Source organism: Ectothiorhodospira variabilis (assembly GCF_022227625.1).
In the GTDB taxonomy this organism is placed as follows: Bacteria; Pseudomonadota; Gammaproteobacteria; order Ectothiorhodospirales; family Ectothiorhodospiraceae; genus Ectothiorhodospira; species Ectothiorhodospira haloalkaliphila.
In genome coordinates this window covers 1-55086 of record NZ_JAJNAO010000004.1, presented here as the reverse complement: position 1 = coordinate 55086, position 55086 = coordinate 1, and the positions used below count along the sequence as shown (strand labels likewise).

Sequence of the window (55086 nt, the reverse complement as noted above, 5' to 3'; positions counted from 1 at the left end):
TGAAACCGCCACCGAGGGTGCCGGCGAAGAAGTCCACTACCGTGTGTTCGCATTCGGTAAAGGCAGGCCCCAGCAGATACTGGCTGGAGTTGCCCTGGGGGTCCAGGTCCACCACCAGGGTGCGCAGGCCGTAAGCGGCGCTGATGGCCGCCAGGTTGCAGGTGATGGTGGACTTACCCACCCCGCCTTTTTGGTTGAATATGACGCGTCTCATGACCTACTCCAAAGCCGGATACCCGGGCCGCAGGTGTGCGGCAGCCTGATAGTGTATTCAATGCAGGCGGGGCAGGTCGAGTCAGGGCGTGAACTTGCACTGAAACCGGATCTTCATCGGTCCGTCATCTTGTCACCAACATGTAACAAAGATCCGCTCTAATGGCGCTCATCAAGTTGACCGTGGATCGCAGACCATGAATGAAAAGACCATCCTGGTCGTGGAAGATGAGCCGGCCATCCGTGAAATGGTCGGCTTCGCGCTGACCCGTGCCGGATTCCAGATGGACGAGGCCGGTGATGCGCACGAGGCGCATGCCCGTCTGGCGGATCGGGTGCCGGATCTGATCGTGGTGGATTGGATGCTCCCCGGTGTGAGCGGCATCGAACTGGCCCGCCGCCTCAAGCGAGAGGACTACACCCGCGAGGTGCCCATCATCATGCTCACCGCCCGTGGCGAGGAGGACGACAAGGTGGGTGCACTTGATGCGGGTATCGATGACTACATCACCAAACCCTTTTCGCCCCGGGAACTGGTGGCCCGGATCAAGGCGGTGCTGCGTCGCAGCCTGCCGGAAGAGCAGGCCAAGCCCCTGAGCGTTGACGGGCTCACGCTGGACCCCGCCAGTCACCGGGTGATGGCGAACGACAAGCCCCTGGAGATTGGTCCCACCGAGTTCCGCCTGCTGCATTTCTTCATGACGCACCCCGAGCGGGTCTATTCGCGCTCGCAACTTCTGGATCGGGTGTGGGGCCGCAATACCTACGTGGAGGAGCGTACCGTGGATGTTCACATCCTTCGGTTGCGAAAGGCCCTGAGCCCACATGGCTGTGATCGCTATGTGCAAACGGTGCGCGGCGCCGGTTACCGCTTCTCCCAGCAGGGGTGACGGTTTAGTGCCCGTGATGCATGGAGCGATGTCATGATCCGCGATCCCCATCCATGGAAACTGGAGGCGTGGCGGTTTGGCGCCGTGCTGACGGCCGGGGCGATGATTGGCTGGTGGGTCGGCCATGTGTTTGCCACCCTGTTCCTGGCAGTGCTTGGTTTCCTGGGCTGGCATGTCTTCCAGTTGTGGCGGTTCCACCGCTGGGTGCGCCTGGGCAAGCGCAGTGATCCGCCGGATACCTCCGGGATCTGGCATGACCTCACCTATGATCTTTACCGCCTGCACCAGCGCAGCCGCAAGCGCAAGAAGAAGATCGCCAGGCTGCTCAATCGTTTCCATGAGTCCAGCGCGGCCGTGCCCGATGCCACCGTGATCCTGGGCAAGCGCTATGAGATCGAATGGTTCAACGAGGCTGCCGGAGAGTTGCTGAGGCTGCAGCAACCCGGGGACGTGGGACGACCCATCACGCATCTGCTGCGGGAGCCCCGTTTCATTGCCTATCTGGAAGGGGGCGTTTACACCCAGTCCCTGGAGATGCCGCGCCTGCCTGACCGGCAGGTACAGCTTTCGGCTCGCGTCGTGGCCTATGGTGATGGGCAGTTACTGTTGACAGTGCGGGATGTCACGCGCATCCATCGCCTGGAGTCCATGCGCCGGGACTTCGTGGCCAACGTCTCCCATGAGTTGCGCACGCCGCTCACGGTGATCGCCGGGTATGTGGAAACCCTGGTGGACGACCCGACGCTGGCCCCGGAGGTGCATCGCACCCTGCAATCCGTGGAAACCCAGGCGGAGCGGATGCGCCGGATCATCGACGATCTGCTCACGCTTTCACACCTGGAGACCCGGGAGGATACCGTGGCCGAGCAGACGGCGGTGCCGGTGCCGGCCTTGATCGGGGCCATCGAGGAAGATGCCCACATGCTGGTGGCGGAGCGGGACCTGACCGTCCATGTGGAGGTCGAGGCCGGGCTGTGGCTGCGCGGTGCCCGCAGTGAGTTGCAGAGTGCCTTTTCCAATCTGGTGACCAATGCCATCCGCTACACTCCCGATGGCGGCACCATCACCCTGCGCTGGTTTGCCGACGCCGAGGGCGCCCGCTTCCAGGTGGAAGACACCGGCATCGGCATCCCCCAAGGGCAGATTTCCCGTGTCACCGAGCGTTTCTACCGCGTGGAGTCGGATCGCAGCCGAGCCAGCGGCGGTACGGGCCTGGGACTGGCCATCGTCAAGCACGTGCTGCAAAGGCACGGCGCCACCCTCCACATCCAGAGCATCCCCGACCAGGGCAGCACCTTCACCTGCCACTTCCCCCTCAACCGCACGCTCCAAAAACCCCCATCCAGCAACACCCTGTCATGAGTGCAGCCCTTCCCTTGTAACTGGCCTCCCTGTGGGAGGAGGACTCTCTGTGGGATGAGGCCTCTCTGTGGGATGAGGCCTCTCTGTGGGAGCGGGCCTTGCCCGCGAAAGCGGCAGCCACATGGCAGGGCGCTGCTACCGCAGCGCTTCGCCGGCAAGGCCGGCTCCCACAGGCCGGCCCCCACAGGCCAGCTCCCACAAGCCAGCTCCCACAAGCCAGCTCCCACAAGACAGCTCCCACAAGACAGCTCCCACAAGACAGCTCCCATAGGCCGGCCCCCACAAGCCAGCTCCCACGGTGCCCGGCCTGACCTCACAGTTCGGCACAAAAACCACACTCGACTCCCTCCCGCCGTGACACTTCCGTTACAATGCCGGCCAGATCCGGATTCAGACGCCAGGCTGCCTAAAACATGCACCTTCCCGACGCCTCGGAGACCCTTTCATGCCGCGAGTTCCAGCATCTGCGGGCCTTGATTCCCACCTCATCCAGGATCCACATCATCAGTCCATGACATGACGCCGGCATCGTCCGACAGTCATCGCGTGTCAGGCCCTCGCCATTCGCCGCCGCCTCAGCGCCCGCAGCGTTTCGCATGCCTTTCCGACCCTACGGAAATCGTGGATTTAGGAAACTCCAGATGTTCAAGAAACACACTCTCTTTCCGGATACGCCTGCCTTGACCCGCACGCCACAACGGGAAGTTCCCGCCTGGATGCGCGGGATCTATGCCGGGATCTGCCTTTATCTGTTCCTGGCGGCGTTGAACGTCCTGGGAAGCGGCATGGGCACCTTCGGCGGCGAGAGCGACTTCCTCGAGCGGGCCTTTGCCTACGGGGAAAACCCTTTCATCGCCCTGCTGGCCGGGGTGCTGGTCACCATGATCGTGCAGAGCTCCTCGTTCACCTCGGCGCTCATCGTGACCCTGGTGGCTACCGGCGAGATGTCGCTGGGCACCGGGGTCTTTGCCATCATGGGGGCCAATATCGGCACCGCCGTCACCGGCGTGATCGTGGCCCTGGCCAACATTCGCATCCGCCGGAATTTTCGCCGCTCCTTCACTGCCGCGCTGCTCCATGACTTCTTCAACATCCTCACCGTCATGGTCATCTTCCCCGTGGAATGGATCACCGGCTGGTTTCATGAAACCGGCCGTGGCATCTTCACTCAGGCGGCGGCCTGGCTGAGCGGTGTGATCGGTCTGGAAGAGGTGGCCCGCCCCGATAGTCCGGTCAAGGTGATCACCGCGCCGGTGGTCAACACCGTGGATTTCATTGGCGCGAGCATGACCTCCACCGCCACCAGCGAGGGACTGGTGGTGGCGGCACTGGGGCTGGTCTTGATGTTCATCGCCCTGATCCTTATGGTCAAGAATCTGCGGGGTGCCCTGCTGCGCCACGTGGACGGGCTGTTCCGCAATTATTTCTTCCGCACCGATCCACGGGCCTACAGCGTCGGGCTGGTGTCCACCGTGCTGGTGCAGTCCAGTACCATCACCAGCAGTCTGATGGTGCCTCTGGCGGGGGCCGGGGTGGTGCGCATCCGCCGCGTGCTGCCATTCATGATGGGCGCCAACCTGGGCACCACGGTCACCAGTGTGCTGGCGGCCACCGCCAACCCCATGGCCGCAGCCATGACGGTGGCTTTGTTCCATGTGATGTTCAATCTCACGGGCACCGCCATCTGGTATCCGCTGCGACGCATCCCCTTGCGGGTGGCCATCTGGTACGGTGGATTGGCCGGTCGTAAACCCAGTTACGCGTTCCTGTTCCTTTTTGGCGTATTCTTGATCATTCCCCTGGTGGGTATCGGTGCCACGGAATTGTTCCTGAGCTTGCGCTGATCCCTGTTGAGGTTCTCATTCGATGTTTCGACAGCTCTACACCGCCCTGGTCTCCGAAAACACGGTCAACCGGGCCTTTGAAAACCTCACGGACATGCTGGAGCATGGCTGCTGGATGTTCGAGCAGGCCAATGATGTGCTGCATGGCCGCACGCCCTCCGATCAGGTGGGCGACAGCCTCTATGAGCGGGACCAGGCCATCAACGCCCTGGAGCGCTCCATCCGTCGCAAGGTGTTGCGGCACCTGACGGTGAATCCGGGCTACGACGTGGCCATCTGCCTGGCCCTGATGAGCGTGGCCAAGGACGCCGAGCGCATTGGTGACTACTGCAAGAGCGTGTTCGAGGTGGGCTGTCTCTATACCGAGGGCTTCCATGTGGAGAAATACCAGAAGCCCCTGGACGAGATGGCCGAGCAGATGCTGGTCATGTTCTCCGCGGTCATCGAGGCCACCCGCAACTCGGACGAAGGCCATGCCGGCAAGGCCCTGATGCAGGCCGCCGAGATGCGCCGCCGTTGCGATGAGATCATCCGGGAACTGTTCCGCGACGAGGGCCAGATCGAGTTCCATGAGGCCGTGGCCTATTCCCTGCTGGCCCGTCATTACAAGCGCGTGGCCGGTCACCTGGCCAACATCGCCACCGCCGTGCTCGGGCGGTTGGAGGATCTGGATTTCTACCCGGGCAAGGATGCCTGATCGGGGCCTTCATCTCATTGCAACAAGGCGAAGGCATACTGAGGGATGCAGGATCGTGTGAATGGCCACCATCGGGGGGAGACGCCAAGCACCATGGAACAGACCTTCGGACTCATTCTCGTGCGCCACGCACAGGCCGGTGATGCGGTGGAGTTCGCCCGCACCGGCCAACCCGATGATTTGCGCCCGCTCACCGAACAGGGCGTGGAACGCATGCATCGGGCCGCCCAGGGTCTGGCCAGGTTGCTCAAGGGGCCGACCACCCTGTTGAGCAGCCCCTACACGCGGGCCCGCCAGACCGCGAACATCCTCGCCGAATACCTGCCCACCACCGGCCCGCTGGAGATCCATCAATCCCTGGTGCCCGAGGCCCATCCCGGCAGCCTGGATGACGCGCTCCAGCGCAAGCGGGCAGGGCGCACCCTCACCCTGGTGGGGCACGAGCCCCATCTGTCCTGCCTGGTGGGCTGGCTGGTGGCCGGGCGACCCGTTTCCCTGGTGCGAATGAAGAAGGGAGGCGTCTGTTATCTGCATTTTGATGGCCCGCCACAGGCGGGTCGTGCCATCCTGCACTGGCTGCTCACCCAGCGGCACCTGCGCCTGATCTGAAGCCGTCCGCCACAGGGATTCCGCCATGTTTCGACGTCGCCAGCCTTTCGACACCATCGCCGCAGTGGATCTGGGATCCAACAGCTTTCACATGATCGTGGCACGCGTGCGTGATGGCCAGGTCCACGTGCTGGACCGCCTGCGCGAGACCGTACGCCTGGCCAGCGGTCTGGATCATCGGGGCAATATCAGCGATGAGGCCATGGAGCGGGGCCTGGCCTGCCTGGAGCGCTTCGGCCAGCGGGTGCGGGAACTGCCCCTGGGCAGCGTGCGTGCAGTGGGGACCAACACCCTGCGCAAGGCCCGGGATGCGGGCGACTTTCAGGAGCGCGCCCGCGAGGCCCTGGGGCATCCCATCGAGATCATCGGCGGACGTGAGGAGGCCCGCCTGATCTACCTGGGCGTGGCCCACTCCCTGGCGGATGATGGCGGACGTCGCCTGGTGGTGGATATCGGCGGGGGCAGTACCGAACTCATCATCGGCGAGCGCTTCGAACCCATTCACATGGAGAGCCTGCACATGGGCTGCGTGAGCATGGGGCGCTGGTACTTCCCCAACGGGGAGATCAAGACCACCGCCTGGCGCGCCGCCGAGATCGCGGCCCGGCTGGAGTTGCAGCCCATTGAGGGCCATTACAAGCGGGTGGGCTGGCAGGACTCCCTGGGCGCCTCTGGAACCCTCCTGGCAGTCGCCAGGATCCTGCGTGAGCAGGGTTGGTGCGAGAACGGGATTTCCATGGATGGGTTACGCAAGCTGCGTGAGGCGTTGTTGAAAGCGGGGCATGTGGATCGTGTCGACCTCAAGGGCCTGAGCGAGGATCGACGCCCGGTACTGCCTGGCGGGATGGTGGTGCTCGTATCCATTTTCGAGGCCCTTCAGATCGAGCACATGCGGGTGTCCGACGGGGCCCTGCGGGAAGGGCTGGTCTATGACCTGCTGGGCCGCAACGGCCACGAGGATGTGCGCAGCCGCACCATCAATGGTCTGATGAAGCGTTTTCAGGTGGACGAGGCCCACGCCCTGCGGGTGGAGCACACCAGCCTGCAACTGGTGGAACGCGTGGGCGAGGAGTGGGAGCTGGATCAGGACGATGCCGAGAGCCTGGCCTGGGCGGCCCGGCTGCATGAGGTGGGCCTGAGCATCTCCCATAGCCAGTACCACAAGCACGGTGCGTATCTGGTGGAGAACGCGGATCTGGCCGGCTTCACCCTGCAGGGGCAGCAGCGCATGGCCTTGCTGGTGCGTGCCCATCGCCGCAAGTTTCCCACCAAGCCCTTTGAGGCCCTGCCTGCTCGGGAACGCCGCGTGCTGCAGCGATTGGCGATCCTGTTGCGTATGGCGGTACTGCTGCACCGGGCCCGTACCGATATTGAAGTGCCCATCCAGGAGATCAGGGTCAAGGATCGGAGTCTCAAGCTGCGCCTGGCAGAAGGCTGGCTGGAGGCGCATCCTCTGACGCGGGCAGATCTGGAACGTGAGGCTGAACACCTGCGCAATGCGCAGTTCAAGCTCAAGTTCGAGTAAGGAAGGGCCGCGCCTGGAAGCGGACCTCGGTCAGGGCCCGGTGAGCAGTTCCAGCAGTTCCTGTTGTGCCGACCGGGGCTTCTGGTTGCCGGTGGGTTTCAGGCGCTGGTAGGTGCCGTCACTCTGCAGCACCCAGGTCTGGGTGTTATCGGCCACATAGGCCAGCAGGGACTCGTTCAGCACCCGCTCACGAAGATCCGGATGATCCACCGGGAAGGCGGTCTCCACCCGGCGGAAGAAGTTGCGTTGCATCCAGTCCGCGCTGGAGAGGAACACCTCCGGGGTATCGCCGTTCTTGAAGTAGAACACCCGGGAGTGCTCCAGGAAACGACCCATCACCGAGCGCACCTGGATGTTCTCGGAGACGCCAGGGACCCCGGGGCGCAGGGAGCAGATGCCCCGGACCACCAGATCGATCTTCACACCCCCCTGGGAGGCCCGATACAGGGCCTGCACCAGACGTGGCTCGATCAGGGAGTTCATGCGGGCGATGATGCGTCCGCCACGGTTGGCCTTGGCATGCTCGATCTCACGGTCGATGCGCTCGATCATGCCCGAATGCAGGGTAAAGGGTGATTGCAGGAGCTTGCGCAGCTTGGATACCTTGCCCAGGCCCGTGAGTTGCTGGAAGATCTTGTGCACGTCCTCCCCCACCACCTTGTCGGCGGTCAGCAGACCCAGGTCGGTATAGGCCCTGGCGGTGCCGGCGTGGTAGTTGCCGGTGCCCAGATGCACGTAACGCTTGATCTGGCTCTTCTCCCGGCGCACCACCATCAGCAGCTTGGCGTGGGTCTTGTAACCCACCACCCCATAGGTGACGTGGGCTCCCGCGTCCTGCAGGCGGTTGGCCAGCTGGATATTGGCCTCTTCATCAAAGCGGGCCCGCAGTTCGATCACCACGGTCACTTCCTTGCCCGCCTGGGCCGCCTCCACCAGGATATCCACCAGTTGGGAACGCACACCGGTGCGGTACAAGGTCTGCTTGATGGCCAGCACGTTGGGGTCACGGGCGGCCTGGCGGATGAACTCCACCACCGGCACGAAGGACTGATAGGGATGGTGCAGCAGCACATCGCCGCGGCGGATGGTGTGGAAGATGTCCGAGGCAGAGGTGAGCGACGGGGGCAGGGCGGGCACGAACGGGGGGAATTTCAGATCCGGGCGGTCCACCAGTTCATGCACGGCCATGAGCCGGTTCAGATTCACCAGACCGTTCACCTGATACAGGTCCTCCCGGCCCAGCTTGAACTGGCGCAGCAGGAAGTCGGCCACCTTGTCGGGGCAGTTGTCGGCCACCTCCAGACGCACGGCCTCGCCATAATTGCGCTGGGGCAGTTCCCCTTCCAGGGCCATGAGCAGGTCGTCGATCTCCTCCTCATGGACGAACAGATCCGAGTTGCGGGTGAGGCGAAACTGGTAACAGCCGGTCACCTTCATGCCCTGGAACAGCTCGCCCACATGGGCATGCAGGATGGAGGACAGGAATACAAAGTCGTGGTCGCCCTTGGCCAGTTCCCGGGGCAGGCGGGCCAGGCGGGGCAGGGAGCGCGGCGCCTGTACCACGGCCATGCGGCTCTCGCGACCGAAGGCATCCTTGCCCTCCAGGGTGACAATGAAGTTCAGGCTCTTGTTGAGGATGCGCGGGAAGGGATGTGCCGGGTCCAGCCCCAGCGGGGAGAGCACCGGCAACAGTTCCATGTTGAAGAATTCCTTGACCCACGCGGCCTGGTCTGACGTCCACTGGGTGCGGCGCACGAAGCGGATGTTGGCCTCGGCCAGGGCGGGGATGAGGATGTCATTGAGGGTGCTGTACTGGTCGTCCACCAGATCGTGGGCGCACTGACCGACCCGGGCGAGCTGCTCGCCAGCGCTCAAGCCATCGGCGCCCGGATTGCTCACCCCCAGGGCGAGTTGCTGCTTGAGCCCGGCCACCCGGATCTCGAAGAACTCATCCAGGTTGGTGGACGAGATGCACAGATAGCGCAGCCGCTCCAGCAGGGGCATGTTCTCCTGCTTGGCCAGCTCCAGCACCCGCTGATTGAAGCCCAGCAGGCTCAGCTCACGGTTGAGGTAAAGCTCCGGGTTGGTCAGGTCTATATCGTTCACGCTTATCATCCCCAGCTGTTGCCCGGCAGGAGGCAGCCCCTGGCACCCGCCCCTGTTCTGCCCGGTAGACTTGTCCTGTCAATTGGCCTTGTTCCGCCAAGCGCCTGTGTTGTCCAGGCGCCTTATTCCGCCCCCCGCGGGAGCGGCCCTTGGCCGCGAAGCCCATGCCGGGAAGAACTCCGGTGAATATCCCGGCTCCCATTCGCGGGCAGGCCCGCTCCTACAGGGGCGAGGTCCGGTGGTTCTGGTTGCCGGCACCCTAGCTTACAAATGTGAACATTCCATGACAGGGTTGCGGGCAACCTCGCAGGCTCAGGACTCAGGCAGTCTCTGGGTGTCCCAGGCCAGCAGGAACTCCAGCAGGGCCTTCTGGGCATGCAGGCGGTTTTCGGCCTCGTCCCAGACCACGCTCTGCGGTCCTTCCAGTACCTCGGTGCTCACCTCTTCCTCCCGGTGTGCCGGCAGGCAGTGCATGAACAGGGCATCCGGGGCGGCACGGGCCATGAGTTCGCTGGTGACCACGTAATCCCCGAAGGCCCGACGGCGCGCCGATTGTTCCTGCTCCTGACCCATGCTGGCCCATACGTCGGTGACGATGAGATGCGCTCCTTCGGCTGCCTCCATGGGGTCGCGCACCATGTGCACCGACCGTCCACCCGAGGCCAGGATCAGCGGATCCGGGTCGTAACCCTCGGGGCAGGTGATGCGCAACTCGAACCCCAGGCGTTCGGCGGCGTGGATGTAACTGTGGCACATGTTGTTGCCATCGCCCACCCAGACCACCGTACGACCGGCGATGTCACCGCGCAATTCGAACCAGGTCTGCATGTCTGCCAGCAACTGACAGGGATGCTCAAGATCGGTGAGGCCATTGATCACCGGCACCCGGGAGTAGGCGGCAAAGCGTTCCACCTTCTCATGCTCATAGGTGCGGATCATGACCGCGTCCACCATCCGCGAGAGCACGCGGGCCGAGTCCTCGATGGGCTCGCCACGACCCAGCTGGGTGTCCTTGGGGGACAGGAACAGCGCATGGCCGCCCAGTTGCTGCATGCCCACTTCAAAGGACACCCGGGTGCGGGTGGAGGATTTCTCGAAGATCATCGCCAGGGTCTTGCCGGCCAGGGAAGCATGGGGCGTGCCCTCGCGCTGTTGCACCTTCATCTGCATGGCGCGCTGGATCAGGTGACGCAGCTCCTCGGTGGACAGGTCCAGCAGGGACAGGAAATGACGAACAGCCATGGGTACTCCTCAGGCGGCCTGGGCCGCGAAGCGTTCCACCAGGGTGGCGACGGTGTCGATGATTTCGTCGGCCTGGGCCTGGTCAATGATCAAGGGGGGCAGCAGGCGGATCACGCGTTCTGCGGTGACGTTGATCAGCAGGCCGGCCTCCAGGGCCTGGCCCACCAGTTCGGCGCAGGGACGGTCCAGTTCGATGCCGATCATCAGGCCCTTGCCACGGATCTGGCGAACGGCAGGGTGCCCGTCCAGGCGCCTGGCGAAACCCTCGGTCAGATACTCACCCATGCGCCGCGCGTGGTTGGGAAGATCCTGCTGTTCCAGGGTGTCGAGCACCGCCAGCGCGGCGGCGCAAACCAGCGGATTGCCGCCAAAGGTGGTGCCGTGGGTGCCGGGTGTGAACAGACCCGTGGCCGGGCCGGCCACCAGGGTGGCGCCGATGGGCACGCCATTGCCCAGACCCTTGGCCAGGCTGAGCACGTCGGGCGTCACATCTTCGTGCTGGTAGGCGAACAGTTGCCCCGTGCGGCCGATACCCGCCTGAATCTCGTCCAGCATGAGCAGCCAGCCGGCCTGGTCGCAGAGTGCCCGCAGGCCCTTGAGATAGCCCGCCGGCGGGATGCGGATGCCGCCCTCGCCGGTAATGGGTTCCACCAGTATGGCCACTACATCGGGATGCTCGCTCAGGGCCCGGACCGCTTCCAGGTCACCGTGAGGGACGCGTACAAATCCTTCCACCAGGGGGGCGAAGCCCTTCTGGATGGCGGCATTGCCGGTGGCGGTGAGGGTGGCCAGGGTGCGGCCGTGGAAACTGCCCTCCATGACGATGACGGTGGGGCGCTCCACACCCTTGCCATGCCCGTGCAGACGCGCCAGCTTGAGTGCCGCTTCGTTGGCCTCGGCCCCGGAGTTGCAGAAAAAGGCCTGCTGCATCCCCGCGGCCCGGGTGAGTCGCTCGGCCAGACGGGTCTGGAGGGGGATTTCATACAGGTTGGAGGTATGCACCAGGGTGCGCGCCTGCTCACACAGCGCTTCGGCCACTGCCGGGTGTGCATGGCCCAGGCCGCACACGGCGATGCCCGAGAGTGCGTCCAGATAACGGCGGCCCTGGCTGTCCCACAGCCAGGCACCTTCACCGCGCTCAAAGGCCACCGGTTGGCGCTTGTAGTTTTGCACCAGGGCGTCTGACATCGGGTGAATCCCCTCCATAAAACGAAAAAAGGCAGCCCATGGCTGCCGGCATGAATCGCGCTCCGTGCGCCGGATGATCAATACGGAAAGATCGACGGTTCCCTGTTCCTGCCCGGAATCATACGATGCCCCACGCCTGCACGCAAAGTCACCGGTGGAGCCTGGGGCCCCCCTCCCCCAGGGGAGAGGGGTTGGGGTGAGGGGAGCGAGCCCCTTCACCCAAAGTTTTTCGCCACAAACTCCCAGTTCACCACATTGAAGAAGTTCTCAATGTACTTGGGGCGCGCATTCCGGTAGTCGATGTAGTAGGCATGCTCCCACACATCCATGGTCAGCAGGGGGGTCATGCTGCCGTCGGTGAGCGGCGTCTGGGCATTGCTGGTGTTGACGATCTCCACCTGACCGCTGGGGTTCTTCACCAGCCAGGTCCAGCCGGAACCAAAGTTGCCGGCACCCGAGGCGGCGAACTTTTCCTTGAACTCGGCGAACGAACCAAAGGCCTGGTTGATGGCGTCCGCCAGGGCGCCCGTGGGTTCACCGCCGCCGTTGGGGCTCAGGCAGTTGAAGTAGAAGGTGTGGTTCCACACCTGCGCCGCATTGTTGAACACGCCGCCGGCCGGGGCCTTCCTGATGATGTCCTCCAGCGACAGGTTCTCGAATTCGGTCCCCGCGATCAGCTTGTTGAGGTTCGTCACATAGGTGGCGTGGTGCTTGTCGTGGTGATACTCCAGCGTCTCGGCGGAGATGTGTGGTTCCAGGGCCTTTTTGTCGTAAGGCAGGGGAGGCAGTTCGTGGTTCATGCATCGTCTCCTTGCTGGCCGCGCTGAGCGCGACATTGAAAGTCTGGACTCAGTCTAAAAGATGGCCGGCGCTATTGGAATAGTTTCACGTTAACGACAGCCCTGAATGATGCTGCCGAAAATGCGTTTTGGCAATGAACTCATGATAATCTCGAGCCGTCCATCACTGCCGTCAGGATACCCATGCCACGACCCCGCGGTCCACGGACCGGGGCCTACTTGGCGCTTTCGTGTTCCTTCTCCCAGCCGGTGATCATGACCTTGATCTTTTCCAGCGGGGTGTGGCCCGTCGTGGTCAGGTAGACATGCACGATCACGAAGGCCAGCATGAGAAAGGCCCCCAGGGTGTGCGCCACAGCCACCTGCTGCAACCCAATGAACTCCGGCATGAAGCCCTTCAAGCTGCCCCAGAAAAGATAGATCAGTCCGGAGATCCAGATCAGGGGATTGATCAACAGCTTGATCCCCAGATAGGCAAGGCGCTGCAGGGGGTTGTGCTTGCGTTCCACCGTGATGTGGTAGGGATGGTTGGCGCCGATGAAGATACCGTAGGCGTAATAGCGCACCATCCGGTCAATATTGCGCAGCGTCGGGATGTAGTGCTTCCATTGTCCGGTGGTGAAGTGCCAGAAGATGGCGAAGATCCATAGCCCGATCAGCAGCCAGGCGGCGATTTCGTGAACTTCCACCGCTGTCTGAAAATCCAGAAGGCTGTGGGTACCGTGGATGGCCAGCCCCGAAAACAGCAGCGTGAGGATCAGGGCTGCCTGAGACCAGTGCCAAAAACGCTCAAAACGGGTGAACAGGTAGATTCGCTTACTCATGGGGAGCGCCTCTCTTGCGCATGCGGCTGACCAGACGGGTACCACCATGGGCGGCAACCCCCAACAGCATCAGACCCGCCAAGCCGAATCCGATCCCATCCACCCAGGGATGACTGTCTCGGCCCGGTAGCCAGATGCCGGGGACATCATCCAGACGCCCGCCCGGCCGGTGGCAGTCTGCACAGGCCAGGGCGTCTTCGGCGGGAGCCACCATGTGGGTAATGGGCCAGGTCATGCGAGTGTCAACAAAATCGAATTCGCCGCTGAAGGGACGCCCCGTGGCAGCCATGCCGGCTTCGATGGCCTTGGTGAAGTCGAAATTGAACCAAAGGGAAGTGTCATTGGGGATGGCCACCTGCATGACTGTCAGCTGGCGGTGTTCCGTGTCATAGGGTTGGCGGCCGCTGAATTTTTTCACGGGCCAGATGCGAGCCTCCTCGGCACCGGGAGTGCCGCGGAAACGGTTGACGTGGAAAACCTGCCCCGGTTCCACCGGGGCGTCCGGCTGGATGTAGTCCACGCTGCCATCAAACCACAGGTATTCAGGAACCACGTTTTCCTTGGGGACGAAGCTGCCCTTGCGGCTGTCGTAGACCAGGTGGCCCTGTTCGTTCCTCAGCATGAAGGGCTTGCCGTCCCCATCCATCCGCGTGGCCTCGGACCAGTCCCAGGCCATCCTCGTGGGAACACCGCCACGCGCATAGGTCGGGATATGGCAGGTCTGGCAGGCGAGGGTGTGGGCGTGATTGTTCAGGCGCTCGGCGTGCAGAAGGTCGCCGCTGTGGGGTCGTTCCCCATGGCAGGCCTGGCATGAGGCTGGATTCCGATCGTCCTTGCGGCCTCGCATGATGGGCCCCTGGGCGTCACTGGCGGTCATGGACAAGCGACTGCCAGGTACCTTGTGATCCCGGGTTTCGTGGCACTGGGCACAACTGAAGTTCAGCCCGTCGCTGGCCATGTGCACGTCCAGTTCCCGACCGGGGTCGACCAGGGAGGAATCCAGGTCGCCGTGTTTCACGCCATCGCCGCCCCCTCCATAAAAGTGGCAGCTGCCGCAAGCCTCCCGACTGCTGACCCCCACGCTTCGGGCAGCCGCCACCAGGTCCGTGGGTTCGTAAAACTTGCCCGAATCGGGTGGATATTCCGTGCGTTCGTAGGCCGGGTGACCGGCCAGACCGAAGGGTTTGACGTAATCTTCTGCGGAATGGCAGACGAGGCAGTCAACGTTGCGCTCCGCCGTGAAGTCGAACTGATCGTCCTCCCAGCCATAGCCGGCATGGCAGGCTGCGCAAAAGGCTTCGTTGGATTGATGGCCGATGCAGAAGGCGTTGAGCATCGTCTTCTTGCCCAGCGGCTTGCCCTTGACCGGATCCTGGTATTCCCAGGTCCAGTGCGGGGACTGCATGAGTTGGGCCGCCGCCTCGGTGTGGCAGCCCAGACAGGCTTCGGTGACCTCCTGCCCCGTCGCGAACGGCCCTTCCAATTCCTTGAATTTGGTGTGATCGGCTGTGGAGGCCGCCAGAGGGCCGCTCACCAGCCATATGGTCAGTAATAGTGCTGTGCCCAGCACCCACCATTGGGCTGTTGCCGGCCCATCAGCGGGTGACGCGGGCATGAACCTCGCCGCGTGTCTCACCCTCCATCTCCCCGAATCTTTATTTAGTTATATTCGGAGATTATGGTGATATGACCAGAACCGATCAATGGCTTTTATCAATGCACATTCACTCTCCCAGCAACGCCTCAATGGCACGCTGGAAACGCTGCGAGTCCGGCGAGACCATGCTGGAATAGGCGGCGACCACCTGGCCGTTCCGGTCCACCAGATACTTGTAGAAGTTCCAGCGGGGCGCACGGCTCTGTCGCGCCAGTTCCTGGAAGATGGGATGGGCGTCATCTCCCCGGACCCCAATGGGCGCGAACATGTCGAAGCTCACCCCGAAGTTGCGAAAGCACACCCGGGCCGTCTCTGCTTCGTCGCTGGCCTCCTGATTGAAGTCGTTGGAGGGAAATCCCATCACCTTGAGCCCCCGGTCGGCGTATTTCTCATGGATCGCTTCAAGGCCCGAGAACTGACCGGTAAAGCCGCAATGACTTGCGGTGTTGACGATCAGCAGCGGCTGGCCGGCGAATCGCTCCCTCAGGTTCACCACCTCACTGGAATGCAGGCGCCGCATATCGTGATCGAAAAGATCTGTATGGCCGGGCGGTTCCTGCACCGCAAAAGCCGGGGACGCAAGCAAGGGAATCAGCAGGCAGACGGACAGGAATCGGATCATGACGGGGCCTCCACGGATTGTCCCGGTTGAGACCACCCGGGAAAGCCTGAGTTCATGGGTGGGGCTTTTGTGTCCAGGCACCGTACGACTCAGGCCTGGTCACCCTGGGGGCGCCTGGCATCGCGTTTCAGGATTTGCCCGGAGTAGGCCAGAAAATCATCCAGATGGTGCTTGATGATGCTGATGGTGATGGGTAGTTGCAGGCTCTGGTAATCGTGCACGGCAATATTTCGAAAACCCACCATGCGTCTCATGACATCCGCCAGGTCCGGGCCGATCCAGCCGCCGCGATGCAGCAGCGTGAATACGTCCCGGGCGCTTTGGGGTACCCCAAGACGTTCGCGCCGGATCAGGTGCTGGCCCATGTCCAGTGCTGCTTCGCAGGCACGCTGGATATTGAGGATCGCTGCATCCTGGCGCGTGTAGTCCTGGGGGAACCCCTCGGGATTGGCTGCATATTCCTCTCGAGCCCGGGCCACGCAGCGCTCGATGGTGGCCGCCTTGTTGATCAGGACATCATCCGCCATGGACTTGCCCCCGCTTGCCGATGTCCTCCAGCAGGCCCGCGCGGGCCATGTCGAGCTCGGTCTTTTCGCTGAGTATGGCGGCCTCGTAGAGTGTGGTGCGGCTATCCAGGGCCCACCAACGCTCCCCGCGGGTGATGATCTGATATTGCATCACCGTGGAGGCAGCCCGCAGGTCCACCAGGTCCACCGGGCAGCCCGCCACATCTGCCAGTTCGCCGGATACCTCCCAGAGCAGCAGCACATCGGCATATCCCGCCACCAGAACCGCCAGGTCCAGGTCACTCTCGGGCCCGGCTGTTCCGTGAATGCGGCTGCCGAAGGCATAAATGCCCATGAGCCCCGGCACCCGGTCTTGCAGTCGCTGAATGATCTCTGCCTGATTCATCGGTTTCCTCCCATTCCCTTGAGTCTATCGTGTTTGCCCTTGGGGGGCAGGGCGGACGCAACCGGGCCCCTGAGGTGACGACGCGGGCGGTGCCTGAAATAATGACTCCCTGAGCTCAGCCTGGAATCAAACAAGGAATCACGCTTCATGTGCGGCATCTGCGGCGAACTGCATTTCAAGGGCACGCGGCCCGACCTGGCCTCCATCCGGCGCATGCTGGATCGTCTGGAGCGGCGCGGGCCGGATCACGAGGGGAGTTACTCCGACGGCCCCCTGGCCTTCGGGCATCGACGCCTGTCCATCCTGGATCTGTCGGAGCGCTCCAATCAGCCCATGGTGGACCCGGAGCTGGGTCTGGCGGTGGTCTTCAACGGCACCCTCTACAACTTCCGGGAACTGCGCGCGGAACTGGCCGGCCGGTATCGCTTTTTCTCCACCGGGGATACCGAGGTAATCCTCAAGGCCTACCATGCCTGGGGGGAAGACTGCGTCAAGCGTTTCCATGGCATGTTCGCCTTTGCCGTCTGGGATCTGCGTGAACAGCGCCTGTTCCTGGGCCGCGACCGGATGGGCATCAAGCCCCTGTATTACAGCCTCACCGATCAGCGCCTGCGCTTTGCATCCAATATTCAGGCCCTGCTGGCGGCCGGCGATGTGGACACCGGCTTCGACCCGGTGGCCCTGCATCATCACTTCACCCTGCATGCGGTGGTGCCGGCGCCGCGCACCCTGTTCAAGGGCGTGCGCAAGCTGCGGCCCGGCCACACCCTCACGCTGGAGCATGATGGCCGTGTCCGGGAGCAGCGTTACTGGGCCCTGGAGGCCGTGCGGCCCGATACCCCACTGTCGCCCGAGGAATGGACCCAGGCTATCCATGACAGCCTGCGCCAAGCAGTGAAAAAACGGCTGGAGGTGGCGGATGTGCCGGTAGGCGTGCTGCTCTCCGGTGGGCTGGATTCCAGCCTACTGGTGGCCCTGCTGGCCGAGTCCGGCGTGCGCAACCTGCAGACCTTTACCGTGGGTTTTGAGGATCAACCCGAGGAGAAGGGCAGCGAGTTCGAGTTCTCCGATCCGGTGGCCGAACGCTACGCCACGGTGCACCATCGCTTTCACGTACCCAACGACCAGGTGCTTCAGCGCCTGCCCGAGGCCGTGGATCAAATGGCCGAGCCCATGGTGGGCCAGGATGCCGTGGCCTTTTACCTGCTCTCCGAACAGGTGTCCCAGCATGTGAAGGTGGTTCAATCGGGGCAGGGGGCGGATGAGGTCTTCGCTGGCTATTTCTGGTATCCGCGCATGGTGGCGGAAACGGAAGGCTCACGGGTGGAGCGTTTCGCACGGCATTACTTCGACCGGGATCACGACGAGTTCCTGCAGATGCTGGCCCCGGAGCTGGTGAGCGAGGATCACACCCGTGCCCTCATCGAGGCGGCCCTGAACGAACCGGGGGCCGACACCCTGCTGGACGCGGTGCTGCGCCTGGATGTGACCACCCTGGTGGTGGATGACCCGGTGAAACGGGTGGACAACATGACCATGGCCTGGGGCCTGGAGGCCCGGGTGCCGTTCCTGGATCACGAACTGGTTGAACTGGCCGCACGCATGCCACCGGAACTCAAGCTGGCCGAGGGCGGCAAGGGAGTGCTCAAGCACATCTCCCGCGGGCTGCTGCCGGATTCGGTGATCGACCGCCCCAAGGGGTACTTCCCGCTGCCGGCGCTGAAATACGTGCGCGGCCCGTTCCTGGACTTCATGCGTGACATCCTGGATTCCCAGGCCTGTCGGGAGCGGGGGCTGTATCAGCGTGATTACGTGCAGCGCTTGCTGGCCGAGCCGGAGAAGCACCTCACCCGCATCCAGGGCAGCAAGCTGTGGCATCTGGCCCTGCTGGAGTTCTGGCTGCAGCGCCAGGGCGTTTCCTGAACCGTGTGGGGGCTGGTCTCCCTGTGGGAGCGGGCCTTGCCCGCGAAGGCGGTGGGCACATCAGCATGGTCAGGGCGCTGCTGGCGCAGCGCATCGCCGGCAGGGCCAGCTCCCACAAGAACCTTGCTCACTGCCCCCTCTACTGCAGGCCCTCTGACTGACGCGCTCCCGGCAAAGGCCTCCTTCGGGACGACAGGCTGATCCTCACCCGCCCTTGAACTGCAACAGACACTGTGGGAGCTGGCCTGCCAGCGATGCGCTGCGGCAGCAGCCGCCGGAGTGTGTGCCCACCGCTTTTGGGGAGACCAACTCCCGCAGGGGGTGCGAGCCTCTGTTCCGTGGTACCATACGGAATTAATCAGGTATGGTCAGGTCGCAGTGACAACGGCCCGGCCGCCCCCTCATCAACACAAGACAACACGAGGTGATGCCAGTGGACGCTCTTGACCGCATCCGTCAGCAGGTGGAAGAAAATCCTGTTGTCATTTACATGAAGGGCACGCCGCAGTTTCCCATGTGCGGTTTTTCCAATCGGGCGGTATCGGCCCTCAAGGAATGTGGCAAGCCCTTTGCCTACGTGAACGTGCTGGCCGACCAGGAAATCATGCAGAGTCTCCCCAGCTTGGCCAACTGGCCCACCTTCCCGCAGATCTACGTAAAAGGCGAACTCATCGGTGGGTGTGACATCACCCTGGAGATGTTCGAGTCGGGCGAGTTGCAAACCATGGTGGCGGAAGCAGCGGGGGAGTAAGGCCTGCTTAGCTGACCACCACCTCATTACCCCCGGCCGCGCGGGCCGCTTCCAGATTGCTGCCAGCCTTTTTCATGAGTTCGCGGATGGTCATTAGCGGCTGCTGGTAGTCGTGGAAATGGGCGCCGATGGACACACGGATGGGCACCTTGCCCTCCGACGTGGTGATGCCATCCTGGGAAAGACTTTGCAGAACGCGTCCCAGCAGTTCCCGGTTGAACTGCTGGGGAGAGTGCACATGCAGGAGCAGGGCGAATTCCTCACCGCCGATCCGTGCCACCAGGTCGGTGGGGCGTACTGATAGTCGCAGGCGTTTGGCAAACCCCAGCAATACCTCATCCCCAAGGTCGTGGCCCAGGTGCTGGGACACCTGATCCACATGATCCAGGTCCACCAGCGCCAGGCACAGACCGCCCCCGCGTGCCTGGGTTTCCAGCACCAACACCTCCAGTCTCTGGTTCAGGGCACGTTGATTGGCGAGGCCGGTGATGGGATCGGTAGTGGAGAGGTTTTCCATGTGCTGATTGGCGGCCTTCAGGGCCGCAGACGTCTCCAGCAAGCGATTCTGCAGCGTCGCCATGCGCCCCGCCGCGAACACGCGGGCGGCGAGCTGCATGTTGTGGATCGGCTTGGTGAGATAGTCGTCCACACCCTGATGGAAGGCCTCCAGCATGGCCTCATCCCCCTCCTTGGCGGTGAACAGGATGATGGCCGTGTAGCGCTCTTCCTCCTCGTCCCGCGTGCGGATGGCCGCCGTCAACTCCAGACCGTTCATTTCCGGCATCACCCAGTCTGCCAGCACCACGTCCGCTCGCCGCTCCACCAGCAGCGACAGAGCCTCGGGGGCCGAGGCGGCCAACCTGACGTCATCGTAGCCCACCCGTTCAAGGGTGTTCTTCAATACCGTCCGGCTGTATTGCATGTCATCGACGATGAGGATCGATAACGCAGGCGGTGTGGACGAGGTCATTGGAGACGATCACCTACTGAAAAAAGTGTGACTTACGTCTCCCTCTTATAAGCAAGCCATCAGGCCTTGTCCACGTTTTCCGTCACCAACGGTGTCACATGGCCGTTCCAGCGGTTCATCACATCACAAAAGATGTCGGCGGTCTTTTCGGCATCGTAGGTGGCCGAATGGGCCTCGGCGTTGTCCCAGGAAAGGCCTGCCTGCTGCGCGGCCCGGGCCAGGACGGTCTGACCATAGGCCATGGCCGAGAGGGTGACCGTGTCCAGGTTGCTGAAGGGATGGAAGGGGTTGCGCTTGAGCTTGGTGCGTTCGGCCGTGGCATTCACGAAGGCCAGGTCGAAGCCGGCGTTATGTCCCACCAGGATGGCCCGGGTACAGTGATTGAGCTTGACCTCCTGGCGCACCTCGCGAAAGACCTCCCGCAGTGCCTCGTCCTCCGGCGTGGCGATCCGCAGGGGGTGCCAGGGGTTGATGCCGGTGACCTCCAGGGACTTGGGGTCCATGTGTGCCCCTTCAAAGGGTTGCACATGATGGGACAGGGTGCGGTGGCGACGGATGTAGCCCTGCGCATCCATGCGCAGGATGACGGCAGCGATCTGCAGCAGCGCGTCGGTTTGCGGGTTGAAGCCCCCGGTTTCCACGTCCACCACCACGGGTAGAAAGCCACGGAAGCGGTTGCCCATGGGGCGAAAGTCAGCATCTTCGGTCATGGGCATAGGGTATCAGTTCTCGAGGGGCTGGGGGCTTTACCTCAGTCCACCAGTCGCCAGCTCAACTGACCACCTGCCCGCAGGGGCACCACGCGCTCCTTGCCGAAGGGATAGGCCTCGGGCAGGGACAGAGGTTCGCGCCTGAGGGTGATGAAGTCCTCGTTGACCGGCAGACCGTAAAAGGCCGGGCCGTTCAGGCTGGCAAAGGCTTCCAGCTTGTCCAGTGCGCCGGCCTGCTCGAAGGCCTCGGCATAGAACTCGATGGCCGCCGGGGCACTGAAGATGCCGGCACAGCCGCAGGCGCTTTCCTTGGCCCCCTGGGGGTGCGGCGCACTGTCGGTGCCCAGGAAGAAACGGGGATGCCCCTCTGCCAGGGCCTCCATGATGGCCACTCGGTGGGTTTCCCGCTTGAGTACGGGCAGACAGAAATGATGGGGACGCATGCCGCCCTGGAACAGCGCATTGCGGTTCATGAGGATGTGCTGGGGCGTGACGGTGGCGCCCACCCGCTCCGGTGCCTCACGCACGAACTCCACCGCCTGGGCCGTGGTGATGTGCTCCAGCACGATCTTCAGGCCCGGGAACTGCTCCACCAGCGGGATCAGGGTGTTGTCGATGAACACCTGCTCACGGTCGAAGATGTCCACCGAGGGGGCCGTGGCCTCCCCGTGCACCAGCAGTGGTAGCCCCAGATCCTGCATGGCCTGCAGGGTGGGGTAGGTATTGCGAATGTCTGTCACCCCCGCATCGGAATGGGTGGTGGCCCCGGCCGGATAAAGCTTCACACCCACGATCAGGCCACTGTCCACCGCCTTGCGAATCTCCTTGGGGGAGGTGCTGTCGGTGAGATAGATTGTCATCAATGGATTGAAGTTCGAACCCTGCGGCAAGGCATCAAGAATGCGCTCACGATATTGCAGGGCCTGCTCCACACTCACCACCGGCGGTTTGAGATTCGGCATGATCACCGCCCGTGCGAACTGTCGCGCCGAATGCGGCACTGCATCACCCAGAACGTCACCGTCCCTTACATGCAAATGCCAGTCATCAGGGCGCCGGATACGCAGTTCTTCGATTGTTGCCATTGTGTGATTTTCCTAGATTAAATCGGGACTTGGCGTGTTGCAGTGAAGCATTTTCAGCCTTGCCCGGTTTCTTGACCTGTTGCGTCAAAAGTTCGAACATAATGGCCAAGGCGGTACAGCCCAGCCTCATTAAAACGATAACAACAGTGTTTCAAAACCACCTCCCGCGCTTGTGATGAACCACCCACTCGTGTGGGGCGATGACGAGTGTCCAAAGCCGGGCCTAACGGATGGAGAATGATTGATGAACGCGCAGACAATGCCGCAGGATCTGGACGCGCAGGAAACGCAGGAATGGCTGGACGCCCTTGAAGCCGTCATCCAGGCCGATGGCCCGGAACGCGCTCACTACCTGCTGGAAAAGCTGGTGGATCAGGCGCGGCGTTCCGGTACCTTCCTGCCTTATTCCGCCAATACCGCCTACGTCAATACCATCCCCCCGCACCTGGAGCCGGAATACCCCGGCGACGCGGAGCTGGAACACCGCATCCGCTCTTACATCCGCTGGAACGCCCTGCTCATGGTGGTGAAGGCCAATCGTATCAGTTCGGAGCTGGGCGGGCATATCGCCAGCTTCGCCTCGGCGGCCACCTTGTACGACGTGGGCTTCAATCATTTCTGGCGCGCCCCCAGCCACGAGCATGGCGGCGACCTGGTCTTCATCCAGGGGCACTCCGCCCCCGGTGTCTATGCCCGATCCTTCCTGGAAGGGCGGTTGAGTGAACAACAGCTGGATGGTTTCCGTCAGGAAGTCCCGGGGAATGGATTGCCCTCCTATCCCCACCCGTGGTTGATGCCGGATTACTGGCAGTTCCCCACGGTGAGCATGGGTCTGGGGCCCATCACCAGCATCATGCAGGCCCGCTTCATGAAGTACATGAACGACCGGGGCCTGGCCAGCAGCCGGGATCGCAAGGTGTGGTCCTTCCTGGGGGATGGCGAGACCGACGAGCCGGAATCCCTCGGCGCCATCAGCCTGGCGGCCCGGGAAAAGCTGGACAACCTCATCTTCGTGGTCAACTGCAACCTGCAGCGCCTGGATGGCCCGGTGCGCGGCAACGGCAAGATTGTCCAGGAGCTGGAGGCGATGTTCCGTGGCGCCGGCTGGAACGTGATCAAGGTGCTGTGGGGCAGCTACTGGGACCCGCTGCTGGCCAAGGACACCAAGGGCCTGCTCAAGGATCGCATGATGGAGGCCGTGGACGGCGACTATCAGAACTACAAGGCCAAGGACGGTGCTTACGTGCGCGAGCACTTCTTTGGCAAGTATCCCGAGCTCAAGGCCATGGTGGCCAACATGTCCGATCCGGATATCTGGCGCCTCAACCGCGGCGGTCATGACCCCTTCAAGGTGTACGCCGCTTACGAGGCGGCGGTGAACCACACCGGACAGCCCACCGTGATCCTGGCGCAGACGGTGAAGGGTTACGGCATGGGTTCGGCGGGCGAGGGGCAGATGCGGGCCCACCAACAGAAGAAGATGGGCATCGACGAGATCCGCGCCTTCCGGGATCGCTTCAGCATCCCGGCAACCGACGACGACGTGGAAAATCTGCGCTACCTCAAGCCCGAGGAGGACGCGCCGGAGATGAAATACATGCGCCAGCGGCGTGAGTCGCTGGGGGGCTACCTGCCGGTGCGCAAATCCATCGTGGCGCCGCTGGAGATCCCGGATCTTTCCCTGTTTGCTGGCTCGCTGGAGGATTCCGGTGACCGGGAGCTCTCCACCACCATGGCCCTGGTGCGCATGCTCACCCAGCTCACCCGCGACAAGAAGGTGGGCCATCATGTGGTGCCCATCGTGCCCGATGAGGCGCGTACCTTCGGCATGGAAGGGCTGTTCCGGCAGTTGGGCATCTATTCCTCCGTGGGTCAGCTCTACGAGCCCCAGGACAAGGACGAGGTCATGTTCTACAAGGAGGCCAAGAAGGGGCAGATCCTGGAAGAAGGGATCAACGAGGCCGGTGCACTGTCCTCCTGGATGGCTGCGGCCACCGCCTACAGCGTGCACGGCGTGAGCATGATTCCCTTCTACATCTTCTACTCCATGTTCGGCTTCCAGCGGGTGGGGGATCTGATCTACGCCGCCGGGGACATGCAGGCCCGGGGTTTTCTCATCGGCGGCACGGCTGGGCGCACGACGCTCTCCGGGGAAGGGTTGCAGCACCAGGATGGCCACAGCCACATGATGGCTGCCAACGTGCCCAACTGCATCAGCTACGATCCCACGTTCGCCTACGAACTGGCTGTCATCCTGCATGACGGCATGCGCCGCATGTACTCGGAGCAGGAGAGCGTCTTCTACTACATCACCACCATGAACGAGAACTACCATCAGCCCGCCATGCCCGAGGGCGCCGAGGAAGGCATCCGCAAGGGCCTGTATCGACTGCAGGCGGGAGGGGAAGCCAAGGCCCGGGTGCAACTCATGGGTTCGGGCACCATCCTGCGGGAAGTGATCGCCGCGGCCGACCTGCTGCGGGATGATTTCGGCGTGGAGTCGGATATCTGGAGCGCCACCAGCTTCAACGAGCTGGCCCGGGAGGGTCGTGCCACCGACCGCTGGAACATGCTCAACCCCGAAAAATCCCCGCGCGAGTCCTGGGTATCCCGGTGTCTGGCGGATGCCCGGGGTCCGGTGGTGGCCTCCACGGATTACGTGAAGGGTTACGCCGATCAGATCCGTGCCTGGGTGCCCGGACGCTACGTCACGCTGGGCACCGATGGGTTCGGTCGCAGCGACCTGCGCCAGCGGCTGCGACACCATTTTGAGGTGGACCGTTACTACGTTGCCGTGGCCGCCCTCAAGGCCCTCGCAGATGAGGGGGCGCTGCCGGTGGAAACGGTCATGGAGGCGATCCGCAAGTACGAGATCGACGTGGACAAGGTCAATCCCCTGCACGCCTGATACCCCCGGCTGTGGTGAACCTCAATTTCAGACAGGAGTTGCGTGATGGGCAACGTGGTTGAAGTGAAGGTCCCGGACATCGGGGACTTCAAGGATGTGGAAATCATCGAAGTGCTGGTGTCCGAGGGCGATCGGGTGGAACCGGAGGACTCCCTTATCACCCTGGAGTCGGACAAGGCCTCCATGGACATCCCCTCGCCCCAGGGCGGTATTGTGAAGGGCGTGAAGCTCAAGGCCGGGGAACGCGTGTCGGAGGGTACCCCGATCCTGGACCTGGAGGTGGAAAATGCCTCGGCCGATGAAGATGCTGATTCCACCGCGAAGGAGGACACGGCGACACCCTCGGGCAAAGACGACCACAAGGAATCGGCCCAGGGGACCGGGAAGGAGGCTGGACCGGCCCGGTCGGATGACACTCAACGCGGCGCAGAACAGGCAAGCGGGTCATCGGCAGCCTCGACCGGACCGCGGCCATCGCCCACTGCAGGTCTGGTGAATGAAGAGGGCTTTCGCAAGGCTCATGCCTCGCCCGCCGTGCGTCGCTTTGCCCGGGAACTAGGCGTGGACCTGGGGCGCCTGGAAGGCTCGGGTCGCAAGGGGCGCATCCTCAAGGAGGACGTGCAGGCCTTCGTCAAACGCTCCCTTTCACAGGGGGCCTCCAGCGGACTCGGTGTGCCACCAGCCCCGGAGATCGACTTCTCCCGCTTTGGCCAGGTGGAAACCCAGGCCCTCACCAAGATCAATCGCCTCACCGGCGAATACCTGCATCGCAACTGGGTGACCATCCCCCATGTCACGCAGTTCGACGAGGCAGATATCACCGAACTGGACGGCTTTCGCCGCTCCCTGGTGGATGAGTACAAGGACAAGGGGGTGAAGATCACCTTCCTGGTGTTCCTGATGAAGGCGGTGGTCTCGGCCCTGAAGGAGTTCCCCCGCGTGAATTCCTCGCTGGATGCCGCTGGCGAGAACCTGATCGTGAAGAAGTACTATCACCTGGGTATTGCCGTGGACACCCCCGACGGCCTGGTGGTGCCGGTGGTCCGCGACGTGGATCGCAAGAGCCTGGTGGAGCTGGCCCGGGAGCTGGCCGAGATCTCCGAGAAGGCCCGCAAGCGACGCCTGAAGAGCAAGGACATGGAGGGCGGCTGCCTCACCATCACCAGCCTGGGCGGCATCGGCGGCACCCATTTCACCCCCATTGTGAACGCACCGGAAGTGGCCATCCTGGGGGTTTCCAAGGCCAGGATGCAGCCGGTGTGGGATGGCAAGGCGTTCAACCCCCGGCTGGTATTGCCCTTGTCGTTGTCCTACGATCACCGCGTTATCGACGGGGCCCTGGGGGCCCGGTTCACCAGTTACCTGAGCGGCCTGCTGTCCGACATGCGGCGGATGCTGCTGTAGACGAGGAAGAGATTCATGGCAAAGGTGGTTACGATCCCGGTTCCTGACATCGGCGAATTCAAGGATGTGGAGGTCATCGAGGTCCTGGTTCAGCCAGGCGACAGCGTGGATGTGGAGGACTCCCTGATCACCCTGGAATCGGACAAGGCCTCCATGGATATCCCGTCTCCCCATGCGGGCACGGTGAAGAAGGTGCTGCTCAAGGCCGGTGACAAGGTTTCCAAGGGGGGCGACATCCTGGAATTGGAGATGGCGGACGAGGGCACCCAGGGTGACGCCTCCGGATCGTCATCATCGGATGACAAGAGCGATGCCCCGGAGGCTCAGTCCGGGGACACGAAGTCCGGAAAGTCTGCCCCGAAAGCCGCCAGCCACACGGGCGACGTGGACCAGCGCTGCCAGTTGCTGGTGCTGGGCTCGGGTCCTGGCGGCTACACCGCCGCCTTCCGGGCTGCCGACCTGGGCATGGACGTGATCATGGTGGAGCGTTATCCGGTGATCGGTGGTGTCTGCCTGAACGTGGGCTGCATCCCCTCCAAGGCCCTGCTGCATTCCGCCCAGGTGATCGAGGAGGCCGAGGAATTCGAGCGTCATGGCATCCAGTTTGGCAAGCCCGAAATCGATTTGAAGAAACTGGCGGGTTACAAGGATGGCGTGGTGAAAAAGCTCACCATGGGCCTCAAGCACCTGGCCAAGCAGCGCAAGGTCACCGTGGTCCAGGGGGTGGGCCGTTTCACCTCTCCCAACACCCTGGCCGCGTCCAGTGATGAGGGTGAACAGGTGATCGGGTTTGAGCAGGCCATCGTGGCCGTCGGCTCACGCCCCGTGCATCTGCCCAGCTTCCCCTGGGATGACGAGCGGGTGATGGACTCCACCGGCGCCCTGGAGTTGCGCGACATCCCCGAGCGCCTGCTGGTGGTGGGTGGGGGCATCATCGGCCTGGAAATGGCCTGTGTGTACGATGCCCTGGGATCTGCCGTCACGGTGTGCGAACTGTCCAGTGATCTGATGCCCGGGGCCGATCGGGATCTGGTCAAGCCCCTGGAGAAGCGCATCAAGGGGCGTTACGAGAATATCTTCACCGGCACCAAGGTCACAGCGGCCGAGGCCACTGATGAGGGTATCCGTGTCTCCTTCGAAGGGGGCAAGGCCCCGGAGCAGGACACCTTCGACCGGGTGCTGGTGGCGGTGGGGCGCCTGCCCAATGGCGGCGGGATCGAGGCCGAGGCGGCGGGCCTGCAGGTGGACGAACACGGTTTCATCAAGGTGGACAAGCAGATGCGTACCAATGTGTCGCATATCTTCGCCATCGGTGACGTGGTGGGCGGCCCCATGCTGGCCCACAAGGCCACCCACGAGGCCAAGGTGGCCGCCGAGGTGGCGGCGGGCCAGAAGTCCCACTTCGATGCCCGCGCCATTCCCAGCGTGGCCTACACCCACCCGGAGGTGGCCTGGATGGGCCTGACGGAGACCGAGGCCAAGAAGCAGGGGATCGAATATACCAAGGGCGTGTTCCCCTGGGCGGCCAGTGGTCGCGCCATCAGCGTGGGGGGCGAGAGCGGGGTGACCAAGCTGCTGCTGGATGAGCACAATCGTGTGATCGGCGCCGGCATCGTCGGTCCCAACGCCGGCGAGTTGATCGCCGAACCCACCCTGGCCCTGGAGATGGGCGCCGACGTGGAGGATCTGGGCCTGACGGTGCATCCGCATCCCACCCTGTCGGAAACGGTGTGCTTCGCAGCCGAGGTGGCTCACGGCTCCATCACGGATATCCTGCCACCCAGGAAGAAGTAGCCTTTCTCCTGCCTCCCTGGCAGCAAGCCCTTGTGGAACCAGGCCCTTCCCGGAAGCAAGGCCTTCTGCCAGCAAGACCTTGTGGGGGGGCGGGCCCTTGTGGGAGCGGGCCTCGCCCGCGAAAGCGGCGGCCCCAAACCTCCGGGCGCTGCTGCCGCAGCGCATCGCTGGCAGGCCAGCTCCCACGGTGCCGGACCCAAGGTCACGGTGCTCGGCCTGGAGAAGTGTTCAATCTTTCCCGCCGCTGGCCGATAATCAAGGTCATGAAGCCTCGCTCCCTTGCCCTGCTGCTGACCCTCGCCCCGGCCACCCTGGGCGCGGTGGAATACACCCCCCGCATGGCCGACGCCCGTTGGACGGTGACCACCGACGACAACCTTTGCGAGCTGGCCCAGTACATCCCCCGCTACGGCACCGCCCGATTCCTGACTCGCCCGGGGCAGCCAGTTCAGTTCAATGTGGAAGTGCGCACCTCGCTCCCCGAGCCGGACGTGGGTCATCTGGCCCTCAGGCCGCCCCGGTGGCGCCACGATCTGCGCAACCGGGACCTGGAAGCCGTCCACCTCCACGCCGGGGACACCCTGCTGACACTCCGCCGGGACCGGGCGCTGGAGGTGTACTACGCCCTGGAAACCGGTCATGAAGTCATCCTCACCCATCCGGATGCCGGACGTGGCGCCGATGCAGTGCGAGTGGTCCTCTCCCCGGTTCGTTTTCGTGAGGTGCTGGCCGATTTCCGCGCCTGCCAGGGAGATCGCGTGTACCTGGATTTCGTCAGCCTGGAAGACTGGCGGGTGCATTTCGACTTCGACGAAAGCGAGATGCGTGATGAGGATGAATTCTCCCTGGGTCAGGTGGTCCGCCACCTGATGAACCACCCTGATCGACGGGTGGTGCTGGGTGGCCACACGGACGAGCAGGGTAGCGTCCAGTACAACCAGGGCCTGTCCCTGCGCCGTGCCCAGGCTGTCCAGCGTTTGCTGCGCCAGGAAGGCATCGCCGCCGATCGCATCGAAACCCGTGCCTTCGGCGAGACATGGCCGCTGGACCCGGACTCCAACGAGGCGGCCTGGGCGCTGAATCGGCGGGTGGATATCTGGGTGACCCGGTAGCGCCTGCCTCCCTCAAGCCCGTGGCCACGGCATGCCCTCCCTTAGTATACTCAGCCGTTTGATCCAATCGTCGTCTGTTGCAGGGGTTGCCATACATGGCCAGTGAAGTGAACAAGGTCGTACTCGCCTATTCCGGCGGGCTTGATACGTCGGTCATCCTCAAGTGGCTGGAGGATACCTATGGCTGCGAGGTGGTGACCTTCACCGCCGATATCGGCCAGGGCGAGGAAGTGGAGCCCGCCCGCACCAAGGCCCAGGCCCTGGGTGTGAAGGAGATCTATATCGAGGACCTGCGTGAGGAATTCGTGCGGGACTTCGTCTTCCCCATGTTCCGCGCCAACGCCGTGTACGAAGGCGAGTATCTGCTTGGCACCTCCATCGCCCGGCCCCTGATCGCCAAGCGCCTGGTGGAAATCGCCAACGAGACCGGCGCCGATGCGGTGTCCCACGGCGCCACCGGCAAGGGCAATGACCAGGTGCGCTTCGAGCTGGGCGCCTACGCCCTCAAGCCCGGCGTCCACGTGATCGCCCCCTGGCGGGAGTGGGATCTCACCTCCCGGGAAAAGCTCCTGGCCTACGCCGAGAAGCACAGCATCCCCGTGGAGATGAAACGTGGCAAGAAGTCCCCGTACTCCATGGACGCCAACCTGCTGCACATCTCCTATGAGGGCAATCAACTGGAAGACCCCTGGTTCGAGGCCGAAGAGGACATGTGGCGCTGGTCGGTCTCCCCCGAGGCTGCCCCGGACAAGGCCGAATATGTGGAGATCACCTTCGAGCAGGGCGACCCGGTGGCCATCAATGGCGAACCCATGAGCCCGGCCACCCTGCTGGATCACCTGAACCGCCTGGGCGGCGCCCATGGCGTGGGTCGCCTGGACCTGGTGGAAAATCGCTACGTGGGCATGAAGTCCCGGGGCTGCTATGAAACCCCCGGCGGGTCCATCCTGCTCAAGGCGCATCGCGCCATCGAATCCCTCACCCTGGACCGGGAAGCGGCCCACCTGAAGGACGAGCTCATGCCCCGCTATGCCAGCCTCATCTACAACGGCTACTGGTGGAGCCCCGAGCGGCGCATGATGCAGTCCCTCATCGATGCCTCGCAGACCCATGTGAACGGAATCGTCCGCATCAAGCTCTATAAGGGCAATGTCATCATCGCCGGGCGCCAATCCGCCACCGACAGTCTTTTCGATACCCATATCGCCACGTTTGAGGACGATGCCGGGGCCTACGACCAGAAGGATGCCGAGGGCTTCATCAAGCTCAATGCCCTGCGCATGCGCATCGCAGCCCAGCGAGGGCGTTGAACGGCGACGGCCGACGGCGGCCTTTCCAAAGGACAGTTCATTGCCAGTTCCGAAGTCTGAAGCCACCACACCCCGGGGAGGGCTTTCGCCCCGACGCCCCGGGGTGCTGCCGTTCATCCTGCTCGTGCTCGCGATGCTGATCACCGGCTGCGCCACCGTGCCCCCGGAATCCAAGGATCCACGCGATCCCTGGGAGAGTTACAACCGGGCCATGTTCCAGTTCAACGATGCGGTGGACCGGGCGGTGCTCAAGCCCGTGGCCGAGGGCTATGACCGGGTCACGCCGCAGCCCGTTCGCACCGGCATCGGCAATTTCTTTTCCAACCTGGGCGACGTGCACAACATGGCCAACAACGCCCTGCAGTTCAAGTTCCATGACGCCGCTTCGGATCTGACCCGGCTGATCATGAACACCAGCTTCGGGGTGTTCGGTCTGTTCGACGTGGCCACCCCCATGGGCCTGGAGAAGAGCAACGAGGACTTTGGCCAGACCCTGGGAAGCTGGGGCGTGCCCTCCGGGCCGTATTTCGTGGTGCCCTTCCGAGGGCCCAGCACCGTGCGGGACGCCCCGGCGGAGATCGTGGATGCCCGCATTCATCCGCTGTACTACCACGACGATGTGGCCCAGCGGAATGTCCTGGTGGGGGTGCGCCTGGTGGATATCCGTGCCGGCCTGCTGCCCACCGAGCGGGCCCTGGAAGGCATGGCCGTCGATCGTTACATGGCCATCCGCAACGCCTATCTGGATCGTCGCGAGTACCTGGTGACCGATGGCGCCCCATCGGACGCCCAAAGAGACATGCTCAGGGAGCTGGAGGACTGGGACGACGATTTCTGAGCAGGGCCCGGTCCGCGTCCCGGAGGTCCCGCAGATAGCCCAGTTCCACCAGCCAGCCGTCCAGGGCACCGAACAGGCGCTCCATGAGTCGCGCCCACAGGCCTCGGGCCTGCCAGCGCTCCAGGGTCCACTCCTGGGACTGCAGCAGATCACGGGAGAAGCTGTCGGCCACCTGACCCACCAGGGTGGGGTCGGTCACCTCCTGATTGGCCTCCATGTTCCAGCGCAGCGTCCAGTGATCCAGATTGCTGGAGCCCACCGTCAACCAGTCATCACAGATCACGTATTTGGCGTGCAGGCAGCGGGGCTGGAACTCGAAGATGCGCACCCCGGACCGCAGCAGACGTCCATAGAAACGTCGTCCGGCATGCCACACACCAGGGTGGTCCGTCTTGGGGCCTGGCAGCAGCAGGCGGACGTCCATGCCCCGGCGGGCGGCCTTCGTGAGGATGCGGCGCAGGCGTCGGGTGGGCACGAAATAGCCGGTGGTCAGCCAGATGCGCCGGCGTGAGCGTTTCATGGTGGCGATCACGCTGCGCATGACCGCCTGGCCACCCACGTCGGTGTGACCCACCACGCGACCGTCCCGCGGGTCCGATGGCTGGGTCCCCTCGCAGGAAAGATCACCCAGGCCCGGCATGTCCTGGTGATGCCAGCGTTGCCATGCATCGGCAAACAGGGCCTCCCAGTCCTGCACGCAAGGGCCGCGGATTTCCAGCATGACATCATGCCAGGCGTCGGTGCCGGTCACCCGGGGATCGAAGGCATCGGTGAGACCAGCACCGCCGACGAAGGCCACGTGGCCGTCCACCGCCAGCAGTTTGCGATGATCGCGAAACAGGGACAGGCGCAGGCGTTCCCAGCCCAGGGGGTTGAAGGTGCCCAAGTGAACACCGGCCTCCAGCAGACGCTCCCGGTCCGCGTCGCTCACACCCAGGCCGCCAAAGCCGTCCAGCAGCAGGTGGACCTGCACACCGCGGCGCGCGGCATCGCTCAGGGCCTCCGCGAAGCGACTGAAAAGCGGGCCGGATTCGGCCAGATACATCTCCAGGAGCACTCGATGCCGAGCGCGACCGATGGCCTGGAGCATGGCGGGAAAGAACGCGCCACCGTCCACCAGCCAGCGATAGGCGTGAGGGCCTCGGGTGGGGTAGAGCTGTCGGCTGCGAAACAGTCGGCGGTTCATCGTTCGTGTCCTTGGGGAATGGTATCCTCGCACGAAACTCCTTGCATCGACACCGGATCAAAACCGGGGATCCTCTCCCAGAAGGGAATGGCATGTACGCACTCATCAAACCATTTCTGCAACTGACCTTCCTGCAAAAGGGGCCGGAGGATCTGCCGGCCTCCAGTTTCCTGCTGTGGTTGTGTGCCGTCACCTACCTGCTGGTGGGCCTGATCGTGGCCGTGCCCTTCTATCCCTTTCAGATCGCCATCCTGCAGGCGGGCATGGAGCTGGGCCTGCTGGCCGCCTTTACGGCCCTGCTGCTGCAAGGCAAGGGTGTGCCCGAGCGTTTCGTGCAGACCTTCACCGCCCTCCTGGGGGTGGGCATCGTCCTGGGTCTGATCATGCTGCCGTTGGTGTACAGCCTGCGCGGCGCCGAGGCTCCAGAGGAGATCCCGGTGGTGGTCACGGTGGGGTATCTGGTGCTGCTGGGCTGGTTGCTGACCGCTTATGGTCATGTGCTGCGCAGCGCCCTGGGGCTCAAGACCGCCGCCGGGGGCGTGGCTCTGGCTGTGGGCTACCTGATGCTGGCGGCCGTGGCCGGTGAGATCCTCTATTCGGTGGTGATGCGGTGAGTCACGTTCACATCCTGGGGATCTGCGGCACCTTCATGGGTGGGGTGGCCCTGTTGGCGCGGGCCGCGGGCTATCGAGTCACCGGCTCGGACGAGCATGTCTACCCCCCCATGAGCACCTTGCTGGCGGAGCAGGGTATAGAGGTGTCCCAGGGCCATGATCCGGCCCATCTGGACCCGGCGCCGGATGGGGTGGTGATTGGCAACGTCATGACCCGGGGCAATCCAGCCGTGGAGCATGTGCTCAATCGCGGGCTGCCCTATACCTCTGGTCCCCAGTGGCTGGCCGAGCACGTGCTGCGGGATCGCTGGGTGCTGGCAGTGGCCGGCACCCATGGCAAGACCACCACCGCCAGCCTGCTGGCGTGGATCCTGGAGGATGCGGGGCTGAATCCGGGGTTTCTCATCGGTGGGGTGCCGGACAACTTCGGGGTGTCGGCCCGGCTGGGGACATCGCCGTTTTTCGTGGTGGAGGCGGACGAGTACGACACGGCATTCTTCGACAAGCGCTCGAAGTTCGTCCACTACCGCCCGCGCACCCTGATCCTCAACAACCTGGAGTTTGATCACGCGGATATCTTTCCTGACCTGGCAGCCATCCAGCGTCAGTTCCATCATCTGGTGCGCACGGTGCCGGGGGAAGGGCGCATCATCAGTCGGGTGGGCGATGCCGCCCTGGAGGCGGTGCTGGAGCAGGGCTGCTGGACGCCGGTGGAGCGTTTCGGGGTGGGCGAGCCGGCGCCATGGCGTGGAGAACCCATTACGCCCGATGCCACCCGGTTTGCCATCCATGAAGGAAACGAGCCCGTGGCCGAGGGGCAATGGAGGCTACCGGGCCGGCACAACCTGAGCAATGCCATGGCAGCGCTCCTGGCCGCCCGGCATGCAGGTGTGCCACTGCTGGCGGGGGTGGAGGCCCTGGGGCGCTTTGCGGGGGTGAAACGCCGCCTGCAGGTGCGGGGTGAGGTGCGCGGTGTGACCGTCCTTGATGATTTTGCCCACCATCCCACGGCCATCGCCGCCACCCTGGAGGCCCTGCGGGCCCGGGTGGGCACGGCGCGCATCCTGGCGGTGCTGGAGCCCCGTTCCAATACCATGCGCATGGGGGTGCATCGGGACACCCTGGCGGATTCCCTGCGACTGGCTGATGGGGTCTGGATGCATCAACCGGCCTCGCTGGCGTGGGATCTGGCGCCGGTGGTGGCCGCACTGGGCGACTCAGCGCACGCCCTGCAGGATCTGGATGCGCTGGCCCGTTCCGTAGCCGAGCAGGCCCGCCCCGGGGATCATGTGCTGATCATGAGCAACGGCGGCTTCGGCGGACTGCACGAACGTTTGCTCGAGCGTTTGGCGGGCGAGTGAACCGCCGGTTCAAACCCCGGGCCCGGTGCTCTACAATCCACGGCTTTGCCCTTGCGGAACCCAGTTGATGATTTCAAAAGAGGAATTCACCGCCCACCGGGAGCAGTTCGAGGCCTTCGTGGCCACGGTACACCGCTTTGCGGCGCTGCTGTTCGGCATCACCTTCGTGGGCTATGGTGCGGCGGTCTGGGTGTGGTTCGAAGGGGCCACCTGGACCGCCCTGATCATCGCCACCCTGTCCTACCTGTTCTTCCGCCAGTTCCGGCGCCTGTCGGTGAATCTGGCGCGGGTGAAGTTCACGCCGCGTCCCGAGGCCCGGGAGATGCTGCTGCTGGTGGACAAGGCTCTGGATGATCACAAGCCCCATCAGGTGCTGGCCCACCTGGAAGGGCAGGTGGGGGCCGCGCGCAAGCAGGGTGAGGACGCCTCCTCTACAGACTGATGTCGGTGCCCACCTTGAGGCTCAGCACCCGATTGAGGGTGGCCACCAGTTCATGGCCTTCCTTGTCGTCCAGCCACTGGTCGGAATGGGCATCGTAGCCGAAATGGGCCGGGCCCTCGGGCGAGGCCAGCCAGATCTGCCGCAGCGGCTCCTGGCGATTCAGAATCAGCTTGCTGCGATCTTCGAACTCGATGGTGAGCACGCCGTCGACGATGTCCATGTCCAGGTCGGTCAGTTCGTCCACGGCGCTCATGCGTTCCATGAGTTCCTCCAGGGTCTGCTCTGCCTGGACGCTGAAGGACACTTGATTCATGGGCGGGGATCCTCGTATTCGGGTGGGGTGGTGGGCCAGGCTTCACGTTATCATGTTTGAGTCGTGCACAATCAGGTATCCAGACGGAGAGATCAATGCCTTCCTTTGATGTGGTGTCCGAAGTGGACATGCAGGAGTTGCGCAATGCCGTGGACCAGACCCGGCGTGAAGTGGAGAACCGCTACGATTTCAAGGGCTCCGCGGCCAACGTGGAGCAAAGCGAGGCCGAGCTGACCCTGTTCGGGGATTCCGAATTCCAGGTGGATCAGGTCATGGACATCCTCACCCAGAAGATGGCCAAGCGGGGCATCGACGTGAGCTGCCTGGAGTCGGGCAAGCTGGAGGAGGGCGGCGGCAAGGCCCGCCGCACCGTCACCATCCGCCAAGGCATCGACCAGGACATGGGCAAGAAGATCATCCGCCTGGTCAAGGACAGCAAGCTCAAGGTGCAGGCCTCGATCCAGGGCGAGAAGGTGCGTATTACCGGGAAGAAGCGCGATGACCTTCAGGATGTGATCGCCCTGCTGCGCAAGGCGGAACTGGACCTGCCGCTACAGTACGACAACTTCCGGGATTGAGCTCACTACATCTCGGCATCCGAGTCCCGGCCCGGCATCCAGCCCATGGACCGGGCCTTCTCGATGGCCTGGTCGTGGATGCGGGTGTGGCGCTCGCGGATCTCCGGGGGCAGGTTGCTCACCCGCAGGCCGTATTGGTCCCAGGTGGCATTGACCTTGTCATGCAGCACCTGGATCTGCGCGGTGGTCCAGCCCTCACAGGTCTCGGTCTCCGGGAGGAGTTCGAAGATCCAGGCGTCCTTGATGATGCCGCCGATGGGAGTCATGCCGCCGTGCAGGTCGTTGTGGATGCCTACGTAGGTCTGTTGTGTTCTGGAATTCATCTTGGTTCCTCAATTGTGGTCCATAATCTTCGCCCATGATGCCTGAATCCTTCAACGTACCGCCGGACCAGCGCCGAATTTATTATCGCGTGGCCCTCAAGATGCTGGCACTGCTGGGTGTGGCCATGCTGGCCTATGTGATGCTCAGCGGTGTGCTGGGAGACCCTGACGACGACGGCGGCCAAAGCGGCGGCCGATCCGTGGATATTCCCGACCTGGCCCCGGGGGAGGTCAAGGCCATGACCTGGGAAGGTCGTCCCATCTGGATTGTCGGGCGCACCCCCGAGATGCTGGAGGCGGATGCGGCGTTCTCAGACCAGCTCTACGATGCCGATTCCCGTTTGAGTCGCCAGCCCCGGGATTACCGCAACTCGCACCGGTCCGCCTCTCCCGAGGTGCTGGTGGTGGTGGCCCTGGGCACCGATCTGGCTTGCGAACTCACCTGGGTGCCGCCCGAGGTTGCTTCGGAGGAGGGCTGGGGCGGCGGTTTCGTCGACCGATGCCGCGGCTCCCGCTACGACCTGTCCGGTCGTGTCTACCGCGATCAACACGCCCGCCGCAACCTGGAAGTGCCCAACTACCGATTGCTGCCCGACGACCGCCTCATCCTGGGGCAGACCCCATAGAGGATCAGCCTGTCGTCCCGAAGGAGGCCTTTGCCGGGGGCGCGTCAGTCAGAGGGCCTTCAGCAGAGGGGGTAGTGAGCAAGTTTTTCGTGGGAGCGGGCCTCGCCCGCGAAAACGGCGGGCACACACTCCGGGCGCTGCTGCCGCAGCGCATCGCTGGCAGGCCAGCTCCCACAGTGTCTGTTGCCGTTCAAGGGCGGGTGAGGTAGACGTCGAAACGGGTACTGCTGCCGGGGATCTGGAAGTCCGGTGCCTGGCCTCCCAGGGGCTCGGCTCGCACGGGGCGCTTCACCACCACCCGCTCCCGCGCCGCCTGAAGAGACGCTTCCAGTACCTGGGCGGCATCCTCATCGTCGCCCACCACAGCCCGGAATGCCCGCATCTCCTTCTTCACCAGCGCGGATTTGTCCCGGTGCGGGTACATGGGATCCAGGGTGACCACGTCGCAGGGATGATCTGCCAGCCAATGGGCGGCATCGCCCCTGACAAGGTTCATGCGACCCGCGGCCTCAGCCAGCTCTGGTTCACGGGCGGCACGGTCCAGTCCATCAGCCAGCAGCGCGGCAATCACCGGATGGCGCTCCAGCAGGGTGACCTTGCACCCCAGCAGGGCCAGTATGAACGCATCCCGGCCCAACCCGGCCGTGGCATCCACCACATGGGGGCGATGCCCCCCCTTGATGCCCACGGCCCGCGCCAGGGGTTCCTTGCGGGCGCTGACCCGTGGCCCCCGATACCCCAGCCGGCCGCCAGCCAGGTCCACGAACACCGGCCCCGGGGCCTTGGGCCCGCACTGGCGCAACTCCAGGCGCTCAGGGGTGACGGCCAGGTGCCAGGTGTCGGGGGCGGGATCCGTCTCGGCGAGTTCCAGGCCCAGGGCACGGGCCAGGGCCTCGGCACGAGGGCGATCGGCGGCGCTGTCGCAGGCGATGGTCTTGATGAGGGCTGCCCCCTTTCCAGCTTCTCGCTTTTTCAATAATGGGGCGGTGGAGGCTCGGGGCCTTCCTGGCCGCCGCCCTGGGTGGCCAGCACCTCGGCCAGACGCAGGCGCAGATCCTCCATCTGCCGCTGCATCTGAAACAGCTCTTGTTGCTGGCGGGTGACCACCTCGTTGAGGTCCTGCAGCTGGGCATCCTGATGGGCCAGACGGATTTCAAGATCGATCACGCGATCGTTCATGGGCGTGGTGGACATGTGCCGGATACCTATGGGCTGACCTGATTCGTGGGCTGGCCGGACTTGAAGGCCTGGATATTGGCTGCCAGGGCATCCACCATGCGCTGGCGGGCCTCGACGGCCGCCCAGGCGATATGGGGGGTGATGATCAGGTTGGGGATGTCCGCTGCCAGCAGGGGATGACCCGCCTCGGGCGGTTCCTTCTCCAGCACATCCACTCCAGCGCCACCGATCTCACCGCGCCGCAAGGCCTCGGCCAGGGCCGCGTTATCCACGATGGCGCCCCGTGCCGTATTGATCAGCACCGCATCACTCTTCATCATGCGTAATCGGTGCTCATCAATCAGCTGGTGGGTTTCTGGCGTCAGTGGGCAGTGAAGGCTGAGCACGTCGCTGGTGCCGATCACTTCATCCAGCGCCAGGCGCCCCGGCTCCGGTCCCCGACCGGTCAGGCTTTGTGCCACTGCCACGTCCATGCCGAAGGCCTGCGCCGCCTGTGCCGTGGCCCGGCCCAGCACTCCGTAACCGATGATGCCCAGGCGCCGACCATCTAGCTCCCGGATGGGGTGATCCAGCAGGCAGAACTGCCGGCTGTCGTTCCAGGCGCCAGAGCGCACATCATCATGGTACCGGGACAGGCGTACGGTCAGAGAGAGCAGCATGGCAAACACATGCTGCACCACGGAGGCGGTGGCATAGTCCCGCACGTTGCACACAGTGATACCCAGGCGCGATGCGGCCTCCAGATCCACATTGTTGGTCCCTGTGGCCGCCAGGCAGACCAGTTTCAGATCCGGGGCGGCCGCCAGGGCATCGGCATCCAGCACCACCTTGTTGGTGATCACCACCTGGGCACCCTGGATGCGCTCCACCGTTTCCGGTGGTCGGGTGTAGTCATGAAAGGTCCAGCGGGTGAGGGAGTCGTGAAGGGGAGAGAGATCCAGATCCCCCCGATCCAGGGTTTCCAGATCGAGAAATACGCCCTGTTCGATCATCGGTCGCGATTTCCTTGCCTCAGGAAAGTAAAGACCCCTCTCCCGGGAGGGTAGAGGGGTCGGGTGTGCTGCCGTTCAGTCAGGGGGTCAGTTATCGCCGCTGAGCATGGCAAACAGGTTCATCATGTGCAGGAACAGCACATAGATGTTGGCGAACAGGGAGACCGTCATCACCACATAGTTGGCCTCGCCATCATGCACCATGCGGCTGGTATCCCACAGGATGGCGGCGGACACCAGCAGTACCACAGCCGAGGAGATGGCCAGGGACAGGGCCGGGATGGCCAGGAACAGGTTGGCGATGATGGCCGCCAGGATCACCAGGAAGCCCACGAACACGAAGCCACCCAGGAAGCTGAAGTCCTTGCGCGTGACCAGGGCATAGGCCGACAGACCCACGAAGACCAGCGCCGTGGAGGCCAGGGCACCGCCGACGATGGCCGGGCCGTTGGGCAGGCTCAGGTACAGGGAAACGATGGGGCCCAGGATGAAGCCCATGATGCCGGTGAAGGCAAAGGTGAGCGGAATGCTCCACACGCTGTTACGCAGGGCATGGATGCCGAACGGCATGCCGATGAAGATGGCCAGCATCACGATCCAGTGCACCGGCGGCGCCCCCACCGCCATGGCCACGAAGGCCATGATGGCGCTGAACGCCAGGGTCATGGACAGCAGCATGTAGGTGTTGCGGATAACCTTGTTGGTGGCCAGAGCCTGACTCTGGGCCTGCTGGGTTACGGTGCTCGCGCGCTCCGTCTGCATGGGTGATCCTCCGGAAAAGTGGTTGGAAACGATCAGTGTACGATGACGGTAAGGTACTTGATTCCATGCGGTTGATCAAAGCATGCCATCGACATTTCTTGTGGCTTCATGACCAAGCCGGTTAAACTACCCGCCTTCTATGACCTCGCAACGCTGACCAGCGTTCACGGAAGGGTGGCAGAGCGGTTGAATGCACCGGTCTTGAAAACCGGCGATGGGCGACCATCCGTGGGTTCGAATCCCACCCCTTCCGCCATATTTATAACGTAAATTTATGAATTTTATGGATTTGTCATTTTTTTACGTCACCTGGCCCACACTTTAACCCACACTTCGGTATTGGCCTTTGTGGTCTTCGACGGGACGCTGCAGGACGGTACCTGGGCACTGTATGCTGCTGATTATCGTGACGCCTCAAGATGCGGGTTTGCAGGTGGCGTTGATTCACCCCGCACCGGATCGTCACCGTCTATGACCCCACGGCAGGGACCGGGGGTTTTCTCTCAGAGAGTGACGAATACATCCAGCAGGTCAGCCAGGACGTGACCGTGTCCCTTACTTTGAGCGGGAGGTGAAGCCCCACGTCCCCGATGCCTGGATCGACGAGAGCAAGCGCGACGAACTGGACGGGGAGATCGGCATTGTCGGCTTTGAAATCCCCTTCAACCGGCACTTCTACCAATTCATCCCGCCCCGCCCGCTGGAGGAGATCGACGCGGATCTGAAGGCCTGCACGGATAGGATCAAGCGGATGATTGAGGAGTTGTCGGCGTGAGGCGGTCGTAGAGAATCCTGGCTGCCGCTTGCTTGGCTGTTCCGGGGTCTGGGTGGCACGGGACGCCCGGATGCGGTGGCCCAAAGGCAGGGTTTATACTTCCTGCAAGCCATTATCCTGCCTGTTAAGGAATTCAGGAGTAATCCATGCTGCACACCATTGAAGTGGAAATCGACAGCCAAGGCCACATCCAACCGCTGGAGCCGATGCCCCGACTTCCGGCGGGCAGGGGCCTGTTGACACTGCTCACCCCGCCTGCCGATGAGGCGACCCTGCTGGCCGAAGCCGCCCTGGCCGAGGATTGGTCCAAAGCCGAAGAGGATGAGGCATGGGCACATTTGCAGCCGGGCAAGTAGTTGTCCTGCCATTCCCATTTTCCGACCTCAGCCGCAGCAAATATCGGCCTGCGCTGCTGATTGCCCATGCCGGGCGTGGCGACTGGATTGCCTGTCAGATCACCAGCAATCCCTATTCTGACCCTCACGCTGTCGAGATCGAGGACACCGATTTTGCATCCGGGGGATTGCAGCGCATCAGCTATGCGCGACCGGGAAAGCTGTTCACGGCGAACTGGGCATCAAGGATTACCGTCAGACGGCATTCAAACCCTACCGGGCGGTCCATCGCGTCCTGGGCGACCGGGTCGTTAGTTACTTGATCACCGATGGTCGCCGGGACATGCAGTCCGCGCTGGCGCGTCGACTTCTTGGTGCTTGACCCGTGGCATCCCGCACGCCCCCGTACGTTCCCAATCTGTTTCTTTCCATCCATGTCAAAACAATGGGTGGAATACAGGTGCGGCCTGCTCGTGGGCGACTCCGGCGCTTGTTACACTGCCCTTCAATCCCTTGCACGGAGTTGTCATGAGCGGCGACGCATCCCCGGAAGCCTCCATACCCGATCTGGATCTTCGCCTTGATGAGTCGGGTACCCGGGTGTACTGCACCCCAGAACCGGGTCAGCACTGCCCTGATCTGGAAGCGGCATCCGTGGTGGTGGCCCTGCGCGAGGCGGGCTATGGCCACTGGGCCGTGGTGGATGAGGGGGTGAAGGCGCTCACCCAGGCCCTGCGCCAACCGGCCCCTGCGGGCCATCAGGAGCCCTTCCTGCTGGCCGAGGCACTGGATGGCCGGTTTGTCCTGAAGGTGGATGCCAAGGGCCTGGAGGCGTCATTGCATGTTGAGGGTCCTCGCGGGGGAAGTCCCGCCACTGTGGAGCAGGTGCTGCAGGTCCTCGCCGAGCGGGGGGTGACCCATGGGGTTGACCAGGACGCCATCCTCGCCCTGCTCAGGCAACCGGAACTGGCCCCGGATGTTGCCGTGATCGCTCGAGCGACGGCGCCCGTGAACGGCACGGATACCGTGTTCGAATCCTTGGTCCCCGAGGCCCGCGAACGGATCCCCAGCATCGATGACCGAGGACGCGCCGATTATCGGGACCTGGGTGAACTGGTGCAGGTTTCCCCCGGTACGCCCCTCATGCGTCGCCATCATGCCACCCCTGGCACACCCGGACTGAACCTGTTCGGTGCTCCCATCCCGGCCCGGGATGGCCGGGAGCGATCGTTCGCCACCCGGCTGCGAAACGTGGAGCGTGACCCTGAAGACCCCGATCTGCTTCGGGCGGCCGCTGCCGGCATGCCTGTGGTGGTGCCCAACGGGGTCATGGTCGAGGAGTTGCTGGATGTGAGACAGGTGGATCTGTCCTCCGGGCACCTTAACTTCGAGGGCAGTGTGCGCATCCGCAACGATGTGGCCGATGGCATGCGCGTGAGGTCCACCGGCGATATCGAGGTGGGCGGCATGGTGGAGGGCGCCACACTGGAGGCCGGCGGCGATGTGATCATCCGTCATGGTGTGGTGGGGCAGTTGCAACATGGGGAGGTCCACCAACCCACCGCGGTGATCAAGGCGGGGGGCACGGTCAGGGCCCGATTCATGGAAAACGCCCGCGTTGAGGCCGCCACGGTGGTGGCTCAGGAACAATTGGTGCATTGCCAGGTGAGTGCCCATCAGTCGGTGACGGTGGGGGCCACCGGGGCGCGCAAGGGACAGATCGTTGGAGGACAGGTCAGGGCCAGGGAACTCATCGAGTGCATGCTGCTGGGTTCGCCGACGTCCCCCCACACCGTGGTGATGGTCGGAGTCGATCCGGAAGGGCAGGACCATCTGGAACAGGTGGATGCGCGCCTGCTGGAGAAACAGAAATTGCTCGACGAGCTGGCCCGCACCCTGCATTTTGCCGGACAGCACCCGGAGCGGGTGGATGAAAACTTCGTGCAACGGGTGCAGAACACCCTGGTGAAGGCACGGGAGGAGATGGCCGAGCTCACCCTGGAACGCGAGGCCCTGGTGCAGCGGATGGAACGCTCCCAGGATGCCTGCATCCTTGTGCGGGAGCGGCTCTACGGTGGTGTGGAGGTTCACGTGGGTGATCGGGTGCGGCGTGTCGATCAGGAGGTGGTGGGCGGTGCCTTTTTCCTGCGCGATGGGGAATTGGTGTTCGACCACGCCCCGTGAAAAGGGCATTATTAGGGATTGCTTAATTCATCCACTCAACAAGAAGGAAGCCTTACCGTGTTTGTGATGATCCTTGGTCTTGTGCTCTTCCTGGGCATGCACTCCACCCGCATCTTCGCGGACGACTGGCGTCGTGCCCGGATCGATCAGTTTGGCGAGAAGGCCTGGACGGGGTTTGCATCCGTCGTTTCACTGATCGGCTTCATCCTGATCGTCTGGGGTTATGGCATGGCCCGGATGGACCCCACCTGGCTCTGGTTCCCGCCATTGTGGACCTTCCACGTCACCGCCCTGTTCAGTCTGGTGGCCTTCATCTTCCTGGCGGCCGCCTTTGTGCCCAACAACCGCATCAAGGCCCGGGTGGGGCACCCCATGGTCATTGCCGTCAAGGTGTGGGCCCTGGGCCACCTGTTCTCCAACGGCACGCTGGCGGATGTGATCCTCTTCGGTTCGTTGCTGGTCTGGGCCGTGTTGTCCTTCCGCGCCGCGCGCAAGAGAGATTCCGCTCAGGGAACGGCGCCTGCTGCCGCTAACCTGAAGGCGGACGCGATCACCGTGGTCGTGGGCCTTGTGGGCTACTTCGCCTTCTCGCTGTTCCTGCATGAACTGCTGATCGGCAAGCCGGTGATGGTCTGAATACCGCCGGTGCTCCGCTCAGGGGGGCGGGGCACCGGTGTTGGGCTAGATGCCGTGGGGACGGATGATTCATCGTCAGGGATGCGCGTTGCATAACCAGGGGTTGAATGATCCATGAAGAAGAATCTGCCGGTCACCGGCCGGGAACAGGCGGTAGCGGATCACGCCAATATTCTGTCCACGACGGACCTCAAGGGCGCCATTTCCTACGTCAACGACGACTTCATTCGCATCAGCGGGTTCGTCGAGGACGAGTTGCTCAGGCGCAATCACAACATCGTCCGCCATCCGGACATGCCTCCCGCAGCCTTCAAGGACCTCTGGGACAGCGTCAAGGCGGGCCGCGCCTGGATGGGGCTGGTCAAGAATCGTTGCAAGAACGGCGACCACTACTGGGTGAGTGCCTATGTCATGCCCATCCGCAAGGACGGGCAGGTGGCTGAGTACCAGTCGGTGCGTACCCGTCCCGCACGGGACTGGGTGGATCGAGCCAACGGTGTGTATGCCGGGCTCATGAACAATCGACTTCCCCTTGGCATGCGTTTGCCCATGCCGCCGGTCGCGGTGCGTCTGGTGGGAGGCATGGCCGCGTCGGCCATGCTGGCGCTTGGGGTTGGCGCGCTGTTGGGTACGCCAGCACTCACCGCGTTGGTGCCCGTATTGCTGGCCCTGGTGCTGGCCGGTGGCCTGGGGATGTGGCTCCTGCAACCCCTCGGTCAATTGCGTATTCAGGCGAGGGAGATCACCCATAACCCGGTGGAGCAGTACGTCTACACCGGGCGCGCGGACGAATTCGGGGAGATCGAGTTCGCCATGCGCATGTTGCGATCCGAGACCGGCGCCGCCGTGGGGCGGGTATCCGATGCCGCCAGCCAGTTGGCCGACTATGCCGACGCCATGGTGGACTCGGTGCGCAAGACCCGGGACGAGATTCTGCGGCAGCAGGCGGAGACCGACCAGGTGGCCACGGCAGTCAACCAGATGACGGCCAGTGTTCAGGAGGTGGCCCGCAACGCCCAGAATGCCGCAGAGGCGGCCACGGCGGCGGATGTCAGCGCCAGTCAGGGTCGTCAGGTGGTCAGCTCCACCGAGCAGGTGATCGGCCAACTGGCCGACGAGGTGGAGCGCGCGGCCAGGGTCATCCACGAGTTGGAAGAAAGTGCCGGATCCATCAGTGCGGTCCTGGAGGTGATCCGCGGCATCGCCGAGCAAACCAACATGCTGGCCCTCAATGCCGCCATTGAAGCGGCCCGGGCGGGCGAGCACGGGCGTGGCTTTTCTGTGGTGGCCGACGAGGTGCGCAGCCTGGCATCCCGCACTCATGAGTCCACCCAGGAAATCCAGAGCACCATCGAAAAGCTGCAGCGCGGTGCACACTCCTCGGTGGTGGTGATGCAGAACAGCCGCAAGCAGGCGGAGAAAAGCGTCCAGCAGGCGGGTCGGGCTGCCCAGTCACTGGAAGAGATTGCCAGTAGCGTTGCTGCCATCACCGATATGAGTGCCCAGATCGCCACGGCGGTGGATCAGCAGGGATCGGTCAGCGAGGAGATCAACCAGAGCATCACCCGCATCCGTGGCTATGCCGATGGCAACGCCGATTCCGGTCAGCAGATCGAGTCGGCGGCCAGCCAGGTGGCGGGACTCTCTGCTGAACTCAAACTGCTGTCCCGACAATTCTGGGAGCGCCGCAACTGATGAGTCACGCGAGGCACACATTCCATCACCCGGCCCCCTCCCATGCCGGAGGCAAACCATGAAAAAGAATCTGCCGGTTACCGGGCGGGAGAAGACCTTTTCCGCCAATACCAACATCCTGTCCACCACCGATGCCAAGGGCACGATCACCGATGTAAACGATGACTTCGTGGACATCAGCGGTTTCTCGGTGGACGAGTTGATGCGCCAGAACCATAACATCGTCCGTCACCCGGACATGCCGCCTGCGGCCTTCCAGAATCTCTGGGACACCATCAAGAGTGGGCAGTCCTGGATGGGGTTGGTGAAGAATCGCTGCAAGAACGGGGATCACTACTGGGTGAGTGCCTACGTCACTCCCATTCGCAACAATGGGCGGATCACCGAATACCAGTCCGTGCGCACCCGCCCTCCCCGGGAGTGCGTGGAGCGCGCCGACAGGCTGTATGCCCAGGTCATGGCCGGCCGGCCCCCCCTGGCTTTGAGAGGGTCCTTGCCCGGTCTGCGCATGCGCCTGCTGGGTGCCGTGGGTCTGGCCGGCCTGTTGGGCTGGCTCGGTAGTGCCCTGATGGGGGCGCCCGCCGGCCAGACCCTGGTACCCATCCTGCTGTTCGTGGCCCTGGCAGGCGGTTGGGCCTGGTGGGTCACCCGTCCCCTGGCCCGACTGCAGGCACAGGCTCGCGCGGTGGTGCACAATCCGTTGTGTCAGTACGTCTACACCGGTCGCGTGGACGAGGTGGGAGAGATCCAGTTTGCCATGCGCATGCTGGCCACCGAGACCGGTGCTGCCGTGGGTCGCGTGGCGGAGGCGGCGCGTCGGCTTTCCCGGCAGATCAAGGAAATGGCTGGCGTCATTGAGCAGACACGACAGGAGATCCTCCGCGAGCAGGCCGAGACCGACCAGGTGGCCACTGCCGTGAACGAGATGGCCGCCAGTGTGCAGGAGGTGGCCCGCAATGCCCAGCATACGGCCCGTTCAGCCGAACAGGCCGATGCCAGTGCCGATAGCGGACGCCGGGTGGTGGTGTCCACCGGCGAGGCCATCGGCAATCTGTCGGATGAGGTGGAACGGGCCACCCACGCGATCCATGAGCTGGAGCAGCGCACCGAGGAGATCAGCACGGTGGTGGAAGTGATCCAGGGGATTGCCGAGCAGACGAACCTGCTGGCCCTGAATGCGGCCATTGAGGCGGCCCGTGCCGGCGAGGAAGGGCGGGGCTTTGCGGTGGTGGCCGATGAGGTGCGCAGCCTGGCAGCCCGCACCCAGAACGCCACCCAGGAGATCCAGGGCATGATCGAAAAGCTCCAGGCGGGCGCGCAGTCTTCGGTGCAGGTGATGGGCCAGAGTCAGGAGCAGGCCGAGCGCAGTGTCCGTCAGGCCGACGAGGCGGCACAGTCACTGGAAGAGATCGCTCGCAATGTCAGCTCCATCACCGAGATGAGCGTACAGATTGCCACGGCGGTGGATGAGCAGAGTGCCGTGAGCGAGGAGATCAACCGCAGCATCACCAATATCCGCCATTCAGCAGATGGCAACGCCGACGCCATCGTTCAGATCGAGCAGGCCGCCCAGGAACTCAACCGGTTGTCCGAGCACCTGGAAGTGCTGGCCGGGCAATTCTGGGATCGTATTCATTGAAGAAAGGCAACAGATGCATGAGCGTTGATCACCTTTCTTAACCGAAGGCTTTCAGCCTTAACCGAAGGCCTTCAGCGCCGCTGCCAGTTCCGGGTGCTGCTCTGCGTGGGTGTGCACATCCACCCCGGCGGCGATGGCGTCCCAGGCCTGGCGGATGCTGGTGGCGCCGGCGCGCGGGCCCATGGGATGGCCGAAGACACCCCGGCCAGGCACGAAGCCGAAGTCCACGCTGCCCACCTTGTCGTACACCCGTTTGAGCGTGGCCGCCGAATCACTCCCACCAGGTACCGGCAGGCAGGGCTTGATCCGGCCCATGGGCTCCAGGCAGGCGCGGATGTTGTCCTGCACCTCCTGGTCGGTGGTCATCATGCGCGGGCCGAAGCCGGGCATGATGACCGTGTCGAAGCCCGCCAGGCGCTGCAGGCGGGTCATCACCCGGCTGTGCACGCCGTAATGGGGCAGGCGGCTGAAGGCGGCAATGAACGGGAAGTGGGCGATCAGCGGCACCTGGGTGTGCTTGCGCAGCATGCGCACGCCGGACAGACCCACGGGCAGGGCATTGATGAGCAGGGCATTGGCGCCTCGGGCCACTGCGGCATCGTGCAACTCCACCAGCCGATCCACCTCGTCGGTGATATTGGCCAGGTAGATCTTGGGGGTGCCGGTGGCCTCTTCGGCTTCACGTCGCGCGCGCCCCAGATGTTCGCAGCGCTCGGTCAGGGGTGACCACTCCGGGTCGGCCAGCATTTCATCGTCCTTGGCGATGTCCAGACCGCCCAGCCAGGCCTCGTGGCCAATGGCGGAGAAGGCATCCGGTGGGAGACCGATATTGGGTTTGATCACCCCGAAGAAGATGGGGCGGTCATGAGCATTGAGTTGATCCCTGAGCCCCTGCACCCCGAATTTCGGACCCTGGAAATGGGCCAGGAAGCTGTCCGGAAAGTGGATGTCCTGCAACTTGATCAACGGGATGCCGGGGGTGAAGAAAGGCCCTTCGCCCAGCACCGCCGAGATCAGATTGGGAATGCGCGGCCCGAAGTTCTCGTGGGGATGGGCGATCTTTACACGGCAGGCGAAGATGTCTCCCTGGGCGGCGTGCTGCACGGGATAGCTCAGAGCCTGACGTTGCTCGATGACTTCCAGTTCCAGCACCTTGGCGCCAAACCGCGGGCGCAGATCCTCATCCACGTCCACCCGTTTCCACTGGGCCGTGGACTGCTCGCTGCACAGATGGGCCGCTGCCGTGCGCGGGTCACCCACGCACTCCAGGGTGTAGTCCAGGATGAGGTGTTTTTCCAGATCGATCTGGTGGGGTTCGGCAAAGAAGCCGTCGATGTCGGAGGCCTGCATGGGCGTTACTCGGTCCCCATGAAATGGACGGACAGACGGCGCTCCGGTCGGGGGCCGTCCAGTTCGATGAAAAAGATGGACTGCCAGCTACCCAGACGCAGTTCGCCATCAACGATGGGGATGGTTTCCGAGGCGTTCATGAACAGCCCCATGAGATGGGAGTGGGCGTTGTCGCGGCCATCCACTGGATTCTCGTTATGCCGGTAATCCCCGTCGCGGGGTACCAGGCGCTTGAGGTGGGTGAGCATGTCCTGCTGGAGCATGGGCTCCTGCTCATTGAGATTCACGTAGGCGGTGGTGTGACGGGAGATCAGGGTGACGATGCCATTGCGGATGCCGCTGGTGGCGTGCAGGTCACGGACGGCATCGGTGACATCCAGGATCTGGATGGGGGCCTCGGTGACAAGGGGCAGTTCGTGATGGCTGATCTTCATGACAGGCCCGGTGGCAGCAGGGGTGTGGCAAAGCTAGCCGGGGGGCGTTGGGCTGTCAAGCAGTGCCCAGTTGGTTGCCCTCCCCTGAAGGACCTTCTTGCTTGTGGGGTTGCCATGTTCCTGTGGGAGCGGGCCTTGCCCGCGAAGGCGGCGGGCAACAAACTCATGCAAGGCGCTGCTGTCGCAGCGCATCGCCGGCAGCCCGACTCCCACAGGTAGGTGGTCAGCCCTGGGGTTGCTGGGAGGCTGTTGAAGGCTCAGCCTCCGCCCCCGTCTCCGCCTCCGCCTCCGGGGCCGGGGACTGCCGAGTGGCCTGGCTTTCAGGCTTGTGCTTCGGGCCGATGCCCAGCATGTGCAGCATCACCGGGAAGGCCAGGATGGCGAACAGCAACCCGAAACCGATACTGGCGCCAATGAGCGAAAGGTAATCCACCGCCCCCGCCAGCATCTCCCAACTGGAACGGGTGATCCCCGGCAGTGTGATCAAGGCCATCACGAAGGTGAATACACCAAAGCCGATGGAGGCCTTGAAGGGCAGGGAAAATTTGCGACGGCGGCCGGAGGTGCGCTTGAAGAAGAGCCCCAGCAGCACAAGATCAAGCACGATCAGCGGGATCAGCAGCCAGAACCACCCACGGAAAAACTCCAGTACCACAGCCAGAATGCCTACGAATGAAAAGGCCATTGCTTGCTCCTAAGTTTGCAACGTGAATCAGATACGGCCGCGCAGCATCGCGCGGTAGGCGGCCAGCAGGAGACGATCCTTCATGACCCACGGCACCCAGTGTTCCTCGTAGGGGCTGATGACGGGGAAAGACGGTTTCATTTTCAGGTCGTAATCGAATTCCACCAGGATGGCCTTGCCCAATTCGGTGATCAACGGGCAGGAGGTGTAGCCATCGTAGCTGGCTGAGTTCTCACGGCCCTGAATGGCCTGGATCATGTTCTCCACGGCCACCGGGACCTGCGACTTCACACTGGCCGCCGTCTTGCCGATGGGCACGCCGTTGATGTCCCCGGCGCCAAAGACATTGGCATAGCGGTTGTGCTGCAGGGTGTGGCGATCCACTTCCAGCCAGCCCTTGAACGGGGCCTCCTGAGCCGCCAGTTCACTCTCGCGCAGGGAATCCGGTGCGCTCATGGGCGGCACCACGTGGATGAAGTCGTAATCCAGGGTTTCATTGCCCAGGGGGGTGTCGAAGGTGGCGGTCTTGGCGTCCGGGTCGATGGCCGTGAGGGGATGGTCCCAGTGAATCTGGATGCCGCGTTCCGGGAAGTTTTTGCTCAGGAAATCGTCGGCGTCCGGTTGGGAGAACAGGCTGGCACCCGGTGGCAGGTAGTGCATCTCGGCCTTGTCCCGTGTGCCGCGTTCCTTCATGCGGCTCTCGGTGAGCATGGTGACCTTCAGCGGGGCGCCGGCACACTTGATGTCGCCCCGCGGGCGGGTGAACAGCCCCACGCCGCCGTTGTCGACAAACTCGTCCACGGCCCGCCAGGTGCGCTCGGCCAGTTCAGGCTTGTCGTATACGCAGCCCACGCCACGCTGGCCGATCAACTCCTCCGACATGCCCTCCACCTGATCATAATTGACCTGCAGGCCCGTGGTGACCATGAGGTAATCGTATTCAACGGTGCGCCCGTCGTCGGTGATCACCCGGTTGTTGTCCGGGTCGTATTCGGCCACCATGTCATGAATCCAGTTCACGCCGGAGGGCACGTAGCGACGGTTGCTGTCGAGGGTTTTGGCCGTATTCCACACCCCTGTGGCCACCAGAGTGAGGCCGGGCTGGTAGTAGTGGTCTTCGCGCCGATCGATCAGGGTGATCTGGGCGCCCTCCAGTTCGCGATTCAGGCGCGTGGCGCAGGACAGGCCGGCGGCACCGGCGCCGACAATGACAATGCGCGCGTTGGTGGATACGGCACGGGCCGTACCCGGGTAGAGCAGGCCGCTGGTGGCGGCGCCGGCCAGCAGGGCGCCGCCGCCGGAAAGGCGCAGGAAGTCGCGTCGGGAGAGGCCCTTGTCGCCCAGCGCGCGCTGGACCGCCGATTGGATCTGCTTATCTTTATGGTTCATCGGTACTTCGCTCCATACCTCGGGGTGGTCAGCCGGGGTGGTCGAACGAACGCCCGGGGGGCGTGGTATAGACGCTCACCACTGCGGCTGAAATGTTCGCTTTATAGTATAAGCATATTAGCATGTTGTCGGCGCGAACAATCCAGCAAACCGTTACAATGCGCGCCTCGACAGACTCAACAAACCTACAAAGGCTGGCGACGCTGGCCGATCTGCCGGACCATTTCCCATGAGTGCGAACCCCAGCCCTATCCAGCCCATCGAGTTCAAGGGCCGAATGATCCTGGTCTCCATCCTCAGGCTGCACCCGGCTGAGCCGGTGGCGCTGCAGGAGGCCCTGGAGGCGCGCATGCACGAGGCGCCGGACCTGATGCGCGACATGCCCGTGGTGGTGGATATGGACGCCATGGCTGACACGCCGGCTCAGGACCTGCTTTCGGCGCTGGAGACGGTGCGCCAGCATGGATTGAAACTGATTGGATTGCTGTATAGCGAGGTCTCGGCGCCGCTGGCTGATCGCACCGGCCTGCCACTGATCGTGCTGGGCCCCCGTGCCGGTGGCGAGGTGCCACTGCGACCCGCACCCAAGCCCCCGATCGAGAGCGCCCCCCAAGAGACGTCGGAAGCTGCCCCGGTGCCCCCCGTACAGGCCGTTCATACACCCTCCCTGGTGGTCAACCAGCCCGTGCGCTCCGGGCAGCAGGTGTATGCACGCGGTGGAGACCTGATCATCACCGGTGCGGTGTCGGCGGGGGCAGAAGTGCTGGCCGATGGGCACATCCATGTGTATGGCCCGCTGCGGGGCAAGGCCCTTGCCGGCGTGCGCGGGCTGGATTCGGCACGAATCTTTTGTCGGCGTCTGGATGCAGAACTGGTATCCATTGCCGGACATTACCGTATTGCAGAGGATATCCTGGACACCGAGCGGGGTGATAATCGCCTGATCACCCTGTCCGGTGAGACCATCAGGATTTTGGAAATCTAGCGCTGAACTTTTTTAGGAGATGCAGGCTTTATGTCACGCATTGTAGTGATTACCTCGGGTAAGGGAGGGGTGGGCAAGACCACCACATCTGCCGCCATCGCCACGGGACTGGCCCAGGAGGGGCACAAGACCGCCGTTGTGGACTTCGACGTGGGTCTGCGCAACCTGGATCTGATCATGGGTTGCGAGCGACGGGTGGTGTATGACTTCGTCAATGTGATCAACGGCGACGCCAACCTGCGTCAGGCCCTGATCAAGGACAAGCGCACCGAGAACCTCTACATCCTTCCGGCGTCCCAGACCCGGGACAAGGAAGCCCTCACGCAGGAGGGGGTGGAAAAGGTGCTGGAGGAGTTGTCCCAGGAATTTGAATACATCATCTGCGACAGCCCCGCCGGCATCGAGCGCGGTGCCCTGATGGCGGCCTATTTTGCCGATGAGGCCATCGTGGTCACCAACCCGGAGGTGTCCAGCGTGCGTGACTCGGACCGCATGCTGGGCATTCTCTCCAGCAAGACCCGTCGTGCCGAGCAGGGCGAGGATCCGTTGCCCGCCCATCTGCTGATCACCCGTTACTCGGCAGATCGGGTGGAGAAGGGCGAGATGCTCAGCGTGGAGGATGTGCAGGAGATCCTGTCCATCGGCATGCTGGGGGTGATTCCCGAGTCCCAGGCGGTGCTCAACGCCTCCAACGCCGGCATGCCGGTGGTGCTGGACACGGAATCCGACGCGGGACAGGCCTACCGGGATGCCGTGGCCCGGTTCCTGGGCGAAGATCGCCCACACCGTTTCATCACCACGCAGAAAAAGGGCATCTTCGGACGCCTGTTCAGAGGTTGATCGTCATGAAGGGTATCTTCGATTATTTCCGGAGCCCACGACAGACCAGCGCCAAGGTGGCCAAGGAGCGCCTGCAGGTCATCGTGGCCCGGGAGCGCAGTAGCCGCTCGGGACCGGACTACCTCCCGGCGCTGCACAAGGAGTTGCTGGAGGTGATCCGCAAGTATGTCCAGGTGGGTGACGATGCGGTACAGATGAACCTGGAAAGCGAGGGAGACTGCGAAATCCTGGAGGTGAACATCACCCTGGGGGACAAGCAGTAGGGAGCGGGGTGGTCAAATCCCCGGTTCCACCTCCCAGGGGCCTGGGCGTCCCGGCACGGAGCACAGCTGATCCAGCCGGGAGCTGAACCGTGCCCGGGAGATGGATTCCGCGCCCATGCGTGTCATGTGGTCGGAGGGGGTCTGGCAATCCAGTAGCGGATAGCCCCAGTGCTGCAGGTGTCGGCACAGCACCACCAAGGCCACCTTGGAGGCGTCGGTGGCGTGGCTGAACATGGACTCTCCGAAAAATACCCGGCCCACGGTCACCCCATACAGGCCGCCCACCAGTTCCCCTTCCCGCCACACTTCCACCGAGTGGGCATAGCCGGTGCGATGCATCTGCGTGAAGGCCTGCTGCATGCCGTAGGTGATCCAGGTGCCGTCCACGCCACGCCGGGGGCCGGCGCACCCTTTGATCACTTCGTTGAATGCCTGGTCGAAGGTGACGGTGAACTCGCCGCGACGCAGGGTCTTTCCGAGGCTGCGGCTGACGCGCACATTCTCGGGGTAGATCACGGTGCGTGGGTCCGGCGACCACCAGAGGATGGGCTGGCCGGCCTCGTACCAGGGGAAGATTCCGTGCCGGTAGGCATTGAGCAGCCGCGGCAGGCTCAGGTCCCCGCCTGCGGCTAGCAGACCGTTGGGTTCACGCAGGGCGCGATCCACCGGCGGGAAGGGTTCGTCTGTTTGGCCCGGACGCAGCCAGGTGAGGGATTGCACTTGGTTGTTGCCAGACATGGCGTCTCCATTCTCTTGAGTCTGCAACGTCAGTTCCTCAGTATCGCCGCAGGCGTTCCTGTAGGGAAGACTTCCTGTGGAAGCCGGTTGTCTTTGGGGCTGCTGTTTGTGGGAGCGGGCCTTGCCCGCGAATGAGAGGGCAACCAAACTCCCTGCCACCCCATTCGCGGCCGAGGGCCGCTCCCACAGGGATGCGGCCATCATGTTTGCCGGAAAGGCGACAGACTCATCAACTGCTCGCACTGCTCCCGCATGGCCGCCTCTTCGCGACGACAGAAATCTGCCACGGGGCCGCGCAGGCCGGCGTTGTCCACCCAGTGGGCCGACCAGGTGCGGGTGGGCAGGAAACCCCGGCTGATCTTGTGCTCCCCCTGGGCGCCCGGCTCGAACCGGTCCAGACCGTGGCGAATGCAGTAGTCGATGCCCTGATAATAACAGGCCTCGAAATGCAGCCCGTCATAGTCCCGCTCGCACCCCCAGTAACGGCCATAGAGCGTATCGCGGCTCCGATAACACAGGGCCGCCGCCACCGGCCGATCATCTTCCTCGGCCAGCACCATGATCACCTGTCGGCCCAGGGTGCGGGCGGTTTCCCGGAAGAAGTCCAGGGTGAGGGTGGGGATGCCGAACTTGCGCTCGAAGGTGGCCAGATAAAAACGGTGGAACACCGCCCAAAGTGCATCATCCACCTCATCCCCATGCAGGATGCGCACATCCAGCCCCTGTTCCTGCACACGGCGACGTTCCCGTTTCACGTTCTTGCGTTTCTTGGAGCTGAAGCAGTCCAGGAAGTCATCGAAATCCCGGTAACCATCGTTGCGCCAGTGGTACTGACAGCCCATGCGCAGGGCCAGACCCATCTCCCTGAGGGCCTGGGTGTCCTCGGTATCCGTGAACAGAAAGTGCGTGGTGGACAATCCCTGGCTGCCGGTGAACTCCATGGCCTGCTGGATCAGGGTCTGGCGCAGTGTCCCGGCATCGCGCTGCGGGTGGACCAGCAGCCGCGGGCCGGTGGCCGGGGTGTAGGGGATGGAGGACACCAGTTTGGGGTAGTAACGCAGCCCTGAGCGCTGCCAGGCCTGTTCCCAGGCCCAGTCGAACACGAACTCGCCGTAGTTGTTGGTCTTGGCGTAGAGGGGCAGGGCGGCCACCAGCGTACCGTCCGACTCCCGCAGGATCATGTGGCGGGGATACCAGCCGAACTTCGAGCCCAGGCAGTCGTGCCTCTCCAGGGCGGAGAGGAAGGCATGGCTGAGGAAGGGGTGGTCACCGCCACCCAACAGATCCCATTCCTGCGGCTGGATATGATCCAGGGCATCGATGATGCGAAGTTCCAGCGCAGCGTGGGAGGCGTCAGCCATGTCGGAGCCTTGATGTGGGCACCCTGATTAGGACCGGGTGGGGCGGCCGGTGTTCCTTGGTGCAACCTGGCATGGGCGCCCTCATCCCCAACCCTTCTCCCCGTC

The 55086-nt window shown here is 63.5% G+C and carries 53 protein-coding genes, 1 tRNA gene and 3 pseudogenes (1 of these 57 only partly in view); 31 read left to right on the top strand and 26 right to left on the bottom strand.

Features of this window, described 5'->3' with window-relative positions; all coding sequences use genetic code 11:
• Window positions 1-214 carry the 5' end (the start) of a ParA family protein gene (locus LPW30_RS06630; RefSeq protein WP_025282351.1) on the bottom strand. 581 nt of this gene lie to the left of the window's left edge, so 214 of the gene's 795 nt are visible here — the first part of the coding sequence; the start codon lies at window positions 212-214; the stop codon falls past the left edge of the window.
• 196 nt (window positions 215-410) lie between these two features.
• On the opposite strand from LPW30_RS06630, the gene phoB reads away from it, so the two are divergent.
• The 6 genes from phoB to ppx all read left to right on the top strand — a co-directional run bounded on the left by phoB (window position 411) and on the right by ppx (window position 7140).
• On the top strand, window positions 411-1103 hold the full coding sequence (gene phoB, locus LPW30_RS06625; RefSeq protein WP_025282350.1) for a phosphate regulon transcriptional regulator PhoB: 693 nt from the start codon (window positions 411-413) through the stop codon (window positions 1101-1103).
• Between the two features lie 33 nt (window positions 1104-1136).
• Window positions 1137-2465 (top strand): phosphate regulon sensor histidine kinase PhoR, encoded by a 1329-nt coding sequence (gene phoR, locus LPW30_RS06620; RefSeq protein ID WP_025282349.1) that lies wholly within the window; start codon window positions 1137-1139, stop codon window positions 2463-2465.
• A gap of 641 nt (window positions 2466-3106) precedes the next feature.
• Window positions 3107-4309 (top strand): Na/Pi cotransporter family protein, encoded by a 1203-nt coding sequence (locus LPW30_RS06615; RefSeq protein ID WP_239680382.1) that lies wholly within the window; start codon window positions 3107-3109, stop codon window positions 4307-4309.
• Window positions 4310-4331: 22 nt separating this feature from the next.
• A complete protein-coding gene (locus LPW30_RS06610; RefSeq protein WP_025282347.1) occupies window positions 4332-5006 on the top strand; it encodes a phosphate signaling complex PhoU family protein in 675 nt (224 codons plus the stop codon).
• Between the two features lie 93 nt (window positions 5007-5099).
• Window positions 5100-5615, top strand: coding sequence for a phosphohistidine phosphatase SixA (gene sixA, locus LPW30_RS06605; protein ID WP_239680381.1), 516 nt, complete (start codon window positions 5100-5102; stop codon window positions 5613-5615).
• Window positions 5616-5640: 25 nt separating this feature from the next.
• Window positions 5641-7140: an exopolyphosphatase gene (gene ppx, locus LPW30_RS06600; protein ID WP_239680380.1), complete on the top strand. Its 1500-nt coding sequence runs from the start codon at window positions 5641-5643 to the stop codon at window positions 7138-7140.
• A gap of 30 nt (window positions 7141-7170) precedes the next feature.
• Here the strand turns inward: ppx and ppk1 are convergent, their stop codons facing one another.
• The 9 genes from ppk1 to mntA all read right to left on the bottom strand — a co-directional run bounded on the left by ppk1 (window position 7171) and on the right by mntA (window position 16491).
• Window positions 7171-9246: a polyphosphate kinase 1 gene (ppk1, locus tag LPW30_RS06595; RefSeq protein WP_025282344.1), complete on the bottom strand. Its 2076-nt coding sequence runs from the start codon at window positions 9244-9246 to the stop codon at window positions 7171-7173.
• Window positions 9247-9558: 312 nt separating this feature from the next.
• Window positions 9559-10488 (bottom strand): ornithine carbamoyltransferase, encoded by a 930-nt coding sequence (gene argF / locus LPW30_RS06590; RefSeq protein WP_063465036.1) that lies wholly within the window; start codon window positions 10486-10488, stop codon window positions 9559-9561.
• Between the two features lie 9 nt (window positions 10489-10497).
• Window positions 10498-11676 (bottom strand): acetylornithine transaminase, encoded by a 1179-nt coding sequence (locus tag LPW30_RS06585; protein ID WP_238624252.1) that lies wholly within the window; start codon window positions 11674-11676, stop codon window positions 10498-10500.
• A 215-nt stretch (window positions 11677-11891) separates the two neighbouring features.
• Window positions 11892-12476, bottom strand: a complete 585-nt coding sequence (locus tag LPW30_RS06580) for a superoxide dismutase (RefSeq protein WP_239680379.1) — start codon at window positions 12474-12476, stop codon at window positions 11892-11894.
• A 215-nt stretch (window positions 12477-12691) separates the two neighbouring features.
• Window positions 12692-13300 carry a cytochrome b/b6 domain-containing protein gene (locus LPW30_RS06575; RefSeq protein ID WP_238624256.1) on the bottom strand — a complete coding sequence of 203 codons (609 nt, stop codon included), beginning with the start codon at window positions 13298-13300 and terminating at the stop codon, window positions 12692-12694.
• Complete coding sequence (locus tag LPW30_RS06570; protein ID WP_239680378.1) at window positions 13293-14915, bottom strand: tetrathionate reductase family octaheme c-type cytochrome; 1623 nt, start codon at window positions 14913-14915, stop codon at window positions 13293-13295. The genes LPW30_RS06575 and LPW30_RS06570 overlap by 8 nt, the downstream gene beginning before the upstream one ends.
• Before the next feature lie 109 nt (window positions 14916-15024).
• The gene (locus LPW30_RS06565; protein WP_025282338.1) at window positions 15025-15579 is read right to left on the bottom strand and encodes a glutathione peroxidase; all 555 of its coding nucleotides are present in this window, start codon (window positions 15577-15579) and stop codon (window positions 15025-15027) included.
• 89 nt (window positions 15580-15668) lie between these two features.
• The gene (gene hepT, locus LPW30_RS06560) at window positions 15669-16106 is read right to left on the bottom strand and encodes a type VII toxin-antitoxin system HepT family RNase toxin (protein ID WP_025282337.1); all 438 of its coding nucleotides are present in this window, start codon (window positions 16104-16106) and stop codon (window positions 15669-15671) included.
• Entirely contained in the window at window positions 16096-16491 is a 396-nt protein-coding gene (gene mntA / locus LPW30_RS06555) for a type VII toxin-antitoxin system MntA family adenylyltransferase antitoxin (RefSeq protein WP_238624258.1), read from the bottom strand. The genes hepT and mntA overlap by 11 nt, the downstream gene beginning before the upstream one ends.
• Before the next feature lie 147 nt (window positions 16492-16638).
• On the opposite strand from mntA, the gene LPW30_RS06550 reads away from it, so the two are divergent.
• Both LPW30_RS06550 and grxD read left to right on the top strand, forming a co-directional pair.
• Complete coding sequence (locus tag LPW30_RS06550) at window positions 16639-18414, top strand: N-acetylglutaminylglutamine amidotransferase (protein WP_239680377.1); 1776 nt, start codon at window positions 16639-16641, stop codon at window positions 18412-18414.
• Window positions 18415-18847: 433 nt separating this feature from the next.
• The gene (gene grxD, locus LPW30_RS06545) at window positions 18848-19165 is read left to right on the top strand and encodes a Grx4 family monothiol glutaredoxin (protein ID WP_239680376.1); all 318 of its coding nucleotides are present in this window, start codon (window positions 18848-18850) and stop codon (window positions 19163-19165) included.
• 7 nt (window positions 19166-19172) lie between these two features.
• On the opposite strand, the gene LPW30_RS06540 is transcribed toward grxD, so the two are convergent.
• The 3 genes from LPW30_RS06540 to pyrC are packed head-to-tail and all read right to left on the bottom strand — an operon-like array spanning window position 19173 to window position 21930.
• Entirely contained in the window at window positions 19173-20135 is a 963-nt protein-coding gene (locus tag LPW30_RS06540; RefSeq protein WP_239680375.1) for a diguanylate cyclase, read from the bottom strand.
• Between the two features lie 59 nt (window positions 20136-20194).
• Complete coding sequence (gene rnt / locus LPW30_RS06535; protein ID WP_025282333.1) at window positions 20195-20845, bottom strand: ribonuclease T; 651 nt, start codon at window positions 20843-20845, stop codon at window positions 20195-20197.
• Between the two features lie 41 nt (window positions 20846-20886).
• Window positions 20887-21930 (bottom strand): dihydroorotase, encoded by a 1044-nt coding sequence (pyrC, locus tag LPW30_RS06530; protein WP_025282332.1) that lies wholly within the window; start codon window positions 21928-21930, stop codon window positions 20887-20889.
• A 244-nt stretch (window positions 21931-22174) separates the two neighbouring features.
• Between pyrC and aceE the strand changes: the two genes are divergently transcribed.
• From aceE to LPW30_RS06500, 7 genes and pseudogenes are all read left to right on the top strand, one after another.
• Window positions 22175-24838, top strand: coding sequence for a pyruvate dehydrogenase (acetyl-transferring), homodimeric type (gene aceE, locus LPW30_RS06525; RefSeq protein WP_025282331.1), 2664 nt, complete (start codon window positions 22175-22177; stop codon window positions 24836-24838).
• A 45-nt stretch (window positions 24839-24883) separates the two neighbouring features.
• Window positions 24884-26242 carry a dihydrolipoyllysine-residue acetyltransferase gene (locus LPW30_RS06520; RefSeq protein ID WP_239680374.1) on the top strand — a complete coding sequence of 453 codons (1359 nt, stop codon included), beginning with the start codon at window positions 24884-24886 and terminating at the stop codon, window positions 26240-26242.
• Between the two features lie 15 nt (window positions 26243-26257).
• Window positions 26258-26498, top strand: a pseudogene (locus LPW30_RS16185) (biotin/lipoyl-containing protein); the annotation flags it as partial.
• 92 nt (window positions 26499-26590) lie between these two features.
• Window positions 26591-28036, top strand: a pseudogene (lpdA, locus tag LPW30_RS06515) (dihydrolipoyl dehydrogenase); the annotation flags it as partial.
• Between the two features lie 263 nt (window positions 28037-28299).
• A complete protein-coding gene (locus LPW30_RS06510; protein ID WP_239680372.1) occupies window positions 28300-29148 on the top strand; it encodes an OmpA family protein in 849 nt (282 codons plus the stop codon).
• A gap of 95 nt (window positions 29149-29243) precedes the next feature.
• The gene (locus LPW30_RS06505; protein ID WP_025282327.1) at window positions 29244-30458 is read left to right on the top strand and encodes an argininosuccinate synthase; all 1215 of its coding nucleotides are present in this window, start codon (window positions 29244-29246) and stop codon (window positions 30456-30458) included.
• Window positions 30459-30591: 133 nt separating this feature from the next.
• Window positions 30592-31296 carry an MlaA family lipoprotein gene (locus LPW30_RS06500; protein WP_239680434.1) on the top strand — a complete coding sequence of 235 codons (705 nt, stop codon included), beginning with the start codon at window positions 30592-30594 and terminating at the stop codon, window positions 31294-31296.
• On the opposite strand, the gene LPW30_RS06495 is transcribed toward LPW30_RS06500, so the two are convergent.
• Window positions 31262-32482: a phospholipase D-like domain-containing protein gene (locus tag LPW30_RS06495; protein ID WP_238624264.1), complete on the bottom strand. Its 1221-nt coding sequence runs from the start codon at window positions 32480-32482 to the stop codon at window positions 31262-31264. The two genes, LPW30_RS06500 and LPW30_RS06495, sit on opposite strands and share 35 nt — an antisense overlap.
• Before the next feature lie 92 nt (window positions 32483-32574).
• Between LPW30_RS06495 and LPW30_RS06490 the strand changes: the two genes are divergently transcribed.
• From LPW30_RS06490 to LPW30_RS06480, 3 genes are all read left to right on the top strand, one after another.
• Entirely contained in the window at window positions 32575-33096 is a 522-nt protein-coding gene (locus tag LPW30_RS06490) for a hypothetical protein (RefSeq protein WP_238624265.1), read from the top strand.
• Entirely contained in the window at window positions 33093-34457 is a 1365-nt protein-coding gene (gene mpl / locus LPW30_RS06485) for a UDP-N-acetylmuramate:L-alanyl-gamma-D-glutamyl-meso-diaminopimelate ligase (protein ID WP_239680371.1), read from the top strand. Before LPW30_RS06490 ends, mpl begins: the two co-directional genes overlap by 4 nt.
• Before the next feature lie 67 nt (window positions 34458-34524).
• A complete protein-coding gene (locus tag LPW30_RS06480; protein ID WP_025282322.1) occupies window positions 34525-34899 on the top strand; it encodes a hypothetical protein in 375 nt (124 codons plus the stop codon).
• On the opposite strand, the gene cyaY is transcribed toward LPW30_RS06480, so the two are convergent.
• Complete coding sequence (cyaY, locus tag LPW30_RS06475) at window positions 34889-35212, bottom strand: iron donor protein CyaY (RefSeq protein WP_025282321.1); 324 nt, start codon at window positions 35210-35212, stop codon at window positions 34889-34891. The two genes, LPW30_RS06480 and cyaY, sit on opposite strands and share 11 nt — an antisense overlap.
• Window positions 35213-35307: 95 nt before the next feature.
• Between cyaY and LPW30_RS06470 the strand changes: the two genes are divergently transcribed.
• A complete protein-coding gene (locus LPW30_RS06470) occupies window positions 35308-35790 on the top strand; it encodes a YajQ family cyclic di-GMP-binding protein (protein ID WP_238624268.1) in 483 nt (160 codons plus the stop codon).
• Window positions 35791-35795: 5 nt separating this feature from the next.
• On the opposite strand, the gene LPW30_RS06465 is transcribed toward LPW30_RS06470, so the two are convergent.
• Window positions 35796-36113: a hypothetical protein gene (locus LPW30_RS06465; protein WP_025282319.1), complete on the bottom strand. Its 318-nt coding sequence runs from the start codon at window positions 36111-36113 to the stop codon at window positions 35796-35798.
• 35 nt (window positions 36114-36148) lie between these two features.
• On the opposite strand from LPW30_RS06465, the gene petA reads away from it, so the two are divergent.
• Window positions 36149-36739 carry a ubiquinol-cytochrome c reductase iron-sulfur subunit gene (gene petA / locus LPW30_RS06460; RefSeq protein WP_239680370.1) on the top strand — a complete coding sequence of 197 codons (591 nt, stop codon included), beginning with the start codon at window positions 36149-36151 and terminating at the stop codon, window positions 36737-36739.
• 190 nt (window positions 36740-36929) lie between these two features.
• On the opposite strand, the gene LPW30_RS06455 is transcribed toward petA, so the two are convergent.
• From LPW30_RS06455 to LPW30_RS06440, 4 genes are all read right to left on the bottom strand, one after another.
• Window positions 36930-37679 (bottom strand): class I SAM-dependent methyltransferase, encoded by a 750-nt coding sequence (locus LPW30_RS06455; RefSeq protein ID WP_026623747.1) that lies wholly within the window; start codon window positions 37677-37679, stop codon window positions 36930-36932.
• 32 nt (window positions 37680-37711) lie between these two features.
• Window positions 37712-37933 carry a SlyX family protein gene (locus tag LPW30_RS06450; RefSeq protein ID WP_025282316.1) on the bottom strand — a complete coding sequence of 74 codons (222 nt, stop codon included), beginning with the start codon at window positions 37931-37933 and terminating at the stop codon, window positions 37712-37714.
• Between the two features lie 11 nt (window positions 37934-37944).
• Complete coding sequence (locus LPW30_RS06445; RefSeq protein WP_025282315.1) at window positions 37945-38910, bottom strand: 2-hydroxyacid dehydrogenase; 966 nt, start codon at window positions 38908-38910, stop codon at window positions 37945-37947.
• Between the two features lie 87 nt (window positions 38911-38997).
• A complete protein-coding gene (locus LPW30_RS06440) occupies window positions 38998-39672 on the bottom strand; it encodes a Bax inhibitor-1/YccA family protein (protein WP_025282314.1) in 675 nt (224 codons plus the stop codon).
• A 168-nt stretch (window positions 39673-39840) separates the two neighbouring features.
• Between LPW30_RS06440 and LPW30_RS06435 the strand changes: the two genes are divergently transcribed.
• The 8 genes and pseudogenes from LPW30_RS06435 (at window position 39841) to LPW30_RS06400 (ending at window position 46936) form a co-directional block, all read left to right on the top strand.
• Window positions 39841-39928, top strand: a tRNA-Ser gene (locus LPW30_RS06435).
• A gap of 282 nt (window positions 39929-40210) precedes the next feature.
• Window positions 40211-40447: pseudogene (locus LPW30_RS06430) on the top strand (SAM-dependent DNA methyltransferase); the annotation flags it as partial.
• A 146-nt stretch (window positions 40448-40593) separates the two neighbouring features.
• On the top strand, window positions 40594-40803 hold the full coding sequence (locus LPW30_RS06425) for a hypothetical protein (protein ID WP_025282312.1): 210 nt from the start codon (window positions 40594-40596) through the stop codon (window positions 40801-40803).
• Window positions 40776-41105, top strand: coding sequence for a MazF family transcriptional regulator (locus LPW30_RS06420; protein ID WP_084306945.1), 330 nt, complete (start codon window positions 40776-40778; stop codon window positions 41103-41105). The genes LPW30_RS06425 and LPW30_RS06420 overlap by 28 nt, the downstream gene beginning before the upstream one ends.
• Window positions 41106-41310: 205 nt before the next feature.
• Window positions 41311-42966: a DUF342 domain-containing protein gene (locus LPW30_RS06415; protein ID WP_239680369.1), complete on the top strand. Its 1656-nt coding sequence runs from the start codon at window positions 41311-41313 to the stop codon at window positions 42964-42966.
• 66 nt (window positions 42967-43032) lie between these two features.
• Window positions 43033-43602, top strand: coding sequence for an NnrU family protein (locus tag LPW30_RS06410; RefSeq protein ID WP_029762573.1), 570 nt, complete (start codon window positions 43033-43035; stop codon window positions 43600-43602).
• Between the two features lie 114 nt (window positions 43603-43716).
• Window positions 43717-45297, top strand: a complete 1581-nt coding sequence (locus tag LPW30_RS06405) for a methyl-accepting chemotaxis protein (RefSeq protein ID WP_025282309.1) — start codon at window positions 43717-43719, stop codon at window positions 45295-45297.
• Between the two features lie 58 nt (window positions 45298-45355).
• A complete protein-coding gene (locus LPW30_RS06400) occupies window positions 45356-46936 on the top strand; it encodes a methyl-accepting chemotaxis protein (protein ID WP_025282308.1) in 1581 nt (526 codons plus the stop codon).
• A gap of 57 nt (window positions 46937-46993) precedes the next feature.
• Here the strand turns inward: LPW30_RS06400 and LPW30_RS06395 are convergent, their stop codons facing one another.
• The 4 genes from LPW30_RS06395 to LPW30_RS06380 all read right to left on the bottom strand — a co-directional run bounded on the left by LPW30_RS06395 (window position 46994) and on the right by LPW30_RS06380 (window position 50794).
• The gene (locus tag LPW30_RS06395; RefSeq protein WP_239680368.1) at window positions 46994-48286 is read right to left on the bottom strand and encodes a RuBisCO large subunit C-terminal-like domain-containing protein; all 1293 of its coding nucleotides are present in this window, start codon (window positions 48284-48286) and stop codon (window positions 46994-46996) included.
• 5 nt (window positions 48287-48291) lie between these two features.
• Window positions 48292-48720: a secondary thiamine-phosphate synthase enzyme YjbQ gene (locus LPW30_RS06390; protein WP_025282306.1), complete on the bottom strand. Its 429-nt coding sequence runs from the start codon at window positions 48718-48720 to the stop codon at window positions 48292-48294.
• 223 nt (window positions 48721-48943) lie between these two features.
• A complete protein-coding gene (locus LPW30_RS06385) occupies window positions 48944-49405 on the bottom strand; it encodes a hypothetical protein (protein WP_238624275.1) in 462 nt (153 codons plus the stop codon).
• A 27-nt stretch (window positions 49406-49432) separates the two neighbouring features.
• Window positions 49433-50794, bottom strand: a complete 1362-nt coding sequence (locus tag LPW30_RS06380) for an NAD(P)/FAD-dependent oxidoreductase (protein WP_238624276.1) — start codon at window positions 50792-50794, stop codon at window positions 49433-49435.
• 229 nt (window positions 50795-51023) lie between these two features.
• On the opposite strand from LPW30_RS06380, the gene minC reads away from it, so the two are divergent.
• The 3 genes from minC to minE are packed head-to-tail and all read left to right on the top strand — an operon-like array spanning window position 51024 to window position 52882.
• Window positions 51024-51779 (top strand): septum site-determining protein MinC, encoded by a 756-nt coding sequence (gene minC / locus LPW30_RS06375; RefSeq protein WP_239680367.1) that lies wholly within the window; start codon window positions 51024-51026, stop codon window positions 51777-51779.
• A gap of 30 nt (window positions 51780-51809) precedes the next feature.
• Window positions 51810-52619, top strand: coding sequence for a septum site-determining protein MinD (gene minD, locus LPW30_RS06370; protein ID WP_025282302.1), 810 nt, complete (start codon window positions 51810-51812; stop codon window positions 52617-52619).
• Window positions 52620-52624: 5 nt separating this feature from the next.
• Window positions 52625-52882 carry a cell division topological specificity factor MinE gene (minE, locus tag LPW30_RS06365; RefSeq protein ID WP_029762572.1) on the top strand — a complete coding sequence of 86 codons (258 nt, stop codon included), beginning with the start codon at window positions 52625-52627 and terminating at the stop codon, window positions 52880-52882.
• A gap of 12 nt (window positions 52883-52894) precedes the next feature.
• On the opposite strand, the gene aat is transcribed toward minE, so the two are convergent.
• Entirely contained in the window at window positions 52895-53620 is a 726-nt protein-coding gene (aat, locus tag LPW30_RS06360; protein WP_239680366.1) for a leucyl/phenylalanyl-tRNA--protein transferase, read from the bottom strand.
• 200 nt (window positions 53621-53820) lie between these two features.
• The gene (locus LPW30_RS06355; RefSeq protein WP_239680365.1) at window positions 53821-54981 is read right to left on the bottom strand and encodes a GNAT family N-acetyltransferase; all 1161 of its coding nucleotides are present in this window, start codon (window positions 54979-54981) and stop codon (window positions 53821-53823) included.
• Between the last annotated feature and the right edge of the window lie 105 nt (window positions 54982-55086).

What these genes read in the sequence shown, in the direction of transcription:
- phoB (WP_025282350.1), top strand. Translation starts at nt 411, where the DNA reads ATGAATGAAAAGACCATCCTGGTCGTGGAAGATGAGCCGGCCATCCGT.
- phoR (WP_025282349.1), top strand. Translation starts at nt 1,137, where the DNA reads ATGATCCGCGATCCCCATCCATGGAAACTGGAGGCGTGGCGGTTTGGC.
- LPW30_RS06615 (WP_239680382.1), top strand. Translation starts at nt 3,107, where the DNA reads ATGTTCAAGAAACACACTCTCTTTCCGGATACGCCTGCCTTGACCCGC.
- LPW30_RS06610 (WP_025282347.1), top strand. Translation starts at nt 4,332, where the DNA reads ATGTTTCGACAGCTCTACACCGCCCTGGTCTCCGAAAACACGGTCAAC.
- sixA (WP_239680381.1), top strand. Translation starts at nt 5,100, where the DNA reads ATGGAACAGACCTTCGGACTCATTCTCGTGCGCCACGCACAGGCCGGT.
- ppx (WP_239680380.1), top strand. Translation starts at nt 5,641, where the DNA reads ATGTTTCGACGTCGCCAGCCTTTCGACACCATCGCCGCAGTGGATCTG.
- argF (WP_063465036.1), bottom strand. Translation starts at nt 10,488, where the DNA reads ATGGCTGTTCGTCATTTCCTGTCCCTGCTGGACCTGTCCACCGAGGAG.
- LPW30_RS06585 (WP_238624252.1), bottom strand. Translation starts at nt 11,676, where the DNA reads ATGTCAGACGCCCTGGTGCAAAACTACAAGCGCCAACCGGTGGCCTTT.
- LPW30_RS06580 (WP_239680379.1), bottom strand. Translation starts at nt 12,476, where the DNA reads ATGAACCACGAACTGCCTCCCCTGCCTTACGACAAAAAGGCCCTGGAA.
- LPW30_RS06575 (WP_238624256.1), bottom strand. Translation starts at nt 13,300, where the DNA reads ATGAGTAAGCGAATCTACCTGTTCACCCGTTTTGAGCGTTTTTGGCAC.
- LPW30_RS06570 (WP_239680378.1), bottom strand. Translation starts at nt 14,915, where the DNA reads ATGCCCGCGTCACCCGCTGATGGGCCGGCAACAGCCCAATGGTGGGTG.
- LPW30_RS06565 (WP_025282338.1), bottom strand. Translation starts at nt 15,579, where the DNA reads ATGATCCGATTCCTGTCCGTCTGCCTGCTGATTCCCTTGCTTGCGTCC.
- hepT (WP_025282337.1), bottom strand. Translation starts at nt 16,106, where the DNA reads ATGGCGGATGATGTCCTGATCAACAAGGCGGCCACCATCGAGCGCTGC.
- mntA (WP_238624258.1), bottom strand. Translation starts at nt 16,491, where the DNA reads ATGAATCAGGCAGAGATCATTCAGCGACTGCAAGACCGGGTGCCGGGG.
- LPW30_RS06550 (WP_239680377.1), top strand. Translation starts at nt 16,639, where the DNA reads ATGTGCGGCATCTGCGGCGAACTGCATTTCAAGGGCACGCGGCCCGAC.
- LPW30_RS06540 (WP_239680375.1), bottom strand. Translation starts at nt 20,135, where the DNA reads ATGACCTCGTCCACACCGCCTGCGTTATCGATCCTCATCGTCGATGAC.
- rnt (WP_025282333.1), bottom strand. Translation starts at nt 20,845, where the DNA reads ATGACCGAAGATGCTGACTTTCGCCCCATGGGCAACCGCTTCCGTGGC.
- pyrC (WP_025282332.1), bottom strand. Translation starts at nt 21,930, where the DNA reads ATGGCAACAATCGAAGAACTGCGTATCCGGCGCCCTGATGACTGGCAT.
- aceE (WP_025282331.1), top strand. Translation starts at nt 22,175, where the DNA reads ATGAACGCGCAGACAATGCCGCAGGATCTGGACGCGCAGGAAACGCAG.
- LPW30_RS06520 (WP_239680374.1), top strand. Translation starts at nt 24,884, where the DNA reads ATGGGCAACGTGGTTGAAGTGAAGGTCCCGGACATCGGGGACTTCAAG.
- LPW30_RS06510 (WP_239680372.1), top strand. Translation starts at nt 28,300, where the DNA reads ATGAAGCCTCGCTCCCTTGCCCTGCTGCTGACCCTCGCCCCGGCCACC.
- LPW30_RS06505 (WP_025282327.1), top strand. Translation starts at nt 29,244, where the DNA reads ATGGCCAGTGAAGTGAACAAGGTCGTACTCGCCTATTCCGGCGGGCTT.
- LPW30_RS06500 (WP_239680434.1), top strand. Translation starts at nt 30,592, where the DNA reads ATGCTGATCACCGGCTGCGCCACCGTGCCCCCGGAATCCAAGGATCCA.
- LPW30_RS06495 (WP_238624264.1), bottom strand. Translation starts at nt 32,482, where the DNA reads ATGAACCGCCGACTGTTTCGCAGCCGACAGCTCTACCCCACCCGAGGC.
- LPW30_RS06490 (WP_238624265.1), top strand. Translation starts at nt 32,575, where the DNA reads ATGTACGCACTCATCAAACCATTTCTGCAACTGACCTTCCTGCAAAAG.
- LPW30_RS06480 (WP_025282322.1), top strand. Translation starts at nt 34,525, where the DNA reads ATGATTTCAAAAGAGGAATTCACCGCCCACCGGGAGCAGTTCGAGGCC.
- cyaY (WP_025282321.1), bottom strand. Translation starts at nt 35,212, where the DNA reads ATGAATCAAGTGTCCTTCAGCGTCCAGGCAGAGCAGACCCTGGAGGAA.
- LPW30_RS06470 (WP_238624268.1), top strand. Translation starts at nt 35,308, where the DNA reads ATGCCTTCCTTTGATGTGGTGTCCGAAGTGGACATGCAGGAGTTGCGC.
- LPW30_RS06465 (WP_025282319.1), bottom strand. Translation starts at nt 36,113, where the DNA reads ATGAATTCCAGAACACAACAGACCTACGTAGGCATCCACAACGACCTG.
- petA (WP_239680370.1), top strand. Translation starts at nt 36,149, where the DNA reads ATGATGCCTGAATCCTTCAACGTACCGCCGGACCAGCGCCGAATTTAT.
- LPW30_RS06450 (WP_025282316.1), bottom strand. Translation starts at nt 37,933, where the DNA reads ATGTCCACCACGCCCATGAACGATCGCGTGATCGATCTTGAAATCCGT.
- LPW30_RS06445 (WP_025282315.1), bottom strand. Translation starts at nt 38,910, where the DNA reads ATGATCGAACAGGGCGTATTTCTCGATCTGGAAACCCTGGATCGGGGG.
- LPW30_RS06440 (WP_025282314.1), bottom strand. Translation starts at nt 39,672, where the DNA reads ATGCAGACGGAGCGCGCGAGCACCGTAACCCAGCAGGCCCAGAGTCAG.
- LPW30_RS06425 (WP_025282312.1), top strand. Translation starts at nt 40,594, where the DNA reads ATGCTGCACACCATTGAAGTGGAAATCGACAGCCAAGGCCACATCCAA.
- LPW30_RS06420 (WP_084306945.1), top strand. Translation starts at nt 40,776, where the DNA reads ATGGGCACATTTGCAGCCGGGCAAGTAGTTGTCCTGCCATTCCCATTT.
- LPW30_RS06415 (WP_239680369.1), top strand. Translation starts at nt 41,311, where the DNA reads ATGAGCGGCGACGCATCCCCGGAAGCCTCCATACCCGATCTGGATCTT.
- LPW30_RS06410 (WP_029762573.1), top strand. Translation starts at nt 43,033, where the DNA reads ATGATCCTTGGTCTTGTGCTCTTCCTGGGCATGCACTCCACCCGCATC.
- LPW30_RS06405 (WP_025282309.1), top strand. Translation starts at nt 43,717, where the DNA reads ATGAAGAAGAATCTGCCGGTCACCGGCCGGGAACAGGCGGTAGCGGAT.
- LPW30_RS06400 (WP_025282308.1), top strand. Translation starts at nt 45,356, where the DNA reads ATGAAAAAGAATCTGCCGGTTACCGGGCGGGAGAAGACCTTTTCCGCC.
- LPW30_RS06395 (WP_239680368.1), bottom strand. Translation starts at nt 48,286, where the DNA reads ATGCAGGCCTCCGACATCGACGGCTTCTTTGCCGAACCCCACCAGATC.
- LPW30_RS06390 (WP_025282306.1), bottom strand. Translation starts at nt 48,720, where the DNA reads ATGAAGATCAGCCATCACGAACTGCCCCTTGTCACCGAGGCCCCCATC.
- LPW30_RS06385 (WP_238624275.1), bottom strand. Translation starts at nt 49,405, where the DNA reads ATGGCCTTTTCATTCGTAGGCATTCTGGCTGTGGTACTGGAGTTTTTC.
- LPW30_RS06380 (WP_238624276.1), bottom strand. Translation starts at nt 50,794, where the DNA reads ATGAACCATAAAGATAAGCAGATCCAATCGGCGGTCCAGCGCGCGCTG.
- minC (WP_239680367.1), top strand. Translation starts at nt 51,024, where the DNA reads ATGAGTGCGAACCCCAGCCCTATCCAGCCCATCGAGTTCAAGGGCCGA.
- minD (WP_025282302.1), top strand. Translation starts at nt 51,810, where the DNA reads ATGTCACGCATTGTAGTGATTACCTCGGGTAAGGGAGGGGTGGGCAAG.
- minE (WP_029762572.1), top strand. Translation starts at nt 52,625, where the DNA reads ATGAAGGGTATCTTCGATTATTTCCGGAGCCCACGACAGACCAGCGCC.
- aat (WP_239680366.1), bottom strand. Translation starts at nt 53,620, where the DNA reads ATGTCTGGCAACAACCAAGTGCAATCCCTCACCTGGCTGCGTCCGGGC.
- LPW30_RS06355 (WP_239680365.1), bottom strand. Translation starts at nt 54,981, where the DNA reads ATGGCTGACGCCTCCCACGCTGCGCTGGAACTTCGCATCATCGATGCC.